Below are 45820 nucleotides of genomic sequence, written 5' to 3' on the forward strand. Positions count from 1 at the left end.
TAGCCTGTAAACCATGTCCCCGGTTAGAAATGTAAACGATGTCCCCGGTTTGTACCGGGGCAAGCCCGCTCACTACAGGTCAGCGGAGCCTACAAAGGCGGCTCGCATATAACGGCAAAACACCCCGCCGTCCGCCTCTTAAAATCCCTCCCCCGGTCAGCCCTTTCTGAATCTGCTCCATCCCGCCGTTTAGCCCTGTGCCGCCATTGACGCCTCCTGTCCAACCCTCTTATCTAGCGCCCAGAGGATTGGATCCTATCCCGGCTATTCACTGAATCGTTCCTTTCGGCACCCTGCGCGCAACCGCGCGATCGGTGCTGGAACGATTGCTGCTGGCTGCATCAAGGAGATTACTTATGACGCGCACTGCAACCCCGGCCATGCTCACCGCTCCGACCCTGCCCCAGGCGCAACGGCATGGCATCAACGCCCTCGCCGCCGCCCAATTGCAGGTGGACATCGCGCCCTACCCCGGGATGGAGGAAGGCGACCTGATCGAATTGTTCTGGAACAACTGCTTTACCGCCTCACGGCGCATCACCGCCTGCAAGGTGGGTACGCCGACACACCTGCGTGTTCCGGAAAGCTTTGTGCTGGATGGCCAGGCCCAGGTTCATTACCAAGTCATGCAAGTCGGCTACGGCCCGGCACGCTCCGCGATCACCCATGTACGGGTCAAGACCAACTACCCGGGCGGCCTGCCTTCGGCGCTGTTCAGCGACGAGAACCAAAACCTCGCCCCCGTCGGGCTGCCCGATACCATCCGCCGCTACGGCGTCAACCCAAGCCAGGTCCGGCGTGGCATCCCGCTGACCATCGAGCCTTACCTGAACATGGCCTGCGGCGACGCCATTACCCTGCGCTGGGGCGACGTACGGATGGACCTGCCGAAAATCCAGGCCAAAGGCATCGGCCTGGCGGTGCAAGTCTGGGTGCCTTCAACCGTGATTGTCGAAGCGGGTGATGACAGCCGACTGGAGGTGACCTACTGCATTCTCGATCGCGTCGGCAATAATTCACGCTGGGCCCCGAGCCGCACCTTGAACATTGCCGCCTGTGCCGCACCGGCGCCGGCCCGCCCGGCCAGGGCTGCGACGATCTATCAACCGCGTCACCCCGGCTCACCCTGCGAGCCTGGGTGACAGCCCTTCTATGCATATTCCTAAAAGTTAGTTTATTTAAAAAATAAAGGCGCTTAGGGTATATGCACCGGACCACCGGACATCTCTGATTTTTCTGTTTTTATTTCATTGAATGCGAGGTCGGTATGGTCAGAATTACCCCGGTGCATAACGCCAGGGCATTACGTGCAGCCAAGGAGCGGCGCTGATGTCTAATTTGGCTCTAACACCCCTCCAGAGTGATCTGGACGTAGCCCCACTGTTGTTGCCGGCCACCGTGCTGCGCAGCGACGCCCAGGCGCTGGAGGCAGCCCACGAGTTGGCCGAGGCCGCACGCCTGCAGGCCGCCAAGCGCGACCGGCAGCGCCAGTTGCCATGGGCGCAGATCGAACAGTTCACCCGCAGTGGGCTGGGCAGTATTTCCATTCCCCGCGAATACGGCGGCCCGCAGGTGTCATTCGTGACCCTGGCCGAGGTGTTCGCGATCATCAGCGCGGCGGACCCGGCCCTCGGGCAGATCCCGCAAAACCACTTCGGCATCCTGTATCTGTTGCAGGGCACCGCCACCGAGCGCCAGAAGAAGCAGCTGTTCCAAAGCGTGCTCGACGGATGGCGCATCGGTAATGGCGGCCCGGAACGTGGCACCCGAAACACCCTGGAACTCAAGGCGCGCATCACCGCCGAGGGCGAGGGTTACGTCATCAGCGGCCAAAAGTTCTATTCCACCGGCGCATTGTTTGCCCATTGGGTCGCGATCAAAGCCCTGAACGAAGACGGCAAACAGGTCATGGCATTCGTGCGCCGTGGTACCGAAGGGCTGCGTATCGTTGATGATTGGTCGGGCTTCGGCCAACGCACCACCGCCAGCGGCACTGTGCTGCTGGACCGGGTGCCGGTGGACGCAGAGCTGGTGGTCGACAACTGGCGCATCGGCGAGAAGCCGAATATCCAGGGCGCTGTTTCACAGTTGATCCAGGCCGCCATCGACGCCGGCATCGCCCGAGGGGCACTCGACGACACCCTGGCTTTTGTGCGCGAACGCTCACGCCCGTGGATCGATGCCAAGGTCGCGCGCGCCAGCGATGACCTGTACGTGATCGCCGATATCGGCAAGCTGAAAATCGAACTGCACGCCGCCGAAGCGCTGCTGCGCAAGGCCGGCAAGGTGCTGGATGAAGTGAGTGCCGCGCCGATCACCGCGCAATCGGCTGCCCGGGCTTCGATTGCCGTGGCCGAGGCGAAAGTGCTGACCACCGAAGTGTCGCTGCTGGTCAGCGAAAAACTCTTCGAACTGGCCGGCAGCCGCGCCACCCTCGCCGAATTCAACCTCGATCGCCACTGGCGCAATGCCCGGGTGCACACCCTGCATGACCCGGTGCGCTGGAAATATCACGCGATCGGCGCCTATCGATTGAACGGCACCTTGCCTGCTCGTCACTCCTGGATTTGACCGACCAGAACACTTTTTCCACGAGCTTCTGGAGAACACACATGACTGTCTCTACAAACGTCGCGGTTATCACCAGCGATGAACAAGCCCTTATTGTCGCCAGCGACCTGGCCGAAGACTTTCGCCGCGACAGCGCCCAGCGCGACCGTGAACGCCGCCTGCCCTTGCCCGAACTGGACGTGTTTTCCCGCTCCGGCCTGTGGGGCATCAGCGTACCCAAGGCCTATGGCGGCGCGGGTGTGTCCAACGTCACCCTGGCCAAGGTCATCGCGCTGATAGCCCAGGCGGACGCGTCACTGGGCCAGATTCCGCAGAACCATTTCTATGCGCTGGAAGTGCTGCGTGTGAACGGCAGCCCGGCCCAGCAAAAACGCCTGTACGCCGAGGTGCTGGCGGGCCGGCGGTTTGGCAACGCCCTGGCGGAGTTGGGCACCAAGACCGCGCATGACCGCGTGACGAGCCTCACCCGCGACGGTGAAGGCTTTCGCATCAACGGACGCAAGTTCTACTCGACCGGCGCGATCTACGCCCAGCGCATTCCCACCTCGGTAGTGGATGAACACGGCGTACAGCAACTGGCATTTGTCCCCCGCGACAGCGAAGGCCTGAGCGTGATTGATGACTGGAGCGGCTTCGGCCAGCGCACCACCGGCAGCGGTTCGGTGGTATTCGATAACGTGTGGGTCGCGGCGCAAGATGTGGTCGCGTTCCAGAGCGCCTTCGAACGCCCGACCACCGTCGGCCCGCTCGCGCAGATCCTGCATGCGGCCATCGACACCGGCATCGCCCGCGCCGCCTTCGAAGATGCGTTGCACTTTGTGCGCACCAAGACCCGGCCGTGGATCGATTCCGGCAACGACAAGGCCAGCGAAGACCCGCTGACCCTGAAAAGTTTCGGCCACCTGAGCACCCGCCTGCACGCCGCCGAGGCCCTGCTGGAGCGCTCGGGTGAGTTTCTCGACCGCGCCCAGGCCGACAGCAATGCCCAGACCGTTGCCGCCGCCTCCATCGCCGTCGCCGAAGTGCGGGCCTTGAGCACCGAGATTTCCCTGGCCGCCGGCAGCACGCTGTTCGAACTGGCCGGCAGCCAGGCCACACTGGCCGAGCATGGCCTCGACCGGCACTGGCGCAACGCCCGGGTGCACACCCTGCACGACCCGGTGCGCTGGAAGTATCACGCGGTGGGCAATTACTACCTCAATGAGCAAAACCCGCCATTGCGGGGGACGATCTGATGCCCGCGCCTGAAACAGTGAAAAAGAAAATCCTGCTCAATGCCTTCAACATGAACTGCATCGGGCATATCAACCACGGCCTGTGGACGCATCCACGGGACAACTCGACCCAGTACAAAACCCTCGAGTACTGGACCGAACTGGCCAAGACCCTGGAGCGCGGCCTGTTCGACGGCTTGTTCATCGCCGACATCGTCGGCGTGTACGACGTCTACCAGAACTCCATCGATGTGCCGCTCAAAGAGTCGATTCAGCTACCGGTCAACGACCCTCTGTTGCTGGTGTCGGCCATGGCCGCCGTGACGAACCATCTCGGCTTCGGCCTGACGGCTAACCTGACCTACGAGCCGCCGTACCTGTTCGCCCGACGCATGTCCACCCTCGACCACCTGAGCCGGGGCCGGGTGGGCTGGAACATCGTCACCGGCTACCTCGACAGCGCCGCCAAGGCCATGGGCCTCACCGAGCAGGCCGAGCATGACCGGCGCTACGACCAGGCCGACGAATACCTGGAGGTGCTCTACAAGCTCTGGGAAGGCAGTTGGGAAGATGACGCCGTGCTTAACGATCCGCAGGCGCGGGTGTATGCGCAGCCGGGCAAGGTGCACAAGGTCGAGCACCACGGCGAGTTTTATCAGGTCGAGGGTTATCACTTGTGCGAACCCTCGCCGCAGCGCACGCCGGTGCTGTTCCAGGCCGGCAGCTCCGAGCGTGGTTTGCTGTTCGCCGGGCGTCACGCCGAGTGTGTGTTCATCAGCGGGCAGAACAAGCCGGCGACCAAGGCCCAGGTGGACAAGGTGCGCGCCAGCGCGGTCGAGGCCGGGCGCAACCCGGATGACATCAAGGTTTTCATGGGCCTCAACGTGATCGTTGGCGCCACCGAAGCGCAGGCCTGGGCCAAGCACGCCGAATACCTGAGCTACGCCAGCGCGGAAGCCGGCGTGGCGCATTTCTCGGCGTCCACCGCGATTGATTTTGCCCAATACGAACTCGACGAACCGATCCAGTACGTGAAGAGCAATGCCATCCAGTCGGCGACCAAGAACCTGCAGAACAACGATTGGACACGGCGCAGATTGCTCGAGCAACACGCCCTGGGTGGCCGCTACATCACCCTGGTCGGCTCGCCGGAACAGGTCGCCGATGAACTGGAGTCCTGGATCAGCGAAACCGGGCTGGATGGCTTCAACCTGACGCGGATTGTGACGCCGGAAAGCTATGTGGATTTCATTGATCTGGTGGTGCCGGAGCTGCAAAGGCGTGGGTCCTACAAAACCGCGTACGAGACTGGAACGCTAAGAGAAAAGGTGTTCCACGGCACGCCACGCTTACCCGAACAACACACAGGATCCACCTACCGACGTTGATCAGAAATGTGGGAGGGGGCTTGCCCCCGATAGCGGTGTGTCAGCCACCAGATTTATCAACCGAGCGACCGCAATCGGGAGCAAGCCCCCTCCCACACTGAGTCTCCATGGTTTGCACCCATACCTTATGACTGGAAACATCTTATGAAAAAAACACTGCTCACCCACCCAGTCAAAGCACTGGCCCTGGCCTTCGGCCTGTTCAGCGCGACGGTGTTCGCCGCCGATGCACCGCTGAAAATCGGCACCACCGCGGCCTTCGCGATTCCCCTCGAGGCCGCCGTGGCCGAAGCCGGCAAGCAGGGGCTGAAAGTCGAACTGGTCGAGTTCACCGATTGGATCGCGCCCAACGTCAGCCTGGCTGCCGGTGATATCGACGTGAATTACTTCCAGCACATCCCGTTCCTGGAAAATGCCAAGGCCGCCGCCGGTTTTGACCTGGTGCCCTATGCGCCGGGCATCATCAACAATGTCGGCCTGTACTCGAAAAAGTACAAACGCTTCGATGACCTGCCCCAGGGCGCCAGCGTGGCCATCGCCAACGACCCGATCAACAGCGGGCGGGGCCTGCAGTTGCTGGCCAAGGCCGGGTTGATCACCCTCAAGCCGGGCGTGGGCTACAAGGCCACCGAAGAAGACATCATCGCCAACCCGAAAAAGATCAAGATCCTGCAAGTGGAAGCCGTGCAACTGGTGCGCGCCTATGACGATGCCGATCTGGTGCAGGGCTACCCGGCGTATATCCGCCTGTCCAAGACCTTCGATGCTGAATCGGCCTTGCTGTTCGACGGCCTCGACCACCCGGAATACGTGATCCAGTTTGTGATCCAGCCGAAAAGCAAAACCGATCCACGGGTGATCAAATTCGTCGATATCTACCAACATTCGCCGGTCGTGCGCGCCGCCCTGGATAAATCCCTCGGCAAGCTCTACCAAGTCGGCTGGGAAGGCTGAAGATGACCGCCGCCAACCGCCAGCTGCGCGACCTGGGCACACCGCCCAGGGATGCCAGCCAGACCGTACTGCACCCCGACCTGAACCGCGCCCATGTGCGTTTTATCAACCTGGGCAAAACCTATGACGGCAGCGTGCATGCCCTGCAAGGTATCGACCTGGCCATCCAGCGCGGCGAAGTGTTCGGCATCATCGGCCGCAGCGGCGCCGGTAAATCTTCGTTGATCCGCACCATCAACCGCCTGGAGCAACCCAGCAGCGGGCGCGTGCTGATCGATCAGGTGGACATCGGCGGGTACGACGAGGACCAACTGGTGGCGCTGCGTCGGCGCATCGGCATGATCTTCCAGCACTTCAATTTGATGTCGGCCAAGACCGTCTGGCAGAACGTCGAGTTGCCGCTCAAGGTGGCCGGCATCCCCAAGCCGCAGCGTGAGCAAAAGGTCCGCGAGCTGCTGGAACTGGTGGGCCTCAAGGACAAACACCACAGCTACCCGGCGCAACTGTCCGGAGGGCAAAAACAGCGCGTGGGCATCGCCCGTTCATTGGTGCACGACCCCGAGATTCTGCTGTGCGACGAAGCCACCTCGGCCCTCGACCCGGAGACCACCCAATCGATTCTCGGCCTGCTGCGCGAGATCAACCAGCGCCTGGGCCTGACCATTGTGTTGATCACCCATGAGATGGCGGTGATCCGCGAGATCTGCGACCGCGTGGTCGTGCTGGAACACGGGCGCATCGTCGAACAAGGCCCGGTGTGGCAAGTGTTCGGCAACCCGCAGCACGAGGTCAGCAAAACCCTGTTGGAGCCGCTGCAACACGGGCTGCCGCAAGAACTGCAGGATCGTTTGCAAGCCACCCAGGCCTCGGCTGACGCTGCACTGGTGTTGCGCTTGCAGTTCACCGGCAGCGCCCACGATGAACCCGACCTGGCCGCGCTGTTTGGCGCTCTCGGCGGGCGTGTGCGCTTGCTGCAAGGCGGCGTGGAACGTATTCAAGGGCATGCCCTGGGGCAACTGCTGCTGGCGGTGAGTGGCTCGCCCCACAACGCTGCGGAGCTGCGCCAGCGTGCCGGGAATTGGGCGCAACAGGTGGAGGTGCTGGGTTATGTGGTTTGATCGTTTGTTGCAGGGCGCCATCGACACCTTGTTGATGGTGGGTGTGTCATCGTTGATCGCCTTGCTGGTGGGGATTCCGCTGGCGGTATTCCTGGTCACCAGCGACAAGGGCGGAATCTACCAGGCACCGGCGTTGAACCGCGTGCTGGGCGCGTTCGTCAATCTGTTCCGCTCTATTCCGTTCTTGATTCTGATGGTGGCGTTGATCCCGTTCACCCGGCTGATTGTCGGCACCACCTATGGCGTGTGGGCGGCCGTGGTGCCACTGACCATCGCCGCCACGCCGTTCTTTGCGCGCATCGCCGAGGTGAGCCTGCGCGAGGTCGACCACGGCTTGATCGAAGCCGCCCAGGCCATGGGCTGCCGGCGCTGGCACATCATCTGGCACGTGCTGTTGCCCGAGGCACTGCCGGGGATTGTCGGCGGGTTCACCATCACCCTGGTGACCATGATCAACTCGTCGGCCATGGCCGGGGCAATTGGCGCGGGAGGCTTGGGGGATATTGCGTACCGCTATGGCTATCAGCGCTTTGACACGCAGATCATGCTGACGGTGATCGTGTTGCTGGTGGTGTTGGTGGCAGTGATCCAGTTGGGTGGAGATCGCCTGGCGCGGGTACTCAACAAACGGTGAGGTATAGTCGGCGTATCCCAGCATTCGGTATTGCCTGTCATGATCCTCAAGCCCGACGACCTCGACCAGATCACCTCCACCACACTCGGCCACTACAACAAGGTGGCCGAAGACTTCCGCGAAGGCACCCGCGATCACGATGTGAGCCAGAACATCGATGCCTTGCTGCGGCATCTCCAGGGCACGGCGCCGTTTACCGTGCTGGATTTCGGCTGCGGGCCGGGGCGGGATCTGCAGACCTTCACGCGCTTGGGCCATATCGCCGTAGGGCTCGATGGCTCCGAGCGGTTTGCGCAGATGGCGCGGCAAGACAGCGGCTGTGAGGTATTGCAGCAGGACTTCCTCAAGCTGGATCTGCCCGCCGAACGCTTCGATGGGGTCTTTGCCAATGCCGTGCTGTTCCATATTCCCAAGCAGGAACTGCCTCGTGTGCTCAAGCAACTGCATGCCGCGCTGAAGCCGGCGGGCGTGCTGTTCAGCTCCAACCCTCGGGGTGAAAACCAGGAGGGCTGGAATGGGCCACGGTATGGGTCTTATCACGATCTGGAGGCATGGCGAGCGTTGCTGACGGCGGCGGGCTTTGTGGAGCTGGAGCATTACTACCGGCCGACGGGGTTGCCTCGGGAGCAGCAGCCTTGGTTGGCGAGTGTGTGGCGCAAGCGATAGATTTTTGTTGCCGGATCTGACGCTATCGGGAGCAAGCCCCCTCCCACATTTAGATTTGTGAACACAGCCAAGTGTGGGAGGGGGCTTGCTCCCGATGGCCTCACAGGCGGCCCTGATCCACCTGATACACCACCGGTTTTTCGCCCGCCACCAGCGCCGTCACACTGCGCCCCGCATACCCGTGCTTTTCCTCGGCGGCAAAGTTGGCCACCAACCGTGTCCCATCCGCAAAGGTGGTCTGCTGCACCTGCCGGTCCGCCGTCAGCCAGCGGAAATCCGTCAGGGCCTGAGTCGCCAGGCGCTGATGCAATGGCCGAAAAAACCGATCCTGACGCACCATCACCGGCAACCGCTGTTTAACCGTCGAGGCGCTCAGGTGATACAGCGGCGGCACGTTGTAGAGCAGTTGGGTGAGCTCGTTCTCAGCCCTGACATTGCTCAGTTTCAGGCTGTCGAACAGCCAGTGATGGGTGGTGATCACCGAGCCGTGGAATACCGCCTGATACAACGGCAGGCGCATGCTAGGCGCGAAATATACGCTGCGCAACGGCTCGTTGAGCGGCACCGGCTTGAAGAACACGGTCGGTTCCTCCGACGGATACCAGTTGCCCACGTAATAGGGCGACTGTTTGTCCTGGGTCATCTGGCGGTCCCCCCAACCGATCACCGGCGTCTGCATGCCGTGGGCGAACAGGATCCCCTGTGCGGTAATGGCATTGCCGTCTTCGGAGCCGGCAGGCAGTTTGAGCACCGTGTTGAGCCAGCGCGAGGCGTCGATATTGCCTTCGGCATTTTGCGCCTGGGTCATCGTGGCGCCATCGCGGTAGCTGTCGAAGACCATGCTGGTGGCATAGGCGTCGAGGAACCAGGCATTGAACCCGGCCTTGGCCTGGATGGCCTTTACTCGGGCTTCCAGCAAAGGCCGTACGCAGCGCGGGTCGGTGTAGTGGCCGGATTGCTGGAAGCCGGTTTTCAGTTTGCCGCTTTTCAACACAATCGCGCAGTCGCGGTAGGCCTTGTTGCCCAAATGGGCGGTGGTCCAGTCCGGGTTTTCCGTGGCTGACAAGGCGGTTTCATAGGAGTCGTACGGCGCCATCAGGTAACCGGCGTCGACGCCGGCACGCATCGTTTCAGGATGCCAGAGCCCGCCTTCCCAGCCTTCGCCGAGGGTCAGCAACACGCGTTGCAGCCCGGCGTCGCGCAGCGTCCGGACCGTCTGGTTGCCCCAGGTTTCAGGGTGGTCGCGCAAGGCGCCGGCAAACGCCACGGCCAGCTCGTTGCGCAGCTCGCCATAGCGGCCGGCGAGTCGGGTCATATCGGGTGCATCCACCTGCCAGCTCTGCCGGGCTTTTCTGTTGATTGCCGCATTGAGGCCGCGCAACAGCACGGTTTGCTCATAGCGATTCAATGCCGTGGTTTGCGCCAGCACCTGGGTGGATTCCTTGTCCAACAAACCCTTGAGCTCATGAGCGCGCAGGCGCTTGAGCAACAGCGGCCAGTCGCGCACATCCTGCGCGGCCAACAGGTCGTTGCCCCACAGGTAGACATGGCTGGCGCCCAGCAGCTTTTGCGCCTCGGGCGTGTGCCGCAGTTTGTCCGCCAACGGCTCATAGCGCCCCTGCTCCACCAGCCATTGGCGGTAGCGCTTGGCACCGGCCAGGGGGTCGGCGTCGCCCAGGTGCAATAACAGGGTCATCGGTGCCGAGGGCTCGAGCGCAGTGAATTCATGGGCCAGGGACAATGCCATGCCCTGCTGCCATTGCAGGCGGTTGTTATAGGGGTTGGTCAGCAGCCAGTTCAAGGTGAAGCCGCCGTGATCCGTGCCCCACAGCGGCAAGCTCAAGTCCTGGGTGGTATTGATCTCACCCTGTTGCAGCAGGAAAGCACTCCATACGGGATCAACGGCGGGTACGTAGTGCCCTTCAGCCAATGGCCACATCAAGCCCTTGCCGAGGGCACTGGACGGTTGTTGAAGGATCGGCAAGGTACCGGCGTCACGTGCCCGGATGGACAGCGCCAGGTCGCGTTGTTCGAGCGTGACGCTCACCTGAAAGGCGCCCGCATCCCACTGCCAACTGGCTTGCTGGCCATTGTGTGAAAGTTGACTGACGGCGTGGGCGGCCACGCCGCTGGAGGCCTGCACCGGCGGCTGGCCGCTGGGTGTGACGCGGATGGCCAGGGTGGCCGGGTCGAGTTCGACCCGCCACAGGGAATTTTCCAATACCGTGCCGGCAAAGGCGACGGGTGCCAGCAACAGGGTGCACATCAACAGCACGTGGCGCAGGGCATGACTCATGTTCAGTTCTGTTCTGGTTTGGGCTCCCGGATCTTGTACCAAGCCACATACAACGCAGGCAAAAACAAAAGTGTTAACAATGTTGCGATGATGATCCCGCCGATCATCGCGTAGGCCATCGGCCCCCAGAACACTTCACGCGCAATCGGGATCATGCCCAGGCTCGCCGCCGCCGCCGTGAGCAAGATCGGCCGGCGCCGATGTTCGGTGGCTTCCACCACCGCATCCCACGGCGTATAGCCCGCCAGTTCATATTCGTCGATCTGGGTCACCAGAATCACCGAGTTGCGGATGATGATGCCGATCAGCGCCAGGATCCCGAGGATCGCCACGAACCCCATGGGCGTACCCGTAGGAATCAACGCCAGCACCACGCCGATCAACCCCAGCGGCGCGACACTGGCCACCAGGAACATCTTCTGCACGCTGTGCAGCTGGATCATCAGGAAAGTCGCCATCAGGAACAGCATCAGCGGCACCACCTTGGCGATCGGGCCTTGGGCCTTGCCGCTTTCTTCCACGGTGCCGCCTGTGGCGACCTTGTAGCCCACCGGCAACCCGGCGCTGAATTTCTCGATGGTCGGCGCCAACTGTTTGACCAGGTCGGTGGGTTGTATCTCATCGCGCACCGAAGCCTTGACGGTAATGGTCGGTTTGCGGTCGCGGCGCCATACCAGCGGCTGCTCCAGCTCATAGCGCACGGTGGCGAACGCCAGCAGCGGAATCGAGGTGCCGTTGGGTGTGACAATCTGCAGGTTCTGCAGGGTTTCCGGCGTGCCACGCTCGGCATCTTCGGCGCGGCCGACCACGTTAATCAGGTAGATATCATCGTGCACCTGGGTCACCGAGGCGCCGCTGACCACGCTGTTCATCAACTGCGCCACGTCTTCCGACGACAGCCCGAGTTGCCGCGCCTTGTCCTGGGCGATGTCCACGCGCAACACTTTGCCCGGCTCGTTCCAGTCGTAGATGATCTCGCCCAGGTGGCTGTTCTGGTCGAGCAAAGTGGCCAGTTCGATAGCGTGCTTGCGCACCTGGTCGGTGTCTTTGCCGGACACGCGATACTGAATCGGCCGCCCTACCGGCGGGCCCATTTCCAGCGGCTGCACATAGCTGCCGATGCCGACGAAGTCATCGCGCAGACGCTTTTGCAGGCGCGCAATCAAGGCGCCACGCTCTTCCAGGCCTTTGCTCACGATCACCAACTGCGCGTAGTAGGGGTTTTCCAGTTGCTGGTCGAGGGGCAGGTAGAAACGAATCGCGCCCTGGCCGATATAGGTGCTCCAGCGTTGGATGTCCGGGTCATCCTTGATGATCGCTTCAAGGCGGTCGACGGCCTTGCGGGTCTCATTGATCGAGGCGTTCTGCGGCAGGTTGAGGTCGACGAGAATTTCCGGGCGGTCCGACGACGGAAAGAACTGGTTCTGCACAAACTGCATCGAGAACACCGCCGCCACGAACAGCGCCACCGTGATACCGATCGCCCACCAGCGGTTGCGCATGGCCCACAACATGCCGCCATTGAAAGCGCGGCCGATCCGTCCTGGCTCGGCGTTGTGCGGCTTCACATTGGCACTGAGGATATGCACGCCGATAACCGGCGCAAACAGCACCGCCACCACCCATGACACCAGCATGGCCACGGCAATTACCGCGAACAGGGTAAAGGTGTACTCGCCCGCCGAACTGGCGTTGAGGCCAATCGGCACGAAGCCTGCGACGGTCACCAGCGTGCCCGTGAGCATCGGGAACGCGGTGGAGGTGTAGGCGTAGGTGGCCGCCTGCTCCTTGGTTTCACCTTTTTCAAGACGCGTGATCATCATTTCCACGGTGATCATCGCATCGTCCACCAACAGCCCGAGCGCGATGATCAAGGCACCCAACGACACCCGTTGCATGGTGATACCGCTGTATTCCATAAACACGAACACCAGCGCCAGCACTAAAGGGATCGAGCACGCCACCACCAGCCCGGCGCGCATGCCGAGGCTGATAAAACTCACCACCAGGACGATGACCACCGCCTCGAACAGCGCACTGGTGAAACCGCCCACGGCCTCCTCCACCACTTCGGCCTGATCGGAGACCTTATGCACGCCGACGCCCACCGGCAGGTCCGCAGTCAGCTCATCCATGCGTTCATGCAACGCCTTGCCGAAGGACTGGATGTTGCCACCCTTCTGCATGGCAATCGCCAAGCCGATGGCCGGCTTGCCATTGAACCGGAACATCGGCCGCGCCGGGTCGACGTAGCCACGGCTGATGTCGGCGATATCCGCCAGGCGATAGAAGCGGTCATTGAGCCGCAGGTTGACGTTGGCCAGATCTTTTTCCGAGGCGAACTGCCCCGAAGTGCGCACGGAGATCCGCTCCGGCCCGGCCTCGATCACCCCGGCAGGCGTCACCGCGTTCTGTGATTGCAGGCTTTGCACCACTTGGCGTTGGTCGATACCCAGCGCCGCGAGTTTGCGCGTGGAGAAGTTCAGGTAGATCACTTCGTCCTGCTGGCCGATCATCTCGACCTTGCCCAGGCCCGGCACCGAACGAATCTCGGCACGCACCTGTTCGACGTAGTCGCGCAACTGGCGCATCGACAGGCCGTCGCCGGTAAAGGCATACACCGAACCGAATACATCGCCGAACTCATCGTTGAACGATGGGCCTTGCAACCCCTGGGGGAAGGTGCCGCGAATGTCGTCGATCTTCTTGCGCACCTGATACCAGATCTCGGGGATGGCGTTGGCGCTGGTAGTGTCCTTGAGGAACACGAACACCGTGGACTCACCCGGGCGCGTGTAGCTTTTCACATAGTCGAGAGAATCGAGTTCTTCGAGCTTCTTCTCAATGCGGTCGGTGACCTGCTTGAGCGTTTCTTCCTGGGTCGCCCCCGGCCAACGGGTCTGGATCACCATGGTCTTGATGGTGAACGAGGGGTCTTCCTCGCGGCCCAGGTTCATGTACGAGAACACGCCCATCAGCAGTGCGACGAACATCAGGTACCAGACGAAGGACTGATGCTTGAGGGCCCAGTCGGATAAGTTGAAGCTCCCTTTCATCGCGGGCTGTCCTCATCGATTTTGACTTTCTGCCCGGGTTTCAGGCTGTTCACGCCAGCGGTGACAATGCGTTCGCCGGGTGTGACCCCGCCATTGAGCAAGGCGCTGTCGGCGTCAAGGCTGAGCACCGTGACGTCACGCGGCTGCACCGTCTGGCTCTGGGTGTCGAGCAGCCAGAGGCGGGTCTTGCCGTCGACCTCCTGCAAGGCACTCAGCGGCACTTCGATACGCGGCGCAATGGCGGTGCTCAAGGTCACGCTGATTGCCGTACCGAGGCGAAACGCGGGCGGGGTCTCGGCCAATGTCAGGCGCGCACGCCGGGTGCGCGTGGCGCTTTGGGCCTGAGGTTCGATCTCACGCACAGTGGCGGTGGTCTGTACGCTGGGGTCAAGCTGCCCGGCAACCACGAACACCCCATCGGCGGGCAGCCGCTCGGCAAGGCCGGCAGGCAGATCGATCACGGCTTCCTTGATATCCGGACGGGCCAGGGTCACCACTTGCTGGCCGGCACTCACCACCTGGCCGGCTTCGGCATTCCAGGCGGTGACAATACCGGCATGATCGGTGCGCAGCTCAGCATAGTTGAGCTGATCCTTGGCCTGGTTGACCGACGCGCGCGCCTGGTCGAGGGACGCCTGGGTGGTTTTCAGGTCGGTCTGGGCCGCGTCGAGCTGGGCCTGGGCGCCCACCCCACGATTGAACAACTCTTGCTGGCGACGTGCGTTGGCCTGCGCGTTGATGAACTGCGCCTGCACCCGAGCCAGGTCACCCTGGGCCGCACGCAGTTGGTTTTGTTGATCGGTGGGGTCGAGCACGGCAAGCAGAGCGCCCTGCTCCACCTCGGCGCCCACATCCACCGCACGCCGTGCGATACGCCCGGGCACACGGAACCCCAGGTTGCTCTCATAGCGAGCCTGGATGGTGCCGGCAAAGCGGCCGAGGTTTTCCTGGTCCTCGGCCTTCACTTGCATGGACAGCACCGGGCGTACAGGCTCGGGCGGCGCCTCCTCCTTGGAGCAGGCCGCCAGCAACAGGCCGGCGGCGAGTAATGCCGTCAGGCGCTTCATGGCTGGGCTCCTTGCTGGGCGATCTCGACCAGCATGCCGGGGTGCAGCAATTGCCCACCGGCTACCACGACTTTTTCGCCGCCTTTGAGGCCGTCGCCGATGATCACTTTGCCGGTGAGGTAACGCGCCACGCTGACTTTATGCAGTTGCGCCTTGCCGTCAGCGTCGATCAGCCAAACAGCAGGTTCGTTGAGGTCTTTGGTCAACGCCGACCACGGCAATTCGATGCTGGCCTTGGCCGGGCCATTGGCGGTGGCGCTCACCACCGAGCCCAACTCCATGCCCTTGGGCAGGTTCTGCAGGGCAATCTTGACCTGGACGGTGCCGGTATTCGCGGCCACGGCCGGGGTCACTTCACGCACCTTGCCCACGGCCTTGATGCTGGGGTTATCCAACAGGCTGACGGTGATCGGAGCCTCCGGCGGCGGTTCCACCAGCAGGGATTCGTAAACGTTGAACACGGCGTCGCGCTCGCCGTCCCGGGCCAGGCTGAAGATCGGTACGGTGGCCTGCACCACTTGGCCGACTTCGGCCTGGCGCGCGGTGATCACGCCAGGGGCGTCGGCGACCAACGCGGTGTAGCCGAGTTGTTCGCGGGCATTGGCCAATTGAGCCTGGGCCGCGGTCAGCGCGCTTTGGCTGCTGCGCAGCGCGGCCTGGGCGGCGTCGTATTCACTGCGGCTGGTATAGCCCTTGGGCAGCAGCTTTTCCTGACGCACAAAGGCGGCGGCCGTCTGCTTGACCCGGGCCTGCTCCGCCACGACCTGGGCCTGGGCGGAGTCGACGTTGGTCTGCAAGTCCTTGGGGTCGAGCTTGGCCAGCACTTGCCTGGCGCTCACGCGGTCACCCACATCCACCATCCGCTGGATGATCTTGCCCCCCACGCGAAAGGACAGGTCGGTTTGCACCCGGGCCTGGATATCGCCGGTGAGCGTGACGGCTGCGGCAAAATCCGCCGGCTGCACGGTCTGCACGAAGACCCTGGAATGTTGCTTGGGTTCGGCCTTTTCCTCGCCACAGCCGCTCAATAGCGTCAGTAGGCCCAAGCCGATGATACAGGTGGAAATACGACCGCCCATGCAGGCTCCTTTTGCGTGATGCCGACTTGCCAGTGTGTATGCGACTGTGAGCTTAGTTGAGGGTTCCTTATCTGCATGGAGGCTCCCATACTCCAATGGTTCCCCTACCGGTTACTGACCCATGCTGAAAACCCTCGCCGTCGCCAATTACCGTTCGATCAATAAATTGGTGGTGCCCCTGGACCGGCTCAACCTGGTCACCGGCCCCAATGGCAGCGGCAAGTCCAACCTGTACCGCGCCCTGCGCCTGCTGGCGGAAACCGCCCAGGGCGGGGTGATCAACGCACTGGCCCGCGAGGGCGGGTTGGACTCGACGTTCTGGGCCGGGCCGGAAAACATCAGCCGGCGCATGCGCAACGGCGAGGTGCCAATTGAATCCACCGTGCGCCAAGGCGTGAAGCGCTTGCGCCTGGGCTTTGCCGGGGAGGACTTCAGTTACGCCATCTCGCTGGGGCTGCCTGAGCCGACAACGTCGTTATTTTCCCTCGACCCGCAGGTCAAGAAGGAATGCATCTGGGCCGGCCCTCTCTATCGCCCGGCCAGCCTGCTGGTGCAGCGTTCCGGCCCCATGGTGCGCGCGCGGGACGGCCGCTCCTGGGACGTACTGGCCCAACATACGCCCAACTACCACAGCCTGTTCGATCAGGTCGGCAGCCTGCGTGGCTCGCCGGAGGTGCTGTTGCTGCGCGAGAGCATTCGTGGCTGGCGCTTCTATGATCACTTTCGCAGCGACGTGGACGCCCCCGTGCGCCAACCGCAATTAGGCACCCGCACGCCCGTGCTGCACCACGATGGTCGGGACTTGGCGGCGGCCTTGCAGACCATCCGCGAAATTGGCGACCCCGAGGCGTTGCAGCGTGCTGTCAGCGATGCCTTCCCCGGTGCACGCTTGAATATCCAGCCGTTGCAGGGCGGGCGCTTTGCCATCGAGTTTTATCAGGAAGGGTTGCTGCGGCCGTTGTCGGCGGCGGAGCTGTCGGACGGGACCTTGCGTTACCTGCTGCTGATCGCGGCGCTGCTGACGCCACGGCCGCCGACCATGATGGTGCTCAACGAACCGGAAACCAGCCTGCACCCGGATTTGTTGCCGGCATTGGCCCGCTTGATCATCCAGGCGTCCCGGCAGTGTCAGGTGTGGGTGGTGTCCCATGCCAGCCGCTTGATTGCAGCGCTGCAGCAGGATGAGGGGTGCAACTCGATTGTGCTGGAGAAGGTGTTGGGGGAGACCCAGATCGTCGGGCAGGGAATTCTGGATGCCCCGGCCTGGCATTGGCCGGAGTAGGTATATCCCCTGTAGGAGCGAGCTTGTCGTGGCGAGGGAGCTTGCTCCCGCTGGGCTGCGAAGCGGCCCCAAACCGTGCGATCGATATGTGTCAGATACACTTCGTCAACCGGTCTGGGAGTGCTTCGCACTCCAGCGGGAGCAAGCTCCCTCGCCACACAAGCTCGCTCCTACAGGGGTAAGGCTATCAGCCCTGCCACTTCCCGCCTTCGACAATCACGCTCTCAGGCGAGGTGTCATCGCTCAGTTCCTTACGCACATACTGGTCATACAGCTTGAGCAAAAACTTCTCTTCGCCCAGCTTCGCCAACTCGGCATTCACCCAATCGCGCAGTTCGGTATTGCCCTTCTTCACCGCCGGTGCAATCGGCGCTTCGTCACCGAGTTTTTCTTGCAGCACACGATAGCCAGGGTTCTGCTTGGCCCAGCTGAACAACACCAGATTGTCCTGGGCATACGCATCGCCCCGGCCGGCCGACAGCGCTTGCAGCGACTCGGAGTTTTTCTCGAACTTGAGCAGTTTCCAGTCCGGATGGTTCTTGGTCAGCCAGATATCGGCGGTGGTGCCGGTGGTCACGATGGTGGTGCGGGTCGCCAGGTCATCCAGGTTCTTCACCGCGCTGTCATTGGGCACCAGGGCCTGTACCGCGACTTTCAGGTTGGGGTTGGTAAAGTCCACGGCTTCCTTGCGTTCCGGGGTGACGGTCATGTTGGCGAGGATCAGGTCGACCTTGTCGCTTTGCAGGAACGGAATACGGCTGGCCGGCTCGACGGCAACGAACTCGACCTTGTTCTCATCGCCCAGCAGGTCCTTGGCAAATTGACGGCCGATGTCGGTATCGAAGCCGACGTAGCGACCCGCCTCATTCACAAAGCCGAACGGCGGCTTGTCGGTAAATACGCCAACAATCAGCTTGTCGCGCGCTTTGATTTTGTCGATGTAGCTCGCGGCGGCGGCCGCAGGTTTGGCAGGCTCTTCGGCCTTTTTATCGCAGCCGGCCAGCAACGCGACGGCAAACAGTGGCAGCAGTAACTTTTTCATATCAGCTCCAGTTCCTTGGTCTTTTTGGGCAGTGTTGAAACAAAGGAGAACTTCTCCAGGAACTGCTGCGCGCGTGCGGTTTGCGGGTTCGTAAAGAATTCTTCGGGGGTGTTGTGTTCGAGGATGCGACCGGCCTCCATGAACACCACGCGGTCGGCGACGGCGCGGGCGAAGGCCATTTCGTGGGTGACGATCAGCAAGGTCATGCCATCGCGGGCCAGGTCCTGGATCACCTCCAGCACCTCCTTGACCATTTCCGGGTCGAGGGCTGCGGTGACCTCATCAAAGAGCATGACCTGAGGGTTCATGCACAACGAACGCACGATGGCGATGCGTTGCTGCTGGCCGCCGGAGAGCTGGCGCGGGAAGGCATCCCGCTTGTCGGCAAGGCCCACGCGTTGCAGTAGTTTTTCCGCCTGTTCGCGAGCTTCACGGGGGTCGCGTTTTTGTACTTTCAATGGGCCGAGCAGGATGTTGTCGAGCACGCTCATATGCGGGAACAGGTGGTAGCTCTGGAACACCATGCCGATGTCCTGGCGTACCTGGCGCCAGTCCGTGGACTTATCCAACAGCTCCCTGCCGGCAAAACGCAGGCTGCCGCTATGCGCAACTTCCAGCCCGTTGAGGCAGCGCAGCAAGGTGCTCTTGCCGCAGCCGCTGGGGCCGAGGATCACCACCACTTCGCTGCTTTGCACGCAGAGGTCGATGCCCTTGAGCACCTGCGTCTCGCCAAAGTATTTGTTGAAACCCTGGAACTCGATCAATGCGCTCATGCTTGGGCCCAGCGCCGTTCCAGCCGCTTGGAGGCGGCCGACAACGGGTAGCAGATAAAGAAAAAAAACAGAAACAGCACGCCGTAGATCAATACCGACTCATAGGTGCGTTCAATGATTTGCTGGCCGACCTTGATCACATCCACGACACCGATCAGCACGGCCAGGGAGCTGGTCTTGATGATCCGCGTGTAGACGTTGATGGTCGGCGGCGTCATGCGCTTGAGGGCCTGGGGCAGCAGCACGTAGCCGTACAGTTGGGGCGTGGACAGGCCAATCGACAAGCCCGCTTCGCGCTGGCCCCGGGGCAACGAATGCAACGCGCCGCGCACCACTTCGCCCACTTCACTGGCGCCCCACAGCGACAGCACCAACACCGCACACCAGAAGCTCGGAATGCTCAGGCCAAAGAAAATCGGCAGGCCGAAAAACAGCAGGTACAGCCACACCAGCACCGGAATCGCCCGGAACAGCTCCAGGTAAACCCGCAGCACCCGGTTGAGCGCCCGGTTGTTCAGCATGCGCAACACGCCATACACCACGCCGCCGACGGTGCTGAAGGCGATGCTCAACAAAGATATCGACAGGGTTTGCGCAGCGCCCTTGCCCAGTTGCGGCAACGACACCCACAACAACTCAAGACCCGAACTGGCCATGCTGGAGCCTCCTTTCCAGGCGGCTGAGCAGCAACGACAGCGGCAAGAACAGCAACACGCAAATCAGCGTCAGCACGGCAAGCATTTCGTAGGTCTTGTAGTAGAGCGCGATGTAGCTCTTGGTCGTGTAGAGAATCTCCGGCACCGCCACGGCGGACACCACCGTGGTCTCCTTGAGCAGGAAAATGAAATTGGCGAACAACGCCGGCAGGCTGAGAATGCCGGCCTGAGGCAGGATCACATGGCGCAACAGCTGCCAGTCGGACAGGCCGATGGACTTGCCCGACTCGATCTGCGCCAGTGGCACCGCTTCTACACCGGCGCGCAGCACTTCAGTGAGGTAGGCGCCGCCGAGGAACGTCATGGTGATGATCGCTGCCCAGAACCCGGAGATATTGAAACCCAGGGCCGGCAAGGCGAAGTACACGAAGAACAGTTGGATCAGCAGCGGCGTGTTACGCGCCAGCTCCACATAGAGCGCCACCAGGCGCGACAAATACGGCGTGCGAAACACCAGTAGCGCTGCGTTGACCAGCGCCACCAGCAGTGAGGTGGCGATGGCGATCAGGCCCACTTGCAGCGTCACCCCAACGGCGCGGAGAAACGCCGGCAAGGTGCTGAGGATAAATGCGAAATCGAAGGTCATCGTGAGTCCGTGACGCCGCAGGGTAAGGCGGCGAGTGCAATCCATATCGACGTGGGTAACGTCGGGTAGCACAAACTTTAAAGGTATAAAAAATAAAATTTAAATACCAAAATAGCATATTGATATCACCCAAAAAGATAACCCTCGAACTCGCGAGTTTGGCCAGTGGCAACTATGGTTTTGGGGTCGAAAGATTCGAGGGATCGAACAATGAATGAAGCGAAACCGATGGATCCGCAGGAGCTGGTGAAGTGGTTGGTGGCGTTGCGCCGCGCGATCAACAGCCGCGCTCTCTAAAACACTGAAGAGTCACAGTGAGAGGCAGAAACAAATTGTGGGAGGGGGCTTGCTCCCGATAGCGGTGAATCAGCCAATAAATCTGGTGACTGACACACTGCTATCGGGAGCAAGCCCCCTCCCATAGTGACAGCGTTAAGCCTTAACTGACTGGCATTAAGGCTTGCCCCCTCCCACAATTCAAACCTTGAAAGGGCTCTGGCTTACATCAGAACGCAGGCACGACCGCGCCGTTGTACTTCTTCTCGATGAAGGCTTTGACTTCAGGGCTGGTCAGGGCCTTGGACAGTTTCTGGATAGCATCGCTGTCCTTGTTGTCCGGGCGAGCCACCAGGAAGTTCACATATGGCGACTTGGCGTCTTCGATGATCAGCGCGTCCTTGGCTGGGTTCAGGCCAGCTTCCAGGGCGTAGTTGGTGTTGATCAGGTCCAGGTCAACCTGATCCAGCACGCGTGGCAACAGCGCCGATTCCAGTTCTTTGAATTTCAGGTGCTTGGGGTTGCTGGCGATGTCTTTCGGCGTGGCCAGGGCGTTGCTTGGGTCTTTCAGGGTGATCACACCGGCCTTCTGCAGCAGCAACAGGGCACGGCCGCTGTTGGAGCCTTCGTTTGGAATGGCAACGGTGGCACCATCTTTGAGCTCGGAAATGTTCTTGATCTTCTTGGAGTAGCCGCCGAAAGGTTCGACGTGCACACCGACCACGGTGACCAGGTTGGTGCCCTTGCCCTTGTTGAAGTTTTCCAGGTACGGCAGGGTCTGGAAGTAGTTGGCGTCCAGACGCTTCTCGGCCACCTGCACGTTTGGCTGCACGTAGTCGGTGAAGACTTTGATGTCCAGGTCCACACCTTCCTTGGCCAGGGTCGGCTTGACCAGCTCAAGGATCTCGGCGTGCGGGATCGGGGTCGCGGCGACCACCAGCTTCTCGTTGGCCTGGGCCAGGCTTGCAGTCAGGGCAGCCGCCAGTGCGGTAAACAACAGAACCTTTTTCATGCAGTGTCCTTATCGAAATTCCGGGGCGTCTCTGACGACCGTTTTTATGTGGTGTGCCAGCGAAGTGCTATCGCGGCGTGGAAGGGACAATACCTAGATTTTTTATTCCCGAACAATATCTTTTATTCACGTTGATATTCCATTTTGTTCATGTAGCCATTTGCGCAAGGTTTCCTGCTCCGCCGGCGTGGCAGTGCTGAACAGGCGCTGCACCTGTTCCAGCGGTGAGCCGGCCACCGGCAGGTTCAAATGCTCGGGCAAAATCTCATCGCCACTGCTGACCAGCAGCGCAAAATGGATCACGTTTTCCAGTTCACGGGTATTGCCCGGCCAACTGTGGCGCTCCAGCACACGCTGGGCGGCGTCGCTGATCAGCGGCACCGGAAGGTCCAGGCGCTGACTGTAGATGCCGAGGAAATATTCGGCCAGGGACAGGATATCGCCGACGCGTTCGCGCAAGGCCGGCAGCTCGAGTTGGCCCTCGCTCAGGTAATGGAACAGGCGCTCATGGAACTTGCCGGCCGCCACCGCCTGGGCCAGGTCGATGCTCGTCGCGGCCACCAGGCGCACATCCACCGGGCTTGGCTGATGGGCGCCGACGCGGGTGACCTCATGGTTTTCCAGGGCGGCGAGCAGTTTCACCTGGATCGGCAGGGGCAAGTCACCGATCTCGTCCAGGTACAACGTGCCGCCATTGGCCGAGCCAAACCACCCAGCACGGCTACTGGCCGCGCCACTGTGGCTGCCGGCGGCGTATCCGAACAACTCGGCATCGGCATAGGTGGGGCTGATCGCACCGCAATTGACTGACACGAACAGCCCGGTGCGGTCACTGCCACGGTGAATCTGCCGCGCCAGCAGCTCTTTACCTGTACCGGTCTCGCCGCGAATCAACACGGGCAGGGCCAGCGGCGCGAGGTTTTCCAGGTCTTCGCGCAGTTGCCGCGAACGCGGGTCGACAAACACCAACGCCTTGGCACGGATGCTCAGTGGGCTTTTTTCAGAATCGGGGAAGGTCAGCAATGGCTGGCCGTAGGTTTCATGACTCATGGCAGGCTCCCGCCCCCAATCCGCTCAAGGGACGGGGCGTTGAAAAAATATCAGGCAGTGCGCCGGGCGTGATGTTCGAGACGGCTTTGCAAGCGATAAAGGTAGGCGAAACCCTGCTCCCATCGCTGGTGGCCGGACTTCACATTGATATGACCGGCCCCTGACAAAATGCCGGCTTCGGCGCCCCAATGGCGCGCAAGCTCCAAGGCTCTCGCAGCGCTGACGGCGCTGTCGTTGTCGGAGCTGACCACTTGGCTGGGAAACGGCAGCAAGTCGGTGGGGATGGGTGCAAAGTTGCGCAGGGCGGGGGCACAGGCCGGGCGCTCGACATCGGCCGGAGCCACGAGCAAGGCGCCGCGCACCTGACGCAAAAACGCCAGCGGTGCCGTGGCCGCCCAATGCGCGACCGTGATGCAGCCCAGGCTGTGGGCGATGAGAATCACCGGCGTACTGTCGGCGGCAATCGCCTCGGCCAGCGCAGCCACCCAGTCTTCGCGACGGGGAGTCAGCCAATCGGCCTGCTCCACGCGCGTACTGTTGGGCAGGCTGTTCTGCCAATGGCTCTGCCAATGATCTTCTGGCGATCCTTGCCAGCCCGGCACGATCAGGTAACGAATCAACTCGCTGTGCATGGGTGTGCCCTCCTGCAGCGTCTAACGTTGCTGAGCAGTATAAGGACAGGGTTTATATTCGTTAAGGAATAAGAAGCTATTTATTAATAACCAAAATCACATAACCACTCAATATCAAAAGTGGGAGGGGGCTTGCTCCCGATAGCGATCTGTCAGCCACCAATTTATTGGCTGAACCACTGCCATCGGGAGCAAGCCCCCTCCCACCCTGACCGTTTTCCAAACTGAGATTTTGGTGATGTGTGAATTTCAGGCAAAAAAAAGGCCGCACCCTGCCAAGGAAACGGCCAAAAAATCGTCGAGGCTTTGCAACTAACGAGCGGTTATCACCGACAGCTTGGTAATCCCCGCGCGCTCGATAGACGCCATGGCTCGCGCCACTTCGCCGTAGTTCACACCATCATCAGCCTGCAGTTGCACCCGCACATCGGGGTCCTTGGCCTTGGCCGCCTGCAAGTTGAACTCCAGCAGGTCCGGCTGGATTTCGTCCTTGTTGATAAACAGTTTGCCGGCACCGTCGATGCTCACCACCAGCGGATCTTTTTGCTCCACCGGCGCCACGGCCTGGGTCTTGGGCAGGTTGATCGGAATCGCGTTGGTCAACAGCGGCGCAGTGACGATAAACACCACCAGCAGCACCAGCATCACGTCCACCAACGGTGTGACGTTGATCTCGCTCAGCACCTCATCGCTGTCTTGCGTGGAGAAGGCCATCTCAGGACGCCTCCTTCACTTTCTGCGGGTTGCCGGCCGCGCTCTTGGTCAGCGAGGGGTGGAGCAGCACGCGGAAGGAATGCTTCTGCGCCAGGCTGTAGAAGTCGTGGGCAAAATCATCCAGATCGGCCGCCGTCAGCTTCAGGCGGCGCAGGAAATAGTTGTAGACCAACACCGCCGGCACGGCCACGGCAATCCCCACGCCCGTAGCGACCAGCGCCGCACCAATCGGGCCAGCCACGGTTTCCAGGCTGGCGGAGCCGGCAGCACTGATGCCCTTGAGCGCCTCCATGATCCCCCACACGGTGCCGAACAGGCCGATGAACGGCGAGGTGCTGCCAATGCTCGCGACCACGGCCAGGCCGGTTTCCAGTGAGCGACGCTCACGCACGATCTGCTGGCGCAGGGCACGTTCGAGGCGGTCCTGATGGTTGATGGCCTGGCTCAAATCCGCTGCATGGGCAGAATCACCCACCTGGATCGCCGCATAACCGGCCTGGGCTACCCGGGCCGCCGCGCCCGGCTGGGTTTCAGCCAGCTCCGCGGCGGAATCGAGACTGGAGGCCGCCCAGAACCGCTGATGGAACTTGCGGTCCTGAGCCTTGAGGCGACCGAATTGCACGCCCTTCAACAACGCCAGCCCCCAGGTGGCGACCGAAAAGGCCACCAACAGCCAGATCACCGCGCTTTCGATGGATTCAAGTGGAGATGCCAATGCCATGATGTTTTCCCTCAGTACAGGTTGCGGCGCGCACGACACACCGCAGCGCAATAGTTAGTGAATCTTGAAATCGATCGGTACGCTGACCCAACCGTCCTGGGCGACATCGCCCTGTTTGGCCGGTACAAAACTCCAGCGCTTTACAGCAGCCAGTGCGGCATCATCGAGTTGCTGGCGGCCGCTGCTTTTCTGCACCTGGATCTCGCCCGGCTTGCCGCTGGCCAAGACGTGTACCCGCAGCAGTACCGTGCCTTCCCAACCACGACGCTGGGCCAATGACGGGTATTCGGGCGCCGGGTTCTTCAAGTAAGCGGCATTGGCCGAAGCCGGCGTGACCGGTGCTGGCGCTGCGACGGGCGCTGCCGGAGCGGGCGGCGCAGGCACAGGTGGCGCGGGCGGCTGCTCGACCGCCTTCGGGGCCGGCTCAGGTTTCGGCTTGGGCTTGGGCTGCGGCTTGGGCACAGGTTTCGGGATTGGCTTTGGCGGCGCAGGCTTGGCTGCCAACTCATCCACCACCGGTGGCGGCGGCTCAACCACGGGCGGCGGTGGAGGCGGCGGCACAGGCGGTGGCGGCTCGACCACCGGCGGTGCCGGCTGGGAAAACTCGATGGTCATCGGTGGTATTTCCGGCGGCACAATCGGCAGCACCGGCGTGGGTTTCTGGCTCACCCAGTAAATCAACGCGCCATGCAAGGCCAACACCAGCAGCCCCAGCACAAATCCTTCGCGGCGACTCGAAAAACGCTTGGGAGCCTTCTGCAGCCGCAGTTGCCCCAATGGCGCGCGGTGCGGCCGGCCAAGGTCGACCAACTCACCACCCGGTGCCTGGCGCCATTGCGCCTCGTGTGCACTGGCGGCGGTCTGGACATTGCCCATGGATTCACTCCCTACGGTTTTCACACAAAAAAACCGACAGGCCTGCCGAAGCGGCCGTCGAGGGCTGAATCATCGGGGCTGGACGCTTATCTCTTAAAGTAATCTTTATAGTTATAGATAGATTAAAAACGCATAACAGGTGCCTTCTCTTCCGCCCAGGCCACGCCCGCCGTGGCCTGGACCGAAGGCTTTGTTTTTCAATGCTTTTCAGGCATACAAAATATTCAGAAAAGGTATGGCTCAGCCTGGGCTGTTTGCACACAAATCGAGCAATTGGCGCTGCAAAGTCTGCCCTGGGGCCCCCAAGCCACTACGGCCATATACCGCCAGTCGCACGCCCTGCACCGTCGGCAAACCACTCTCCTCGCCGAGTACCGCATGCCCAGGTTGCAGCACCCGTCGCGGCAACAGGCTGATCCCCAACCCCGCCGACACTGCCGAACACACGCTGGCCAAACTGGCGCTGGAATAGCCGATACGCCAGCGCCAGCCCCCCACTTCCAGGTGATGCAACATTTCGTTGCGGTATAACCCACCCACCGGAAACGCCACCAGCGGCAGCGGGTCGCGCCCCAGGCACGGGGTGCTGCGGCTGTCGACCCAGCACAACGGTTCCGGCCAGGACGCCAGGCAGTCATCGCTGTGGCCCATCTGCTTGACCAGCAGCACGTCAAACTCACCGCTGCGGTACTGGCGCTGCAATTCGGGACCGAGGCCGCTGGTGACCTCCAGCCTCACTCGGGGATGGCTCACCACAAAGGCCGAGAGCAATGGCATCAGGCGCTCGGCGGCAAAATCCTCCGGCACCCCAAGGCGCAGCACACCGTCGTTTTGCTGGTTGACCAACACATCGGCGGCCTCTTCATGCAGCGCGAGGATGCGCCGTGCATAGGCCAGCAACCGTTCACCTTCAGCAGTAGCGACCACCCGGCGCTGGTCGCGGTCGAGCAACTGGCACGCTACCGCGTCTTCCAGGCGCCGGATCTGCTGGCTCACGGTGGATTGGGTCAGGTGCAGGCGCTCGGCGGCGCGGGTGAAATTGGCGCAATCCACCACGGTCACAAAGCTGCGCAATAACACGGGATCGAACATGGGCGTCACCATTGCATTTACCACTGGTTGGCATGGTTATATTTAATTTCAGAATACCTGCGACGCTCGCCATACTCACGCCTCGTCGATTGAGCGTAAGGGCACTGCATGACCCGCCAAACATCCCTCGCCGGCTGGGGCCTGCTGGTCGTGCTGGGCCTGAACCTGCGGCCGATCCTCAGCTCCATCAGCCCGTTGCTCGCGGACATTCGCCAGGCTACCGGCTTGAGCTTCCAGAGCAGCGCCCTGCTCACCAGCCTGCCGGTGATTTGCATGGGCCTGGTGGCACTGGTGGGTGTGCGTCTGGAGGCCCGCCTGGGTGAACGACGCGGCATCGCCTTGGGCTTGATAATGATCCTGCTGGCCTGCCTGGCACGCTGGTTGATGGGCCAGGCCTCGGCACTGCTGGCCACGGCGTTGCTGGGAGGTGCCGGCGTGGCGCTGATCCAGGCGTTGGTACCGGCCATGATCAAGCGCGAATTCCACCACCGCGTGCCGGTGGCGATGGGCGTGTATTCGGCGTCATTGATGGCCGGTGGCGGGCTGGCGGCCCTGCTGAGCCCGGTAGTCGCCACGCATTTTCAGCAATGGCAGGCGGGCCTTGGGGTCTGGCTGCTGCCCGCAATCGCTGCACTGTTGTTGTGGGGGTTTGTACCGCTGGGTGCGGCGAGAAGCGCAACCGTGATCCCCACCTTCAAGGGCCTGCGCAATCGTCGGGCGTGGCTGCTGGCCGTGTATTTCGGCCTGGTCAATTGCGGTTACATGAGCATGGTGGCGTGGCTGCCTGCGTACTATCAGCAACTGGGCTGGGGCGTACTGCCCAGCGGTTCGCTGCTGGCCTTCATGACCCTCTTCCAAGTGAGCGCCGCGCTGCTGATGCCGGTGCTGGCCCAGCGCGGCATCGACCGTCGCCCCCTGCTCGGCATCAGTCTGCTGGCGCAGACCGTGGGCTACCTCGGCCTGTTGATGGCACCGCAGCAGTTCCCCCATGTGTGGGTGGCGCTGATCGGCTTCGGCCTGGGCGCCTGCTTCGCCTTGAGTTTGCTGCTGACCCTCGACCACCACCGCGACCCGCGCCAGGCCGGGCAACTGGCGGCCTTCGTGCAAGGCGTGGGCTTTTTGATCAACGCCATTTCGCCATGGCTGACGGGCTGGCTACGTGAACTCACCGGCACTTTTGTCAGCGCCTGGTGGGTACTGGCCGTTACCGTGGTGGCGATGCTGGTGGTGACGCGGGTGTTCAGCCCGGCCACCTATCGCAGCGGCTCAGAAGTCGTAGCGGCCAGTCACGCCTAGGGTACGAGGCGTCCCCAGCAAGCCTTCATAGCCGCCGTTACCGCCTGTCCACAACGTGGTGTAGTAGGTTTTATCGAAGGCATTTTTCAGCCACAACGACACATCCCACTGCCCCTGCTGGTAGTTGCCGCGCAGGCCGGTAGACAGGTTGACCACGGCATAGGCGGGAATCTGTCCGTAATCGGAGTCTTCCACGGTGCCCACCGCTTTGGAGCGGAACGCATAGCTGGCGGTCACGTAGGGCTCGAAGCCGTTATCCAGGTTCCATTTGTATTCGCCATTGGCGTTGGCGATCCACTTCGACGCGCCGACCACTTGATGCCCCGTGAGGTCGCACGACGCCGGCGCACCGGGGCGCAAGCTGACTTCCGGCGGGCATGGCGCATCCTTGTAAGACAGGTAGCTCACATCATTGAACGAGCCGTTGAGGTTCAGCGTCAGGCCCTTGACCGGCACCAGGGTGCTTTCCACTTCAACGCCACGCGAGCGCACGGAACCGGCATTGGTCAGGTACTGCACGCGGTTGTCCTGGTCGTAGGCGTTGGTCTGGTAGCCGTTGACCTGGGTCCAGAACAGGTTGGCGTTAAGCTGCAGGCGGCGATCCCACAGCGTGCTCTTGAAGCCCAACTCGGCGTTGTTGGCACGCTCGGTGCCGATCAGCAAGGAGTCGGCCCCGGCGGTTGGCGCGGAGCCCACGGCCAAATTGACCCCACCGGATTTTTCGCCATGGGACAGCGTCGCGTAACCCAACAGGTTTTCATTGAAGTGATAGGTGAGGTTGAGCAGCCCCGAGGGCGTGGCGCTGTACTGATTAAGGTCGCCCGAGTCATACGCTCCCGTGCGCCCGCGTCGCGCCGTAGCAGCGGCGCCGGCCACCGCAGCACCACCCAGCGGCGCATTACGCGTGACCCAGGCGCTTTTCTCTTCATAGGTGCCGCGTAGACCGGCGGTGAAATCCAGACGCTCCGTCAGGTGCCAGGTGCCTTGGGCAAACAACGCAAAACTGTCGGTGCGGATATGCCCGTTGCCGACACTGCTGACATTGTTCAACGCACCGGCAGGTGTGCCGTTCCAGATATCGGCCTTGGGCCCGTAGTAGGCGAAGGACTTGTTATCCAGGTCGGAGCCGAAGTAATACGCGCCCAGCACGTAGTCGAAGAAGCCACCGGTGGGCGAGGCCAGCCGGAACTCCTGGGACCACTGTTTATCTTCCACCGACACGCCGGCGTTGTACGACGCGGGCACGTTGAGTCCGTCATCGTTGCGCGGGGTGAAATTCCACCAGCGATAGGCACTGACCGACGTCAGCGTGAAGTCACTCGGCAACGTCCAGTTGGCCTCCAGCGATGTGCCGCCCTGGAACACCGTGACGTGCTGGTCACTGTCCAGGTTGACCTTGCGATGCGTGCCGTCCACCAGCGTTGCCCCCGCTGCAGCGGCCCGCGACGCATACAGGTTGGTGCCATTGATGGTCGGCCCGGTGCTGTACAACACACGGGTGCCGGCGCTGGAATCTTCCTCGTTGTAATCGCCGATCCAACGCAGGTTGAACGTCTCGCTGGGCTTGTACAGCAGTTGCCCACGAAAGCCCTGGCGTGAACCGCCATTGAGGTCGTGGCCGTCGTATTGGTTCTTGATGTCACCGTCGCTGCGCGTGCGATAGGCCGAGAAGCGCCCCGCCAAGTCATCGCTGAGCGGGCCGGAAATCGTGCCCTTGGTCTGGAAGTAACCGTCCTCGCCCAACGACGTCTCGATACTGCGCTCGGGGGTGAAACTCGGTGCGCGGGTGCTGATGTTGATCACCCCCGCCGTGGTGTTCTTGCCGAACAAGGTGCCCTGCGGGCCACGCAAGACTTCAAGCTGCTCGATGTCCATCAAGTCGAACACCGCCATGCCCGGCCGCCCAAGGTACACGTTGTCGATATACAGCCCCACGCTGCCTTCCAGACCGTCACTGGCCGGGTTGTTGCCCAGCCCGCGGATCGACACGCTGGACTGGCGTGCATGCATATAGGCGACATTGACGCTGGGCACCAGTTGCTGCAGATCCTGGATCCGATACACCCGCTGACTTTCCAAGGCCTGGCCACCGATCACGCTCATCGGCGTCGGCACGTCCTGGGCGCTTTCGGTACGCCGCCTGGCGGTGACCGTGACGGTCTCCAGTTGGCCGCTGGCGTTCTCGCCCTTGCTAGCCGGCGCGGGTACTTCGGCGGCCTGGCTTGGCGACCAACTGCTGCTACCGGCCACTAATACGGCCATGGGCAAGGACTTCAACAGACTCATAAGCGGCTCCCCAAGCGGAAATAGCCAAAAACGCATATTCCCTAAAGTTATTTATTTATGGATTAACGAACATTTACTGCATAAGAGATTGCCTTTATAAGGAGTCGACCTGATGCATAGCCAATGCATTTCCCGGATATTTTTGATGTGAAAAATGCATATCGACCTGCGCCAGCTTCGCCACTTCATCGCCCTTGCCGAACACCGCAGTTTTGTCGCCGCGGCGTTGGCCGTGAGCCTGTCGCAGTCAGCGTTCAGCCGTAGCATCCAGGCGCTGGAACACAGCGCCGGGTGCCAACTGGTCGATCGTGGGCGCAAGGACCTGGCGCCCACCAAACAGGGCCAGGTCCTGCTGGAACATGCACGCCGCCTGGTCAGCGGCGCACAGCAATTGGCCAACGAGATCAGCCAATTCAATGGCCTGGAGGCCGGTGAACTGCGCTTCGGTTGCGGGCCGGCACCGGCCGGCGGGTTGGTCCCCCGCGCCATCGGCAGTTTTATCGGGCGCTACCCCAAGGCCCGCGTGCAATTCCAGGTGGATGACTGGCAAAGCCTGAGCAAACGCCTGCTCAGCGAAGAGTTCGAATTCTTCGTCGCCGACACCCGCCACTTCGAAGCCAACCCGGACTACCACACCCACCGCTTGCGCCCACGCCGCTGGTACTTCTGCTGCCGCGCCGGGCACCCGCTGGCCCAGCGCGAGAGCGTGAGCGCCGCCGAGCTGATGAGTTACCCCCTGGCCGTGACCATCCGCCCGCCGAACCTGCGCAAAGTCATCGTCGACCTCAGCGGCCGCCCGGATTACCTGCCCAACGTGGAATGTGAAAACGGCTACAGCCTGATGGGTGTGGTACTGCGCTCGGACGCCATCGGTATTGTCAGTGCCAACAGCGACGTGCTGCACATGGCCCGGGGCGAATTGGTGTGCCTGACCATCGATGGGCTGGCGGAGGACCTGGAGGAGCGTTACACCCGCTATGGCATTGTCAGCCGGGCGGGCTATCGGCTGTCGCCGCTGGCGGAGGCGATGATTGAGCAGATCAAGGAAGTGGATGGACAGGATGAGGATGTCTGTTCATTGGAAAATTTAGCTGTTTGATAGGTCGTAAAAATTAAGCAGGGCGTTAGCCTAATGCCAGTCAGTTAAGCGATAGAACGGACGATGGATAACCCGTGGGAGGGGCGGTGACAGCGTTAAGCCTTAACTGACTGGCATTAGTGCGTTAGCCGCCATTTAAAACCATGGACGCACATTACTAACAAGCAACCATTATAAAGTTCACAAACACATAACAAATATCTAATATTCCCTTAACATTCAACAAAGCCATAAAAAATCAAATCACCCACAAGTACAGTTCCGATAGAAATCTTCGCACCTATCTGTACGATTTTTTACTAAATGTAGGACTACTCCTTCAAAAACCGAAAGGCTCTTAGGAAATTTCGGAAAATATATCTTTCTTTTGACTCATCGCACATCTTAATTCTAGATTATCGGAGCAATACAAAACCTCACCAACCACTGAAGGAAATACAGATGAGCGCAAAAATTAAGAGTAGCGTCGGTATCGCCGCCTTACTTTTAGGCACCTCTATTTTCGCTGAAGCCAGTGTAAAAACTGACCCTTCACCCGTAGTCACTCAACCTCCGGCAACACTCTCAACTCCGAAGGATACTGCTTCTCTCGCTGTAGCGTTTTTCGATGGAGGATGTGACGGCGGCGTTATATCGAGAAGTAGCTTACGCTGCAATTAAACTTCGCCTCGGCAATGACGCTGCATATAGGCGTCATTGCCCTATCCACCACGGAGTTAAATAAATGCTTAACCCTAAACAGGAATTTTGTCTCTTTGATAGCTCAGGCAAAGCTATTGGCGTCATTGCGCCATCAATCTTTCATGCACTGGTTGATGGAAAAACAGTTATAGATGGCCCCGCAGGCTCATTCCAGATTTCAGAGCAAACTCCCCTCGCTCTGGAGCAGGGATTGCGTCTCGCAGGAGCCTTAATTCCAGGTTCACCGGACGAAGTGAAGGCTGTCAGCGACCTTTTGCATGACCCTGCCACTAGCCGCACAACGAGTTTCTTCCTTTGCAAAGCAAAAACATGTGCTGACTTATTAAATGATATGCGGATAATCAAGTCCTCAAAAGTATTTGTCATTGGATGCGGAGGAATAGGCAGCAGCCTGGCTCTACTTCTGGCTGGAAGCGGCATTAAAAACCTAACATTGGCTGACGCAGACATCATCGAAAGCAGTAATCTGAACCGGCAACTATTTTGGAGAAAGAAAGATATTGGGCGCGCGAAGACAGACACTCTCCAACGAGAGATAAATGATAGATTCGAAGACATCAAAACCAAAACGATACGCGCTGAACTTAGTTACAATGAAATTATTGAGCTTTCTAAGTCCAATCATTTTTCTGCGATCGCGATCACGGCAGACAATCCCCCCACATTAGTATCCAGGGCAAAAGAAATAGCAGCCACCCTAAAAATACCCGTGGTAAGCGGAGGCTACTTGCACAGCCACTGCACAGCTTATTTTTTCTCTGGAAAAGATAATCTTCATACTATTGCAGACGCACCATGCGCGACGCCTTGGCAACGGCTTCCTCACGCCATAATGCCGAGTTTTGGCCCACTGAACTTCAACATCTCTGCACTTCTAGCCTCCGGAATACTTACTTCCATCGCAACCAACTCGTTTGGTGAACAACGGTCACACTATATTGAATGGAATGCAGCCCAATCACCGTTGGAGTACACAACCCACTATTTCGAAGAAACTCAAGAGGTTGTCTGATGGACTGTATCTTCTGCAATATCGCCCAAGGCACCGCTCCTTCTCATGTGCTATGGGAAGACGAAACCCACATGGCCTTTCTCTCCATCTTCCCCAATACCCCAGGTTTTAGTGTCGTCATTCCCAAGGCTCATCACGGCAGTTATGCATTTGCCGAGTCGGACAAAGTGCTTAGTGATCTGATCATCGCGGCCAAAAGGACTGCGCTGCTGCTGGACAGTGCGCTGAAGGGTGTCGCGCGGACCGGCATGATTCTGGAGGGGTATGGCGTTGACCACTTGCACGCCAAGCTCTTCCCGATGCATGGGACTGGGGAAGAGAGCACGTTCAAGAAGATCAGCTCAAGCGTAGACAAATTTTTTGATCACTATGAGGGCTATATCTCCTCTCATGACTCAGCCAGGGCTGACGATTCGGTGTTGGCTGAGCTGGCCACGCACATCAGGTCTTTTGCCGATTGAGCACGATGCGTGCGCTGCATAAAAACCATTCGCCAAATGCACTTGCCGATCACCCGACCGAACGGCGAAAACGTAAGCCTTTCCTCCGTTCGGTACCCTTCCCATGCCTCAGCCAAAACCCCTGCGCAACGTGCTGTACATCATGTGCGACCAACTGCGTCGCGATTACCTGTCGTGCTACGGCCATGCCCACCTGCACACGCCGAATATCGACCGTCTCGCCGCAGCCGGCGTGCGTTTCAGCCGGGCCTATACCCAGGGCACCATCTGTGGGCCGTCGCGGATGTCGGCGTATACCGGGCGCTATGTCAGCAGTCATCAAGTGGCGTGGAACGCCGTGCCGCTGCCCCTGGAAGAACTGACCATCGGCGATTACCTGCGCCCCCACGGCATCCGCACCGCGCTGGTCGGCAAGACCCACGCCACGCCAAACCTGGAAGCCTTGCAGCGCCTGCATATCGACCCCGGCAGCGCACAGGCCGAGCCGCTGAATGAGGTCGGCTTCGACGCCTACTTCCGGCACGACGGCATCTACCCCGACAGCCCGTTGTTCGAAGACAAGCGTGAGTCAGCGCCTTACACCCACTACCTGCGCGAAAAAGGCTACGACGGCACCAACCCTTGGCATGAATGGGCCAATGCCGCCGCCGGTGAAAACGGTGAGGTGCTCAGCGGCTGGAAGATGCGCAACGCCGGGCGGCCTGCGCGCGTCGCCGAAGCGCATTCGGAAACGGTCTACACCACCGACCGCGCCATCGACTTCATTCGCGAGCAAGCCGAGCAGCCGTGGTGCCTGCACCTGTCCTACATCAAGCCGCACTGGCCCTATATCGCCCCGGCGCCCTATCACGCGTTGTACGGCGCCGAGCATATCCAGGCGCCGATCCAGCCGGAGCACACCAGCGATCACCCGGTATACCAGGCGTTCCGTCAGCACCAGGAGAGCGTGAATTTTTCCCGTGACGAAGTGCGGCTCACGGTCATTCCAACCTACATGGGCCTGATCAAACAGATCGACGATCAACTCGGCCGACTGTTCGATTATTTGCAAAGCAATGGCCGCTGGGACGACACCTTGATCGTCTTCACCAGTGACCATGGCGATTTCCTGGGCGATCACTTCCTCGGGGAAAAAGAGTTCCTGCTGGAGCCGGCGGTGGGCGTGCCCTTGATCGTGCGCGACCCACGCGCAAGCGCCGATATCACCCGTGGTTCAGTGGACGAACGCCTGGTGGAGACCATCGACGCGCTACCGACTTTCCTCGACGCCCTGGGCTTGCCTGCGGCCGACCATCGCCTCGAAGGCCGCTCGCTGATCCCGCTGTTGCAGGGCGCCCCCGTGAGCTGGCGCAACTACGCCATCGCCGAATACGACTACGCGTTCCAAGCCCCCGCCCGCGAACGCCTGGCGCAGCCCATCGACCGCTGCCGCATGACCATGGTGCGCAGCGAACGCTGGAAATACCTGGCGTATGACGGCTTTCGCGCACAACTGTTCGACCTGGAAAACGACCCGCAGGAAGTGCACGACCTGGGTGCCGACCCCGCCTATGCGGCGGTGCGCGAAACGCACCTGGGTTATCTGTTCGAGTGGCTGCGCGGCTTGAAGCGGCGTACCACCATCAGCCACGCGGAAATCGACGTGCGTGGCCGACAGTTCAGATACGGTGAGCCGGAGGCGGAAAAAGTGGTTCAAATCGGGGTTTGGTAGGCCCTTTCGGGAGCTACAAGCTTTCAGGTTTTAGCTACAAGTAAGAGCCAGGTGGCTTTTACTTGTAGCTTGTCGCTGAAAACTTGCCGCTCAAAGTCCCTTTGTCGTCTGACTGCGCTGCCCCTGCACACTCACCGGTACGTCACCCTTGAGTGTCACCCGGCGCACGATGCGCTCCTGGGTACCGTAGTCATCCACCGCGTAATGCTGAGTGGCGCGGTTGTCCCAGATCGCCACGTCGCCGGTGTTCCAACGCCAGCGCACGGTGTTCTCCAGGCGGGTGACGTGGCTTTGCAGCAGGTTGAACAGCTGTGTCGAGTCGGCCTGGGAATAACCCTTCAGGCGTTTGACGAAGTGCCCCAACAGCAGGGTTTTCTCACCACTGACCGGATGCACACGCACCACCGGGTGTTCGGTTTCGTACACCGTGGAGGTGAACACCTTGCGGTATTCCTCAAGCTTTTCCACCGACACATCCGGCTTGCGCCCGGCGTAGTCGTATTCGTTGCTGTGCACCGCCCACAGGTTGTCGGCCAGGGCCCGCAGTTCGACGCTGAGATCGTTGTAGGCGCTGGCCGTATTGGCCCAGACCGTATCGCCACCCGCCTTGGGTGCCAGCACCGAACGCAGGATCGAGGCTTTGGGGTAGGCGTCGACGAAGGTCACGTCGGTGTGCCAGGAGTTGGCGCGCTGGCCGCGCGTGCCGTCCAGCTCCAACAGAAAGCGCGTGCCGTCACGGACCGGCACCGTCGGGTGCGCGATCGGTTCGCCGAGCAAGTGGGCGAAGGCTTCCTGGCTCTGGTCATCCAGGTGGGTCTGCTCGCGGAAGAAGATCACCTTGTACTGCACCAGGGCCTGCTGGATGGCCTCGACCGTCGCGGCGTCCAGCTCCCCAGACAGTTTGATGCCACGGATCTCGGCTCCAATCCGCCCGGCGACCGGGTGGATGTCCAGTGCCTGGGGCACGTGTTGAACGGCTAATGCGGCGTTGCTCATGGTGACGACCCTCTTGTGCGCTCTATTGATATGCAATTTAGATCTAGCAAATCAACATATGCTTCGTTGACGGAATAAGAGCTTGCATTTAAAACCTCAGCTCCCAGGGTCGCAAATGCCTTCGACCTATTTTTCAGATGCCGGGAAAGCATATGGATCTTCGCCAACTTCGGTACTTCATCGCGCTCAACGAACACCGCAGTTTCGTGCGCGCAGCAGACGCCATGGGTATCACCCAACCGGCGTTCAGCCGCAGCATCCAGGGGCTGGAACAAGAGTTCGGCTGTGTGCTTGTAGACCGTGGCCACAAAGACTTGCGCCCCACACCGGAAGGCCAGGTGGTGCTGCAACATGCCCTGAGCCTGGTGCATGGCGCCGCCTTGTTGAGCAGTGAAGTGACGCGCATGACCAAGCTTGACGCCGGCGACCTGCGCTTCGGTTGCGGCCCGGCCCCGGCCGTGAAACTGGTACCCGATGCGGTGGCGCGCTTTATCACCGACCACCCGAAAATCCGCACGCATTTCCAGGTGGATAACTGGGAAAAACTCAGCCGCGCCCTGAGCCGTGAAGAGATCGAATTCTTCATTGCCGACATTCGTCAGTTCGAAGCCGACCCGAACTTCCAGACCCGCGCACTGACGCCCAAGCGCGGCGTATTTTTTTGCCGTCCGGGTCACCCACTACTGGCCAAGGACAGCCTGTCGACCAACGACATGTTCGACTACCCGCTCGCCTCCCCACTGATCTCCCAAGGCATCCGCAAGCTGCTGGCGAACCTCAGTGGGCGCATGGACTTTTCACCGAGTATCCAGACCGAGCATTTCCCGGCGCTGGTGAAGATCGTGCTGCAGTCCAATGCCATAGGGGTGGGCACCGAGGAAGCGTTTGCCGAAGACATCGCCCGGGGCACCCTGGTGCTGCTGCACTGGCGCAATCTGCCGCAGAACATGGAAACCATGAGTGCGCGATGCGGCGTGGTCAGCCGCACCGGCTCGCGGTTATCACCGGCGGCGAAGGCAATGATCGAGACATTGGTGGAAGTGGACAGCCAGGCCGTTCGTGTCGCGGTTTGAGGGCCTCATCGGGAGCAAGCCCCCTCCCACAGTTGATCTGTGAATACCTTCAACTGTGGGAGGGGGCTTGCTCCCGATGGCGATAGCCCAGCTCCCCACAACCTCAAAGCCCCGCCGCCGCCAGATTCGGCACCACCCAATCACTCACCTGGAATGGCTTGCGAATCAGCCGCTCCTTCGACGCCAAGTCCACTGCGTTCTGTAATTTGCCAAGGAACACCGGGTCCAGGGTCGAAGGGAAAATCTCGCTGAGTTTCTGGTCCTTCAAATCGTTGGTCAGGATCACGGCGGGGTAACTGGCGCGTTCCGACACCAGCTCGATGTAAGCCTGCTTGTGGTTGTCATCGGTCAACCACTGCACGGCCTGCTGCTGGGCCTTGAGCAACTTCGCCACGACCTGCGGGTGCTCGTCGACAAATTTGCCGCTGCCCACCAGCACCGCCTGGACACTGCCCGCGCCGCCCAGGTCCTTGGTGGTCAAGGGAATCTCAGCCAGGCCCTTGGCCTGCAGCGCGCTCAGGCCCGAGCTGCCCCAGGTGGCGTCGATCTGCTTGGCCGCCAGCGCAGCCACGGCGGCATTGAAGTCCAGGTTGATGACCTTCAGGTCTTTCTCGCTCAAGCCTTGGCTGGCCAAGGCAGCGTCGAACGACAACTGGCTGGCCGTGCCCCGGAATACTGCAACGCGCTTGCCCTTGAGGTCTTGCAGGGTCTTGATGCCCGAACCCGGCACCACGCCGAGGTAGTGCTTCACACCCCGCGCCGAGGCACTGAGCAGGCGGGTATCCAGCCCATTGGAACGTCCGATGATCGCCGCCAGGTCGCCCAGGTAAGCCAGGTCCACCTGGCCATTGGCAAACGCTTCATTGATCACGGGGCCGGCGCCCTTGAAGTAATTCCACTGGATCGTGATGCCTTGGTCGGCAAAAGCCTTTTCAAAAATCTGCTGGCTGTGCAGCACGTCGGTAATGCCACCGCCACTGTGCTGGCTGCCGGCACTCAGGTCAGGCACGGCGATGCGGATTTCCTTGAGGTCGGCGGCGTGCACCAGGCCGGCCAACGCGGTGCCCGCGAACAGCGTGATCAGTCGTTTGAAAGGCAGTTTCATAAGCTCAGCTCCTGGTGGGCGTAGGTCGCCTGGGGAGCAGAAAGTAGGCATAGGCCGATCAAAACTTTAAATACTATAAATTCACAATTTAATAGCTTTTAGCACTATGCAAGCTAAACCGCCGGCTCCAGAGGGCTATGCATCAACAGCATCGAAAATATTCTTCGAATGCATTGGATGCGTGTCGGGCGGAAGCTTTAAATGATTTTCTTATCCCCCAATCATCTTGATTGAGTTTTTGTAAGATCAAAATCACATAAAGCCCTCGGCAACAACGGAGGTCCTCCATGGCCCGGATTTCACTTTTGAGCCTACCGCTCGCGGCCCCCTCCACCGATGCGGCCAAAGGTGCGGCGCGGCGCTGGCCGAACCTTGGCGAACGCCTGTTGCCTTGGCTGCTGCCCCTGACGTTATTCGCACTGTGGTGGTTAGCCAGCCGCAATCACTGGATGAGCGAGCAGATCCTGCCGCCGCCTGCGCTGGTGTGGAGCAGCGCAGTGGAACTGGCTGGAGGCGAGCTGTGGAGCCACCTGGCGATCAGTTTGCAACGCCTGTTCTGGGGGTTGCTGGCCGGTATTGGCACCGGGGCTTTACTGGGCGCTTTGCTGGGGTTCAGTGCCCGCGCCGAGCGCCTGGTATTCCCCACCTTCAGTGCGCTGTCACAAGTGCCGACGCTGGCCTGGATTCCGTTGTTCATGGTGTTTTTCGGCATCGGTGAAACCCTGAAACTGGTGGTGCTGGTGAAGGCGATCGTGGTGCCCGTCACCCTGCACACCCTGGTCGGCGTACGCGACGCCCAGCCCACGTTGCGCGAAGCGGCCCGCGTGCTGCGCCTGCCCGCTCACCTGCTGATCCGCCGACTGATCCTGCCCGCCGCGCTGCCGGCGTTCATGGCTGGGGTGCGCCTGGCGCTGGCAGCCGGCTGGACATCGTTGCTGGCGGTGGAACTGCTGGCCTCCAGCGAAGGCATCGGCTACCTGATGGTCTGGGCGCGCCAGTTGTTCATGCTCGATATTGTCTTCGTATGCATCGTGGTCATCGGCGTGCTGGGTGTGGTGATGGATCGTGGCGTCGGCTGGCTGGATCGCCTCTGGGTGCACTGGCCCCACCCGGCCACCGCGCAGATCCGGCGCGGGCCACGCTATACCGGTTGGCAGCGCCTGCAACCGTGGCTGTTGCCGCTCCTGTTATTGGCGTTGTGGCAAGTCGCGACGCAACAGGCGTGGGTAGACCCGAACATTCTGGTCAGCCCGTGGACCGTGCTGCACAGCGCGATCGCCGGCGTGCTGGATGGCAGCTTGAGCAGTGCGTTGGGCAAAAGCCTGGGGCGCACGCTCGCCGGCCTGCTGCTGGGCGGCGGCCTGGGTTTTGCCGTGGGCCTGTGGCTGGGCTTGTCGCGACGCAGTGAGCGGGTGCTCGGCCCATCGTTGGCCGCGTTGCGCCAGATCGCGATTTTCGCCTGGGTGCCGCTGTTGACCGCCTGGTTCGGCCTGGGTGAAGCGGCCAAGTCGGTGTTTATCGCGCTGGCGGCATTTTTCCCGCTGTTTATTGCCACCCAACGCAGCGTCTTGAACCTGTCACCGCAGCTGCGCGAAGCCACGCAGGTGCTGCGCCTGAACCTGTTCCAACGCCTGCGCCACCTGGTACTGCCGGGGGCGGCGGCGGGCATTTTCGCCGGCCTGCGCCTGAGCCTGATTTACGCCTGGCTGGGCACCATCGGCGCGGAATACTTCATGCCTTCCAACGGCGGTATCGGCAGCCTGATGATCGGCGCCCAGCAGCTGTTGCGCATGGACCTGATCATGAGCGGCATGCTGCTGGTCGGCCTCACGGGCGCCACTCTCAACCTGATCGGCCAACGCATCGAAACCCGCGCCACCCGCTGGAGACACGTATGAACACAGCTATCGTCAGCTTCAACCATGTGGGCAAAACCTTTGATGTGGACGGCTTCCCGCTGGAAGCCATCCGCGAATTCAACCTGGACATCGCCGAAGGCGAGTTTGTCGCGATTGTAGGTTCCAGCGGCTGTGGCAAATCCACCCTGCTGCGCCTGCTCGTGGGGCTCGACACGCAGTTTCGCGGCGAGATCCAGGTCGACGGCAAAGCCGTGCGCGGCATCGGCGGGGAGCGCGGCATCGTGTTCCAGGAGCACCGCTTGTTCCCCTGGCTGACGGTGGCGCAAAACATCGGCCTGGGCCTGGTCAACGAAGCGCTGAGCGAAGCCGAACGCGACCGGCGCATCAGCGACTTTATCGCGCTGGTCGGCCTGACTGACTTTACCCGCGCCTATCCTCACCAATTGTCCGGCGGCATGGCGCAACGGGTCGCCATCGCCCGTGGCCTGGTGGCCAGCCCGCGCATCCTGTTGCTGGACGAACCGTTCGGCGCCCTGGATGCGCTGACCCGCCAACAGATGCAGGACGAGTTACTGGCCATCCGCACCCGCGCCAGGATCACCACGGTGCTGGTGACCCACGATGTGGAAGAAGCGATTTTCCTCGCCGACCGCGTGGTGGTGATGGAGCCCCGGCCAGGGCGGATCAAGCAGGTGGTGGACATCGCCTTGCCGCATCCGCGCCAGCGCAGCAGCTTCGAGTTCCACCAGTTGCGCGAAGAGCTGTTGCACGAACTGACCAGCGATGGCCACTACCAGCCGCCCGTGCGCGAGCAGATTCGCGATCTGCCCCTGGCCTTTATTGCTTGCTGAAAGACAGCGCAGCGTCGGGGCGCTCCTGGCGCTCAAAGCGATTGGCACGGGCAAACGTGCCGAAGTCATTGAAACGCACGCCCATCTCGGCCATGACCTTGTGGGCCACCTTGGCCGTCATCTGGCGAATGTAAAACGGCTCCTTCACCACAAAATGGTGGATGCCATGGGTGCTGCCGAAGTTGAAGCAGAACGCCTGCAACGGCCACAACCACCAGGGGTTCAACACCTGGGTCTGCTGGATCACATTGCCCAGCTCCACATCACCGTAGTAATGCATGTTGGAGCTGACGAAGTGCAGGCAGAAAGTGCGCAGCACGTTGGGGCCGATGATCACCACGGCGGCGATGTCGATCACCTGCATCATCTGCAAAGTACCGCTGGACCAGCCAATCGGCGTGCCCGTCAGGCCGGCAATGCCGTTGGCGGCATGGAAGCCCAGAAACACATACCACGCCCCCCAATGCAGCAGCGCCAGCGGTGCGTAGACCAGCAGCGAACGTTTCAGAATCTTCAATTTGTGGTTCCAGGTCTTGGCGCGCAGCATGCGGATAAACGCCGACATCACGTTGTCGCCCACCATCAGCAATCGCGCAAACCCCCAGGGTTCACCATTGGTGATGGCGCGCTCTTCCATATCGCTTTCGGTACCGGAGACCTTGTGGTGATTGAGGTGCAGATGCCGGCGTATCCAGGGGTTGATCGTGCTCGGCCGCGCGAGCCACACCAGGCCCATCATCAGGTTGTGGGGCAGGCGCTGCTTGCGAAAGTACATGCTGTGGATCAGGTCGTGCTCCAACTCATGGGTCAATGAGGCCAGGAAAGCATTGAGCAGCAGGCACACCCACCAGGCTATGTGCCCGCTGATGTAGAGCGCCGCCGAACCCAGCATGCCGACCAGCGCAAACGCCAGGATGCCCGCGCCCAGTGCATCCTGATGCAACAACCAGGGGTGGCGCCGGCGCAGCCGCAGCCCTTCGGCCAGCACCACGTCACGGATGTGCGCCGAGCGTTGTTGTGCGTTCATCTGTTGGGGACTTGCAGAAGTACCGTCCATGCTTCCATCCTCTTGTCTATGGATAGGTGCATCCTGGCCCAAGCGGTGCGCCAGGGCATCAGCCCCACACGCCAACCTGTTGACCGCAAGCGCCAATCGCCATGACTGAACCCACCTCCCTCGCCAGCTGGACCCGCGCCTTGCGCAAACAGCTCGACGCCCTGGACCTCGACAGTGCCGCGTTGTGCGTGGAGGCCGGGCTCGACCCGCAGCAGATGGACGATCCCAATGCGCGCTATCCGCTGTCGGCGACCACGCGCCTGTGGCAGCTGGCGGTGCAGGCCAGCGGTGATCCGGCGATTGGCCTGCGGGTGTCGCGGTTCGTCAGCCCCACCACCTTTCATGCACTGGGCTATGCCTTGGTGGCCAGCGGCAGCTTGCGCGAGGTATTCGAGCGCATCGTGCGTTATCACCAGGTGGTCAGCGATGCCTTGACCCTGGAGTTGAGCGGCGATGGCGAGCGCTACCGCTTCCGTCTGTTGCAACCGCCAGGCAGCCCGGCACCGGCGTTCGAAGCCATTGACGCGTTTGCGGCGATTTATGTGCGCACCTGCCGCAATCGCCTGGGCCGTGACTACGCTCCCTTGGCGGTGTACTTGCGGCGGCCCGAACCGGCCGACCCCAAGCCGTGGCACACGGTGTTTCGCGCGCCGCTGTTTTTCGGCGCCGCAGAAGACCGCCTGGAATTCGCCGCCCACGATTTCGATAGCCACTTGGACGATGCCAACCCCGAATTGGCCGAACACAACGAAACCGTGCTCAAACGCACCCTCGCCCAATTGCAACCGCTGACCTGGGAGCGCAAGGTGCGGGCCTCTATCGAGGCACAGTTGCCCGACGGTGAGCCGAGTGCCGAACGGATCGCCCAGGCACTGCACTTGAGCCTGCGCAGCTTGCAACGCCATCTGGCGGATGAAGGCTGCCGCTTCGATACCTTGCTCAACGACTGCCGGGAGAACCTGGCGTTGTTGCACCTACGCGACCCGCACTGTTCACTGGCTGAAATCAGCCACCTGCTGGGGTTTGCCGATACCAGCAGTTTCAATCGGGCGTTCAAGCGCTGGACGGGGATGACACCGGGGCAGTTTCGCGAGGGCTTGCGCTAGAGGATGCCGTGCCGGTTGCGGCCGGGTTTGATTACAAACCTGTCATTAAATTGTGCGGTTTCTGACCCTGTTCACCGCCTAGAGTGGCGACCTGTTTTCCGGAGTCGTCCTTATGCCTCGCCATGCCTTGTTCTTGAGCCTTGCCGTCTGCACCGGGGCGTTGGCCGCCCCGCCGTTGCCCCGCCATGCCGACCTTGATCTGCATACTGCACGCCAACTGGCCGACGCCGGCCTTGAGCACTGCAACGCCGCGCTGACCGTCGTGGACCGCGGCGGCAACCTGCTGCTGAGCCTGCGCGCCGACGGCGTCGGCCCGCATAATAGCCTCGCCAGCCAGCGCAAAGCGTACACAGCGCTCTCGACCAAAACCCCGACCCGGCTGTTCGCCGAACGGGCGCGCAACAACCCCGAGGCCGCCAACCTCAATAGCTTGCCCGAGCTGCTGTTGCTCGGTGGTGGCGTGCCGCTGTTTGCCGATGCGCAACTGGTCGGTGCGCTGGGCGTTGCCGGGGCCGGTGGCGCGGCGCAGGACGAAACCTGTGCCGTGCAGGCCGCCCAACAACTGGGCTTGAGCATTTCCCTCTGATTTTTCCCCTGACAAGGAGTTCTCGATGAAAACCCTCAGCATCACCCTCGCCGCCCTCAGCCTCAGTGGCTTGTGCAACCTGGCCCTGGCCGATGGCAACCCGTTGAGCGTGCATGTACTCAACCTGGAAAATGGGCTGCCATCCGCCGGCGTCAGCGTGACCCTGGAGCAGCAGGTCGGCAATCAGTGGCAGCCACTGTCCGAAGGTGTCACCAACCAGCAGGGCCGTATCGCCGAACTGTTCCCCGCCAACCGCAGCATGACGCCGGGTGAGTATCGCGTGGTGTTCAAGACCGGCGACTATTACAAGAAGGCCAACCGCGAGACATTCTTCCCCGAGGTACCGGTGATTTTCCAGGTCAAGCAGGCCGACCAGCATTACCACATCCCGCTGCTGCTCAGCCCTTACGGGTTCTCCACCTATCGCGGCTCGTAGTTCCTCGCTCAGGTGCCTGCGGCACGCCGCAGGCCCTGTAAATCCAGGACTTCAATCGCGCCGTAACTCAGGCCGATGGTGCCCTGCAGTTCCAGGGCCTTGAGCAGACTGTTGGTGGTCTGGCGAGACAGGCCCAGCATCGCCGCAAGATCCTCCTGGGGCAGTTGCAGGGTGCGCCGCACCTGGTCTGTTTCACCGTAGCCCTCGGCGATCATCAGCAGCCGGTGGGCCAGGCGTGCGGACGCGGGCATCAGGCTCATCTGTTCGATATTGATCAACGACAGGCGCAGCTTGTGGCTCATCAACAAGGCCAGGTCGCGCCAATACGCCGGATGGTGTTCGAGGACACCAAGCAGCGCCATCTGCGGCACCTGCAACAGCATGCAGGCGCCCATGGCCAGGGCGTCGTGGGTGCGCGGCAGGTTATCGAACAGGCAGATTTCGCCGAACCAGTAAGGCGTTTCAACCAGGCTCAATACCGCTTCCTTGCCTTGGGCATTCACCGCGCTGATGCGTACCGCGCCGTCCAGCACCGCATACAGGCCGCAAGGCGGGTCGCCACGCTTGAACAGGTATTGCCCGGCCTCCAGCTGCCGCAACCGGGCATGGGCCAGCAGGCTATGCTGAAAAGGCTCAGGCAAATGGCTGAACCAATGCCCGGCGACCAGCCGTGAGTGCCATTGCTCTGTGTCCATGAGAACTCCGAAGATTGTCGGCCAGTTGACAGTCAGTCGCTGGCTGACAGGGCATGATCAAACATCCTACAGGAGGAACAACAATGAAAAGCCTCGTCGACCACCTCAGTCAATACGCCGCCTACCATCGCGACCCGCGCAATATCGCCAGCCACTTTATCGGTATCCCACTCATCGTGGTGGCGGTTGCCGTGCTGCTGTCACGCCCCGAGTGGGCGGTAGGCGGGCTGTGGTTATCACCTGCGGTGTTGTTGGCGTTGTTTTCGGCGTGGTTTTACCTGCGCCTGGAGCTGGCGCTGGGCGTGTTGATGACGGTATTGATGGGCTTGTCGGTGTGGGCCGGGCACGCACTCGCAGCGCAGAGCACGACGGTGTGGCTGAGCAGTGGCATCGGTCTGTTTGTGGTGGGCTGGGTGATTCAGTTTGTCGGGCATTACTACGAAGGCCGCAAGCCTGCGTTTGTGGATGATGTGTCGGGGCTGATCGTCGGGCCGTTGTTTGTGGTGGCGGAGTTGGCGTTTTTGCTGGGGTTGCGCCATGGCCTGAAAGAGCAGATCGAACAGCGCTCAGGCCCTGTGGCACGCCGCGATCTGAAACCGAGAGAAGTCTAAAAGTGGGAGGGGGCTTGCTCCCGATAGCGGTGGATCAGCCAGCTTATCTGCCGCTGCCCCACC

General features: G+C 61.3%; 41 protein-coding genes. 21 read left to right on the top strand and 20 right to left on the bottom strand.

The genetic code is table 11. From position 1 onward, the window contains the following. Positions 1–356: 356 nt before the first annotated feature. The 8 genes from ACQRBV_RS07885 (at position 357) to ACQRBV_RS07920 (ending at position 8545) form a co-directional block, all read left to right on the top strand. Positions 357–1142: a hypothetical protein gene (locus ACQRBV_RS07885; protein ID WP_060754682.1), complete on the top strand. Its 786-nt coding sequence runs from the start codon at positions 357–359 to the stop codon at positions 1140–1142. Positions 1143–1329: 187 nt separating this feature from the next. After that, positions 1330–2571, top strand: a complete 1242-nt coding sequence (locus ACQRBV_RS07890) for an SfnB family sulfur acquisition oxidoreductase (protein ID WP_411985834.1) — start codon at positions 1330–1332, stop codon at positions 2569–2571. Positions 2572–2612: 41 nt separating this feature from the next. Next, on the top strand, positions 2613–3806 hold the full coding sequence (locus ACQRBV_RS07895; RefSeq protein WP_411985835.1) for an SfnB family sulfur acquisition oxidoreductase: 1194 nt from the start codon (positions 2613–2615) through the stop codon (positions 3804–3806). Beyond that, complete coding sequence (locus ACQRBV_RS07900) at positions 3806–5173, top strand: LLM class flavin-dependent oxidoreductase (protein WP_411985836.1); 1368 nt, start codon at positions 3806–3808, stop codon at positions 5171–5173. The genes ACQRBV_RS07895 and ACQRBV_RS07900 overlap by 1 nt, the downstream gene beginning before the upstream one ends. Before the next feature lie 144 nt (positions 5174–5317). Then, entirely contained in the window at positions 5318–6127 is an 810-nt protein-coding gene (locus tag ACQRBV_RS07905) for a MetQ/NlpA family ABC transporter substrate-binding protein (RefSeq protein ID WP_090367531.1), read from the top strand. A 2-nt stretch (positions 6128–6129) separates the two neighbouring features. Next, complete coding sequence (locus ACQRBV_RS07910; protein WP_161547660.1) at positions 6130–7245, top strand: methionine ABC transporter ATP-binding protein; 1116 nt, start codon at positions 6130–6132, stop codon at positions 7243–7245. Continuing rightward, positions 7235–7879 (top strand): methionine ABC transporter permease, encoded by a 645-nt coding sequence (locus ACQRBV_RS07915; RefSeq protein ID WP_056858169.1) that lies wholly within the window; start codon positions 7235–7237, stop codon positions 7877–7879. Before ACQRBV_RS07910 ends, ACQRBV_RS07915 begins: the two co-directional genes overlap by 11 nt. A 39-nt stretch (positions 7880–7918) precedes the next feature. Then, complete coding sequence (locus ACQRBV_RS07920) at positions 7919–8545, top strand: class I SAM-dependent methyltransferase (RefSeq protein ID WP_060754688.1); 627 nt, start codon at positions 7919–7921, stop codon at positions 8543–8545. 100 nt (positions 8546–8645) lie between these two features. Here the strand turns inward: ACQRBV_RS07920 and ACQRBV_RS07925 are convergent, their stop codons facing one another. Genes ACQRBV_RS07925 through ACQRBV_RS07940 form a run of 4 tightly spaced genes read right to left on the bottom strand, consistent with a single transcriptional unit; the run spans position 8646 to position 16043 of the window. After that, positions 8646–10841 carry a glycoside hydrolase gene (locus ACQRBV_RS07925; RefSeq protein ID WP_411985837.1) on the bottom strand — a complete coding sequence of 732 codons (2196 nt, stop codon included), beginning with the start codon at positions 10839–10841 and terminating at the stop codon, positions 8646–8648. A gap of 2 nt (positions 10842–10843) precedes the next feature. Then, positions 10844–13897, bottom strand: a complete 3054-nt coding sequence (locus tag ACQRBV_RS07930) for an efflux RND transporter permease subunit (RefSeq protein WP_411985838.1) — start codon at positions 13895–13897, stop codon at positions 10844–10846. Beyond that, complete coding sequence (locus ACQRBV_RS07935) at positions 13894–14964, bottom strand: efflux RND transporter periplasmic adaptor subunit (RefSeq protein ID WP_411985839.1); 1071 nt, start codon at positions 14962–14964, stop codon at positions 13894–13896. The genes ACQRBV_RS07930 and ACQRBV_RS07935 overlap by 4 nt, the downstream gene beginning before the upstream one ends. Continuing rightward, complete coding sequence (locus tag ACQRBV_RS07940) at positions 14961–16043, bottom strand: efflux RND transporter periplasmic adaptor subunit (RefSeq protein ID WP_060754692.1); 1083 nt, start codon at positions 16041–16043, stop codon at positions 14961–14963. The genes ACQRBV_RS07935 and ACQRBV_RS07940 overlap by 4 nt, the downstream gene beginning before the upstream one ends. 121 nt (positions 16044–16164) lie before the next feature. Here ACQRBV_RS07940 and ACQRBV_RS07945 point away from each other — a divergent pair, with 121 nt between their 5' ends. After that, complete coding sequence (locus ACQRBV_RS07945; RefSeq protein WP_244384651.1) at positions 16165–17325, top strand: AAA family ATPase; 1161 nt, start codon at positions 16165–16167, stop codon at positions 17323–17325. A 187-nt stretch (positions 17326–17512) separates the two neighbouring features. On the opposite strand, the gene ACQRBV_RS07950 is transcribed toward ACQRBV_RS07945, so the two are convergent. The 11 genes from ACQRBV_RS07950 to ACQRBV_RS08000 all read right to left on the bottom strand — a co-directional run bounded on the left by ACQRBV_RS07950 (position 17513) and on the right by ACQRBV_RS08000 (position 26815). Further along, positions 17513–18367, bottom strand: coding sequence for a transporter substrate-binding domain-containing protein (locus ACQRBV_RS07950; RefSeq protein ID WP_411985840.1), 855 nt, complete (start codon positions 18365–18367; stop codon positions 17513–17515). After that, positions 18364–19140, bottom strand: coding sequence for an amino acid ABC transporter ATP-binding protein (locus tag ACQRBV_RS07955; protein ID WP_411985841.1), 777 nt, complete (start codon positions 19138–19140; stop codon positions 18364–18366). Before ACQRBV_RS07955 ends, ACQRBV_RS07950 begins: the two co-directional genes overlap by 4 nt. Then, positions 19137–19796, bottom strand: coding sequence for an amino acid ABC transporter permease (locus tag ACQRBV_RS07960; protein ID WP_060755563.1), 660 nt, complete (start codon positions 19794–19796; stop codon positions 19137–19139). Before ACQRBV_RS07960 ends, ACQRBV_RS07955 begins: the two co-directional genes overlap by 4 nt. Further along, complete coding sequence (locus tag ACQRBV_RS07965) at positions 19777–20442, bottom strand: amino acid ABC transporter permease (RefSeq protein ID WP_060755562.1); 666 nt, start codon at positions 20440–20442, stop codon at positions 19777–19779. Before ACQRBV_RS07965 ends, ACQRBV_RS07960 begins: the two co-directional genes overlap by 20 nt. Positions 20443–20947: 505 nt before the next feature. Further along, positions 20948–21730, bottom strand: coding sequence for a MetQ/NlpA family ABC transporter substrate-binding protein (locus ACQRBV_RS07970; RefSeq protein WP_060755561.1), 783 nt, complete (start codon positions 21728–21730; stop codon positions 20948–20950). A 126-nt stretch (positions 21731–21856) separates the two neighbouring features. Next, complete coding sequence (locus ACQRBV_RS07975; RefSeq protein WP_060755560.1) at positions 21857–22780, bottom strand: sigma 54-interacting transcriptional regulator; 924 nt, start codon at positions 22778–22780, stop codon at positions 21857–21859. Between the two features lie 50 nt (positions 22781–22830). Continuing rightward, positions 22831–23412, bottom strand: a complete 582-nt coding sequence (locus tag ACQRBV_RS07980) for an alpha/beta hydrolase (RefSeq protein WP_060755559.1) — start codon at positions 23410–23412, stop codon at positions 22831–22833. Positions 23413–23724: 312 nt separating this feature from the next. Further along, positions 23725–24126, bottom strand: a complete 402-nt coding sequence (locus ACQRBV_RS07985; protein WP_060755558.1) for an ExbD/TolR family protein — start codon at positions 24124–24126, stop codon at positions 23725–23727. Position 24127: 1 nt separating this feature from the next. Further along, on the bottom strand, positions 24128–24850 hold the full coding sequence (locus tag ACQRBV_RS07990; RefSeq protein ID WP_090372279.1) for a MotA/TolQ/ExbB proton channel family protein: 723 nt from the start codon (positions 24848–24850) through the stop codon (positions 24128–24130). A gap of 51 nt (positions 24851–24901) precedes the next feature. Continuing rightward, positions 24902–25723, bottom strand: coding sequence for an energy transducer TonB (locus ACQRBV_RS07995; protein WP_411985842.1), 822 nt, complete (start codon positions 25721–25723; stop codon positions 24902–24904). A gap of 240 nt (positions 25724–25963) precedes the next feature. After that, positions 25964–26815: a LysR family transcriptional regulator gene (locus ACQRBV_RS08000; RefSeq protein ID WP_104995211.1), complete on the bottom strand. Its 852-nt coding sequence runs from the start codon at positions 26813–26815 to the stop codon at positions 25964–25966. Positions 26816–26923: 108 nt separating this feature from the next. Here ACQRBV_RS08000 and ACQRBV_RS08005 point away from each other — a divergent pair, with 108 nt between their 5' ends. Then, complete coding sequence (locus ACQRBV_RS08005; RefSeq protein WP_161547655.1) at positions 26924–28111, top strand: CynX/NimT family MFS transporter; 1188 nt, start codon at positions 26924–26926, stop codon at positions 28109–28111. On the opposite strand, the gene ACQRBV_RS08010 is transcribed toward ACQRBV_RS08005, so the two are convergent. Then, complete coding sequence (locus tag ACQRBV_RS08010) at positions 28082–30397, bottom strand: TonB-dependent receptor (protein WP_411985843.1); 2316 nt, start codon at positions 30395–30397, stop codon at positions 28082–28084. The two genes, ACQRBV_RS08005 and ACQRBV_RS08010, sit on opposite strands and share 30 nt — an antisense overlap. Before the next feature lie 154 nt (positions 30398–30551). On the opposite strand from ACQRBV_RS08010, the gene ACQRBV_RS08015 reads away from it, so the two are divergent. From ACQRBV_RS08015 to ACQRBV_RS08030, 4 genes are all read left to right on the top strand, one after another. Beyond that, positions 30552–31496, top strand: a complete 945-nt coding sequence (locus ACQRBV_RS08015) for a LysR family transcriptional regulator (protein ID WP_411985844.1) — start codon at positions 30552–30554, stop codon at positions 31494–31496. Positions 31497–32220: 724 nt separating this feature from the next. Continuing rightward, positions 32221–33210 (top strand): ThiF family adenylyltransferase, encoded by a 990-nt coding sequence (locus ACQRBV_RS08020; RefSeq protein ID WP_411985845.1) that lies wholly within the window; start codon positions 32221–32223, stop codon positions 33208–33210. Continuing rightward, positions 33210–33671, top strand: a complete 462-nt coding sequence (locus ACQRBV_RS08025) for an HIT family protein (RefSeq protein ID WP_060755551.1) — start codon at positions 33210–33212, stop codon at positions 33669–33671. The genes ACQRBV_RS08020 and ACQRBV_RS08025 overlap by 1 nt, the downstream gene beginning before the upstream one ends. Positions 33672–33774: 103 nt before the next feature. Next, positions 33775–35382, top strand: a complete 1608-nt coding sequence (locus ACQRBV_RS08030; RefSeq protein WP_411985846.1) for an alkaline phosphatase family protein — start codon at positions 33775–33777, stop codon at positions 35380–35382. 90 nt (positions 35383–35472) lie between these two features. On the opposite strand, the gene ACQRBV_RS08035 is transcribed toward ACQRBV_RS08030, so the two are convergent. Next, on the bottom strand, positions 35473–36378 hold the full coding sequence (locus tag ACQRBV_RS08035) for a TauD/TfdA dioxygenase family protein (protein WP_205344069.1): 906 nt from the start codon (positions 36376–36378) through the stop codon (positions 35473–35475). A 152-nt stretch (positions 36379–36530) separates the two neighbouring features. Between ACQRBV_RS08035 and ACQRBV_RS08040 the strand changes: the two genes are divergently transcribed. Next, positions 36531–37451 (top strand): LysR family transcriptional regulator, encoded by a 921-nt coding sequence (locus ACQRBV_RS08040; RefSeq protein ID WP_205344068.1) that lies wholly within the window; start codon positions 36531–36533, stop codon positions 37449–37451. A 103-nt stretch (positions 37452–37554) separates the two neighbouring features. Here the strand turns inward: ACQRBV_RS08040 and ACQRBV_RS08045 are convergent, their stop codons facing one another. Continuing rightward, on the bottom strand, positions 37555–38556 hold the full coding sequence (locus ACQRBV_RS08045; protein WP_060755547.1) for an ABC transporter substrate-binding protein: 1002 nt from the start codon (positions 38554–38556) through the stop codon (positions 37555–37557). A gap of 287 nt (positions 38557–38843) precedes the next feature. Here ACQRBV_RS08045 and ACQRBV_RS08050 point away from each other — a divergent pair, with 287 nt between their 5' ends. Both ACQRBV_RS08050 and ACQRBV_RS08055 read left to right on the top strand, forming a co-directional pair. After that, positions 38844–40454, top strand: a complete 1611-nt coding sequence (locus ACQRBV_RS08050; RefSeq protein WP_411985847.1) for an ABC transporter permease — start codon at positions 38844–38846, stop codon at positions 40452–40454. Further along, a complete protein-coding gene (locus ACQRBV_RS08055; RefSeq protein WP_104995192.1) occupies positions 40451–41266 on the top strand; it encodes an ABC transporter ATP-binding protein in 816 nt (271 codons plus the stop codon). The genes ACQRBV_RS08050 and ACQRBV_RS08055 overlap by 4 nt, the downstream gene beginning before the upstream one ends. Here ACQRBV_RS08055 and ACQRBV_RS08060 read toward each other — a convergent pair. Continuing rightward, entirely contained in the window at positions 41253–42323 is a 1071-nt protein-coding gene (locus tag ACQRBV_RS08060) for a fatty acid desaturase (RefSeq protein WP_411985848.1), read from the bottom strand. The two genes, ACQRBV_RS08055 and ACQRBV_RS08060, sit on opposite strands and share 14 nt — an antisense overlap. 101 nt (positions 42324–42424) lie before the next feature. On the opposite strand from ACQRBV_RS08060, the gene ACQRBV_RS08065 reads away from it, so the two are divergent. The 3 genes from ACQRBV_RS08065 to uraH all read left to right on the top strand — a co-directional run bounded on the left by ACQRBV_RS08065 (position 42425) and on the right by uraH (position 44451). Continuing rightward, the gene (locus ACQRBV_RS08065) at positions 42425–43429 is read left to right on the top strand and encodes an AraC family transcriptional regulator (protein WP_411985849.1); all 1005 of its coding nucleotides are present in this window, start codon (positions 42425–42427) and stop codon (positions 43427–43429) included. Positions 43430–43541: 112 nt separating this feature from the next. Continuing rightward, on the top strand, positions 43542–44015 hold the full coding sequence (locus tag ACQRBV_RS08070) for a GlcG/HbpS family heme-binding protein (RefSeq protein ID WP_161547638.1): 474 nt from the start codon (positions 43542–43544) through the stop codon (positions 44013–44015). Positions 44016–44040: 25 nt separating this feature from the next. After that, the gene (uraH, locus tag ACQRBV_RS08075) at positions 44041–44451 is read left to right on the top strand and encodes a hydroxyisourate hydrolase (protein ID WP_090367577.1); all 411 of its coding nucleotides are present in this window, start codon (positions 44041–44043) and stop codon (positions 44449–44451) included. 8 nt (positions 44452–44459) lie between these two features. Here the strand turns inward: uraH and ACQRBV_RS08080 are convergent, their stop codons facing one another. Further along, on the bottom strand, positions 44460–45146 hold the full coding sequence (locus ACQRBV_RS08080) for a Crp/Fnr family transcriptional regulator (protein ID WP_411985850.1): 687 nt from the start codon (positions 45144–45146) through the stop codon (positions 44460–44462). An 83-nt stretch (positions 45147–45229) separates the two neighbouring features. On the opposite strand from ACQRBV_RS08080, the gene ACQRBV_RS08085 reads away from it, so the two are divergent. Next, positions 45230–45757, top strand: a complete 528-nt coding sequence (locus ACQRBV_RS08085) for a DUF962 domain-containing protein (RefSeq protein ID WP_205344064.1) — start codon at positions 45230–45232, stop codon at positions 45755–45757. The last annotated feature ends 63 nt before the right edge of the window (positions 45758–45820 follow it).

The sequence above is a fragment of the Pseudomonas sp. R11F genome (assembly GCF_050312575.1).
GTDB lineage: Bacteria > Pseudomonadota > Gammaproteobacteria > Pseudomonadales > Pseudomonadaceae > Aquipseudomonas > Aquipseudomonas palleroniana.

Excerpts from the sequence above, each read along its gene's own strand:
- ACQRBV_RS08015 (WP_411985844.1), top strand. The coding sequence starts at position 30,552 with ATGCATATCGACCTGCGCCAGCTTCGCCACTTCATCGCCCTTGCCGAA.
- ACQRBV_RS08025 (WP_060755551.1), top strand. The coding sequence starts at position 33,210 with ATGGACTGTATCTTCTGCAATATCGCCCAAGGCACCGCTCCTTCTCAT.
- ACQRBV_RS08010 (WP_411985843.1), bottom strand. The coding sequence starts at position 30,397 with ATGAGTCTGTTGAAGTCCTTGCCCATGGCCGTATTAGTGGCCGGTAGC.
- ACQRBV_RS07945 (WP_244384651.1), top strand. The coding sequence starts at position 16,165 with ATGCTGAAAACCCTCGCCGTCGCCAATTACCGTTCGATCAATAAATTG.
- ACQRBV_RS08070 (WP_161547638.1), top strand. The coding sequence starts at position 43,542 with ATGCCTCGCCATGCCTTGTTCTTGAGCCTTGCCGTCTGCACCGGGGCG.
- ACQRBV_RS08045 (WP_060755547.1), bottom strand. The coding sequence starts at position 38,556 with ATGAAACTGCCTTTCAAACGACTGATCACGCTGTTCGCGGGCACCGCG.
- ACQRBV_RS07920 (WP_060754688.1), top strand. The coding sequence starts at position 7,919 with ATGATCCTCAAGCCCGACGACCTCGACCAGATCACCTCCACCACACTC.
- ACQRBV_RS08005 (WP_161547655.1), top strand. The coding sequence starts at position 26,924 with ATGACCCGCCAAACATCCCTCGCCGGCTGGGGCCTGCTGGTCGTGCTG.
- ACQRBV_RS07970 (WP_060755561.1), bottom strand. The coding sequence starts at position 21,730 with ATGAAAAAGGTTCTGTTGTTTACCGCACTGGCGGCTGCCCTGACTGCA.
- ACQRBV_RS08080 (WP_411985850.1), bottom strand. The coding sequence starts at position 45,146 with ATGGACACAGAGCAATGGCACTCACGGCTGGTCGCCGGGCATTGGTTC.
- ACQRBV_RS07895 (WP_411985835.1), top strand. The coding sequence starts at position 2,613 with ATGACTGTCTCTACAAACGTCGCGGTTATCACCAGCGATGAACAAGCC.
- ACQRBV_RS07935 (WP_411985839.1), bottom strand. The coding sequence starts at position 14,964 with ATGAAGCGCCTGACGGCATTACTCGCCGCCGGCCTGTTGCTGGCGGCC.
- ACQRBV_RS08020 (WP_411985845.1), top strand. The coding sequence starts at position 32,221 with ATGCTTAACCCTAAACAGGAATTTTGTCTCTTTGATAGCTCAGGCAAA.
- ACQRBV_RS07940 (WP_060754692.1), bottom strand. The coding sequence starts at position 16,043 with ATGGGCGGTCGTATTTCCACCTGTATCATCGGCTTGGGCCTACTGACG.
- ACQRBV_RS08000 (WP_104995211.1), bottom strand. The coding sequence starts at position 26,815 with ATGTTCGATCCCGTGTTATTGCGCAGCTTTGTGACCGTGGTGGATTGC.
- ACQRBV_RS07890 (WP_411985834.1), top strand. The coding sequence starts at position 1,330 with ATGTCTAATTTGGCTCTAACACCCCTCCAGAGTGATCTGGACGTAGCC.
- ACQRBV_RS07900 (WP_411985836.1), top strand. The coding sequence starts at position 3,806 with ATGCCCGCGCCTGAAACAGTGAAAAAGAAAATCCTGCTCAATGCCTTC.
- ACQRBV_RS07925 (WP_411985837.1), bottom strand. The coding sequence starts at position 10,841 with ATGAGTCATGCCCTGCGCCACGTGCTGTTGATGTGCACCCTGTTGCTG.
- ACQRBV_RS07910 (WP_161547660.1), top strand. The coding sequence starts at position 6,130 with ATGACCGCCGCCAACCGCCAGCTGCGCGACCTGGGCACACCGCCCAGG.
- ACQRBV_RS07885 (WP_060754682.1), top strand. The coding sequence starts at position 357 with ATGACGCGCACTGCAACCCCGGCCATGCTCACCGCTCCGACCCTGCCC.
- ACQRBV_RS07905 (WP_090367531.1), top strand. The coding sequence starts at position 5,318 with ATGAAAAAAACACTGCTCACCCACCCAGTCAAAGCACTGGCCCTGGCC.
- ACQRBV_RS07955 (WP_411985841.1), bottom strand. The coding sequence starts at position 19,140 with ATGAGCGCATTGATCGAGTTCCAGGGTTTCAACAAATACTTTGGCGAG.
- ACQRBV_RS08040 (WP_205344068.1), top strand. The coding sequence starts at position 36,531 with ATGGATCTTCGCCAACTTCGGTACTTCATCGCGCTCAACGAACACCGC.
- ACQRBV_RS08050 (WP_411985847.1), top strand. The coding sequence starts at position 38,844 with ATGGCCCGGATTTCACTTTTGAGCCTACCGCTCGCGGCCCCCTCCACC.
- ACQRBV_RS07930 (WP_411985838.1), bottom strand. The coding sequence starts at position 13,897 with ATGAAAGGGAGCTTCAACTTATCCGACTGGGCCCTCAAGCATCAGTCC.
- ACQRBV_RS07965 (WP_060755562.1), bottom strand. The coding sequence starts at position 20,442 with ATGACCTTCGATTTCGCATTTATCCTCAGCACCTTGCCGGCGTTTCTC.
- ACQRBV_RS08030 (WP_411985846.1), top strand. The coding sequence starts at position 33,775 with ATGCCTCAGCCAAAACCCCTGCGCAACGTGCTGTACATCATGTGCGAC.
- ACQRBV_RS07960 (WP_060755563.1), bottom strand. The coding sequence starts at position 19,796 with ATGGCCAGTTCGGGTCTTGAGTTGTTGTGGGTGTCGTTGCCGCAACTG.
- ACQRBV_RS07975 (WP_060755560.1), bottom strand. The coding sequence starts at position 22,780 with ATGAGTCATGAAACCTACGGCCAGCCATTGCTGACCTTCCCCGATTCT.
- ACQRBV_RS08055 (WP_104995192.1), top strand. The coding sequence starts at position 40,451 with ATGAACACAGCTATCGTCAGCTTCAACCATGTGGGCAAAACCTTTGAT.
- ACQRBV_RS07915 (WP_056858169.1), top strand. The coding sequence starts at position 7,235 with ATGTGGTTTGATCGTTTGTTGCAGGGCGCCATCGACACCTTGTTGATG.
- ACQRBV_RS08035 (WP_205344069.1), bottom strand. The coding sequence starts at position 36,378 with ATGAGCAACGCCGCATTAGCCGTTCAACACGTGCCCCAGGCACTGGAC.
- ACQRBV_RS08085 (WP_205344064.1), top strand. The coding sequence starts at position 45,230 with ATGAAAAGCCTCGTCGACCACCTCAGTCAATACGCCGCCTACCATCGC.
- ACQRBV_RS08060 (WP_411985848.1), bottom strand. The coding sequence starts at position 42,323 with ATGGACGGTACTTCTGCAAGTCCCCAACAGATGAACGCACAACAACGC.
- ACQRBV_RS08065 (WP_411985849.1), top strand. The coding sequence starts at position 42,425 with ATGACTGAACCCACCTCCCTCGCCAGCTGGACCCGCGCCTTGCGCAAA.
- ACQRBV_RS07985 (WP_060755558.1), bottom strand. The coding sequence starts at position 24,126 with ATGGCCTTCTCCACGCAAGACAGCGATGAGGTGCTGAGCGAGATCAAC.
- ACQRBV_RS07950 (WP_411985840.1), bottom strand. The coding sequence starts at position 18,367 with ATGAAAAAGTTACTGCTGCCACTGTTTGCCGTCGCGTTGCTGGCCGGC.
- uraH (WP_090367577.1), top strand. The coding sequence starts at position 44,041 with ATGAAAACCCTCAGCATCACCCTCGCCGCCCTCAGCCTCAGTGGCTTG.
- ACQRBV_RS07980 (WP_060755559.1), bottom strand. The coding sequence starts at position 23,412 with ATGCACAGCGAGTTGATTCGTTACCTGATCGTGCCGGGCTGGCAAGGA.
- ACQRBV_RS07995 (WP_411985842.1), bottom strand. The coding sequence starts at position 25,723 with ATGGGCAATGTCCAGACCGCCGCCAGTGCACACGAGGCGCAATGGCGC.